The sequence below is a fragment of the Rhizobium fabae genome (assembly GCF_003985135.1).
Classification (GTDB): Bacteria; Pseudomonadota; Alphaproteobacteria; order Rhizobiales; family Rhizobiaceae; genus Rhizobium; species Rhizobium pisi.
The window spans coordinates 1-55,811 of the sequence record NZ_ML133667.1; the positions used below are offsets into that span (position 1 = coordinate 1).

55 protein-coding genes and 1 tRNA gene (1 of these 56 running past the window's edge) are annotated in these 55,811 nt (G+C 61.2%); 24 read left to right on the forward strand and 32 right to left on the reverse strand.

Annotated elements, in window-relative coordinates; genetic code table 11:
* Positions 1-47: 47 nt before the first annotated feature.
* Positions 48-124 (forward strand) — tRNA-Met (locus EFB14_RS31360).
* A 508-nt stretch (positions 125-632) separates the two neighbouring features.
* On the opposite strand, the gene EFB14_RS31365 is transcribed toward EFB14_RS31360, so the two are convergent.
* From EFB14_RS31365 to EFB14_RS31385, 5 genes are read right to left on the reverse strand one after another with little or no spacing between them, the layout of a single operon-like run.
* Positions 633-1,409: an SDR family NAD(P)-dependent oxidoreductase gene (locus EFB14_RS31365; RefSeq protein ID WP_126830590.1), complete on the reverse strand. Its 777-nt coding sequence runs from the start codon at positions 1,407-1,409 to the stop codon at positions 633-635.
* 1 nt (position 1,410) lies between these two features.
* Positions 1,411-2,259: a fumarylacetoacetate hydrolase family protein gene (locus EFB14_RS31370; protein ID WP_126830592.1), complete on the reverse strand. Its 849-nt coding sequence runs from the start codon at positions 2,257-2,259 to the stop codon at positions 1,411-1,413.
* Positions 2,256-2,684, reverse strand: a complete 429-nt coding sequence (locus tag EFB14_RS31375) for a cupin domain-containing protein (protein WP_126830594.1) — start codon at positions 2,682-2,684, stop codon at positions 2,256-2,258. The genes EFB14_RS31370 and EFB14_RS31375 overlap by 4 nt, the downstream gene beginning before the upstream one ends.
* A gap of 1 nt (position 2,685) precedes the next feature.
* The gene (locus EFB14_RS31380) at positions 2,686-3,099 is read right to left on the reverse strand and encodes an acyl-CoA thioesterase (RefSeq protein ID WP_245438348.1); all 414 of its coding nucleotides are present in this window, start codon (positions 3,097-3,099) and stop codon (positions 2,686-2,688) included.
* A 55-nt stretch (positions 3,100-3,154) separates the two neighbouring features.
* Positions 3,155-3,973, reverse strand: a complete 819-nt coding sequence (locus EFB14_RS31385; protein ID WP_126830598.1) for an alpha/beta hydrolase — start codon at positions 3,971-3,973, stop codon at positions 3,155-3,157.
* Between the two features lie 227 nt (positions 3,974-4,200).
* Here EFB14_RS31385 and EFB14_RS31390 point away from each other — a divergent pair, with 227 nt between their 5' ends.
* The 12 genes from EFB14_RS31390 (at position 4,201) to EFB14_RS31445 (ending at position 16,485) form a co-directional block, all read left to right on the forward strand.
* On the forward strand, positions 4,201-6,498 hold the full coding sequence (locus EFB14_RS31390; protein WP_126830600.1) for a bifunctional salicylyl-CoA 5-hydroxylase/oxidoreductase: 2,298 nt from the start codon (positions 4,201-4,203) through the stop codon (positions 6,496-6,498).
* Entirely contained in the window at positions 6,495-7,238 is a 744-nt protein-coding gene (locus tag EFB14_RS31395; RefSeq protein WP_126830602.1) for an SDR family NAD(P)-dependent oxidoreductase, read from the forward strand. The genes EFB14_RS31390 and EFB14_RS31395 overlap by 4 nt, the downstream gene beginning before the upstream one ends.
* Positions 7,235-7,720 carry a MarR family winged helix-turn-helix transcriptional regulator gene (locus EFB14_RS31400; RefSeq protein ID WP_126830604.1) on the forward strand — a complete coding sequence of 162 codons (486 nt, stop codon included), beginning with the start codon at positions 7,235-7,237 and terminating at the stop codon, positions 7,718-7,720. The genes EFB14_RS31395 and EFB14_RS31400 overlap by 4 nt, the downstream gene beginning before the upstream one ends.
* Before the next feature lie 46 nt (positions 7,721-7,766).
* Complete coding sequence (locus tag EFB14_RS31405; RefSeq protein WP_126830606.1) at positions 7,767-9,383, forward strand: benzoate-CoA ligase family protein; 1,617 nt, start codon at positions 7,767-7,769, stop codon at positions 9,381-9,383.
* The gene (locus tag EFB14_RS31410; RefSeq protein WP_126830608.1) at positions 9,383-10,222 is read left to right on the forward strand and encodes a tryptophan 2,3-dioxygenase; all 840 of its coding nucleotides are present in this window, start codon (positions 9,383-9,385) and stop codon (positions 10,220-10,222) included. Before EFB14_RS31405 ends, EFB14_RS31410 begins: the two co-directional genes overlap by 1 nt.
* Before the next feature lie 2 nt (positions 10,223-10,224).
* Positions 10,225-11,421, forward strand: a complete 1,197-nt coding sequence (gene kynU / locus EFB14_RS31415) for a kynureninase (protein WP_126830610.1) — start codon at positions 10,225-10,227, stop codon at positions 11,419-11,421.
* Entirely contained in the window at positions 11,421-11,879 is a 459-nt protein-coding gene (locus EFB14_RS31420; protein WP_208661921.1) for a RidA family protein, read from the forward strand. Before kynU ends, EFB14_RS31420 begins: the two co-directional genes overlap by 1 nt.
* A 685-nt stretch (positions 11,880-12,564) precedes the next feature.
* Positions 12,565-13,233, forward strand: a complete 669-nt coding sequence (locus EFB14_RS31425) for an amino acid ABC transporter permease (protein ID WP_126830612.1) — start codon at positions 12,565-12,567, stop codon at positions 13,231-13,233.
* Between the two features lie 13 nt (positions 13,234-13,246).
* Positions 13,247-13,897 (forward strand): amino acid ABC transporter permease, encoded by a 651-nt coding sequence (locus EFB14_RS31430; protein ID WP_126830614.1) that lies wholly within the window; start codon positions 13,247-13,249, stop codon positions 13,895-13,897.
* A gap of 35 nt (positions 13,898-13,932) precedes the next feature.
* Positions 13,933-14,775 carry a transporter substrate-binding domain-containing protein gene (locus tag EFB14_RS31435; RefSeq protein WP_126830616.1) on the forward strand — a complete coding sequence of 281 codons (843 nt, stop codon included), beginning with the start codon at positions 13,933-13,935 and terminating at the stop codon, positions 14,773-14,775.
* A 25-nt stretch (positions 14,776-14,800) separates the two neighbouring features.
* Complete coding sequence (locus EFB14_RS31440; protein ID WP_126830618.1) at positions 14,801-15,565, forward strand: amino acid ABC transporter ATP-binding protein; 765 nt, start codon at positions 14,801-14,803, stop codon at positions 15,563-15,565.
* Positions 15,566-15,633: 68 nt separating this feature from the next.
* A complete protein-coding gene (locus EFB14_RS31445; RefSeq protein ID WP_126830620.1) occupies positions 15,634-16,485 on the forward strand; it encodes a shikimate dehydrogenase in 852 nt (283 codons plus the stop codon).
* 21 nt (positions 16,486-16,506) lie between these two features.
* Here the strand turns inward: EFB14_RS31445 and EFB14_RS31450 are convergent, their stop codons facing one another.
* Positions 16,507-17,178, reverse strand: coding sequence for a TetR/AcrR family transcriptional regulator (locus EFB14_RS31450; protein ID WP_126830622.1), 672 nt, complete (start codon positions 17,176-17,178; stop codon positions 16,507-16,509).
* A 270-nt stretch (positions 17,179-17,448) separates the two neighbouring features.
* Here EFB14_RS31450 and EFB14_RS31455 point away from each other — a divergent pair, with 270 nt between their 5' ends.
* The 3 genes from EFB14_RS31455 (at position 17,449) to EFB14_RS31465 (ending at position 21,114) form a co-directional block, all read left to right on the forward strand.
* A complete protein-coding gene (locus EFB14_RS31455) occupies positions 17,449-18,414 on the forward strand; it encodes a sugar-binding protein (RefSeq protein WP_004671359.1) in 966 nt (321 codons plus the stop codon).
* Between the two features lie 78 nt (positions 18,415-18,492).
* A complete protein-coding gene (locus EFB14_RS31460; RefSeq protein WP_126830624.1) occupies positions 18,493-20,034 on the forward strand; it encodes a sugar ABC transporter ATP-binding protein in 1,542 nt (513 codons plus the stop codon).
* A 42-nt stretch (positions 20,035-20,076) separates the two neighbouring features.
* Positions 20,077-21,114: an ABC transporter permease gene (locus EFB14_RS31465; RefSeq protein ID WP_126830626.1), complete on the forward strand. Its 1,038-nt coding sequence runs from the start codon at positions 20,077-20,079 to the stop codon at positions 21,112-21,114.
* Positions 21,115-21,280: 166 nt separating this feature from the next.
* On the opposite strand, the gene EFB14_RS31470 is transcribed toward EFB14_RS31465, so the two are convergent.
* From EFB14_RS31470 to EFB14_RS31505, 8 genes are all read right to left on the reverse strand, one after another.
* Positions 21,281-22,726, reverse strand: a complete 1,446-nt coding sequence (locus EFB14_RS31470) for an aldehyde dehydrogenase (protein WP_126830628.1) — start codon at positions 22,724-22,726, stop codon at positions 21,281-21,283.
* A gap of 25 nt (positions 22,727-22,751) precedes the next feature.
* Entirely contained in the window at positions 22,752-23,537 is a 786-nt protein-coding gene (locus EFB14_RS31475; RefSeq protein ID WP_126830630.1) for a coniferyl-alcohol dehydrogenase, read from the reverse strand.
* 42 nt (positions 23,538-23,579) lie between these two features.
* A complete protein-coding gene (locus EFB14_RS31480; RefSeq protein WP_125845126.1) occupies positions 23,580-24,599 on the reverse strand; it encodes a branched-chain amino acid ABC transporter permease in 1,020 nt (339 codons plus the stop codon).
* Entirely contained in the window at positions 24,596-25,492 is an 897-nt protein-coding gene (locus EFB14_RS31485) for a branched-chain amino acid ABC transporter permease (RefSeq protein ID WP_126830632.1), read from the reverse strand. The genes EFB14_RS31480 and EFB14_RS31485 overlap by 4 nt, the downstream gene beginning before the upstream one ends.
* Positions 25,489-26,220: an ABC transporter ATP-binding protein gene (locus EFB14_RS31490; protein ID WP_126830634.1), complete on the reverse strand. Its 732-nt coding sequence runs from the start codon at positions 26,218-26,220 to the stop codon at positions 25,489-25,491. The genes EFB14_RS31485 and EFB14_RS31490 overlap by 4 nt, the downstream gene beginning before the upstream one ends.
* Positions 26,217-26,972: an ABC transporter ATP-binding protein gene (locus tag EFB14_RS31495; protein WP_126830636.1), complete on the reverse strand. Its 756-nt coding sequence runs from the start codon at positions 26,970-26,972 to the stop codon at positions 26,217-26,219. Before EFB14_RS31495 ends, EFB14_RS31490 begins: the two co-directional genes overlap by 4 nt.
* A gap of 7 nt (positions 26,973-26,979) precedes the next feature.
* Complete coding sequence (locus tag EFB14_RS31500; protein WP_126830714.1) at positions 26,980-28,281, reverse strand: ABC transporter substrate-binding protein; 1,302 nt, start codon at positions 28,279-28,281, stop codon at positions 26,980-26,982.
* A 92-nt stretch (positions 28,282-28,373) separates the two neighbouring features.
* Positions 28,374-29,825, reverse strand: a complete 1,452-nt coding sequence (locus EFB14_RS31505) for an aldehyde dehydrogenase (protein ID WP_126830638.1) — start codon at positions 29,823-29,825, stop codon at positions 28,374-28,376.
* 246 nt (positions 29,826-30,071) lie between these two features.
* Between EFB14_RS31505 and EFB14_RS31510 the strand changes: the two genes are divergently transcribed.
* Positions 30,072-30,971, forward strand: a complete 900-nt coding sequence (locus EFB14_RS31510) for a helix-turn-helix transcriptional regulator (RefSeq protein ID WP_126830640.1) — start codon at positions 30,072-30,074, stop codon at positions 30,969-30,971.
* Between the two features lie 29 nt (positions 30,972-31,000).
* Here the strand turns inward: EFB14_RS31510 and EFB14_RS31515 are convergent, their stop codons facing one another.
* Together EFB14_RS31515 and EFB14_RS31520 are read right to left on the reverse strand one after the other, a co-directional pair.
* A complete protein-coding gene (locus EFB14_RS31515) occupies positions 31,001-33,157 on the reverse strand; it encodes an acetate--CoA ligase family protein (RefSeq protein WP_126830642.1) in 2,157 nt (718 codons plus the stop codon).
* A 13-nt stretch (positions 33,158-33,170) separates the two neighbouring features.
* A complete protein-coding gene (locus tag EFB14_RS31520) occupies positions 33,171-34,010 on the reverse strand; it encodes a p-hydroxycinnamoyl CoA hydratase/lyase (protein WP_126830644.1) in 840 nt (279 codons plus the stop codon).
* A 390-nt stretch (positions 34,011-34,400) separates the two neighbouring features.
* Here EFB14_RS31520 and EFB14_RS31525 point away from each other — a divergent pair, with 390 nt between their 5' ends.
* On the forward strand, positions 34,401-34,805 hold the full coding sequence (locus EFB14_RS31525; RefSeq protein WP_245438349.1) for a MarR family winged helix-turn-helix transcriptional regulator: 405 nt from the start codon (positions 34,401-34,403) through the stop codon (positions 34,803-34,805).
* Positions 34,806-34,874: 69 nt separating this feature from the next.
* Here EFB14_RS31525 and EFB14_RS31530 read toward each other — a convergent pair whose 3' ends face one another.
* The 4 genes from EFB14_RS31530 to EFB14_RS31545 all read right to left on the reverse strand — a co-directional run bounded on the left by EFB14_RS31530 (position 34,875) and on the right by EFB14_RS31545 (position 39,663).
* Positions 34,875-35,861 carry a PDR/VanB family oxidoreductase gene (locus EFB14_RS31530; protein WP_126830648.1) on the reverse strand — a complete coding sequence of 329 codons (987 nt, stop codon included), beginning with the start codon at positions 35,859-35,861 and terminating at the stop codon, positions 34,875-34,877.
* A gap of 77 nt (positions 35,862-35,938) precedes the next feature.
* Entirely contained in the window at positions 35,939-36,682 is a 744-nt protein-coding gene (locus EFB14_RS31535) for a GntR family transcriptional regulator (protein WP_126830650.1), read from the reverse strand.
* A 3-nt stretch (positions 36,683-36,685) separates the two neighbouring features.
* Entirely contained in the window at positions 36,686-37,747 is a 1,062-nt protein-coding gene (locus tag EFB14_RS31540) for an aromatic ring-hydroxylating dioxygenase subunit alpha (RefSeq protein ID WP_126830716.1), read from the reverse strand.
* 125 nt (positions 37,748-37,872) lie between these two features.
* Positions 37,873-39,663, reverse strand: coding sequence for a sigma-54-dependent Fis family transcriptional regulator (locus EFB14_RS31545; protein WP_126830652.1), 1,791 nt, complete (start codon positions 39,661-39,663; stop codon positions 37,873-37,875).
* A 322-nt stretch (positions 39,664-39,985) separates the two neighbouring features.
* Here EFB14_RS31545 and EFB14_RS31550 point away from each other — a divergent pair, with 322 nt between their 5' ends.
* Both EFB14_RS31550 and EFB14_RS31555 read left to right on the forward strand, forming a co-directional pair.
* Entirely contained in the window at positions 39,986-41,458 is a 1,473-nt protein-coding gene (locus tag EFB14_RS31550) for a benzaldehyde dehydrogenase (RefSeq protein WP_126830654.1), read from the forward strand.
* An 84-nt stretch (positions 41,459-41,542) separates the two neighbouring features.
* Entirely contained in the window at positions 41,543-42,310 is a 768-nt protein-coding gene (locus tag EFB14_RS31555; protein ID WP_126830656.1) for a coniferyl-alcohol dehydrogenase, read from the forward strand.
* A 380-nt stretch (positions 42,311-42,690) separates the two neighbouring features.
* On the opposite strand, the gene EFB14_RS31560 is transcribed toward EFB14_RS31555, so the two are convergent.
* On the reverse strand, positions 42,691-43,095 hold the full coding sequence (locus tag EFB14_RS31560) for a GFA family protein (protein WP_126830658.1): 405 nt from the start codon (positions 43,093-43,095) through the stop codon (positions 42,691-42,693).
* A 73-nt stretch (positions 43,096-43,168) separates the two neighbouring features.
* Here EFB14_RS31560 and EFB14_RS31565 point away from each other — a divergent pair, with 73 nt between their 5' ends.
* The gene (locus EFB14_RS31565) at positions 43,169-43,588 is read left to right on the forward strand and encodes a TetR/AcrR family transcriptional regulator C-terminal domain-containing protein (protein ID WP_126830660.1); all 420 of its coding nucleotides are present in this window, start codon (positions 43,169-43,171) and stop codon (positions 43,586-43,588) included.
* A 156-nt stretch (positions 43,589-43,744) separates the two neighbouring features.
* Positions 43,745-44,536, forward strand: a complete 792-nt coding sequence (locus tag EFB14_RS31570; RefSeq protein ID WP_126830662.1) for a hypothetical protein — start codon at positions 43,745-43,747, stop codon at positions 44,534-44,536.
* A 128-nt stretch (positions 44,537-44,664) separates the two neighbouring features.
* Here the strand turns inward: EFB14_RS31570 and EFB14_RS33665 are convergent, their stop codons facing one another.
* Entirely contained in the window at positions 44,665-44,850 is a 186-nt protein-coding gene (locus EFB14_RS33665) for a hypothetical protein (RefSeq protein WP_245438351.1), read from the reverse strand.
* Here EFB14_RS33665 and EFB14_RS31575 point away from each other — a divergent pair.
* Together EFB14_RS31575 and EFB14_RS31580 are read left to right on the forward strand one after the other, a co-directional pair.
* A complete protein-coding gene (locus EFB14_RS31575) occupies positions 44,771-45,523 on the forward strand; it encodes a DUF2092 domain-containing protein (protein ID WP_245438350.1) in 753 nt (250 codons plus the stop codon). The two genes, EFB14_RS33665 and EFB14_RS31575, sit on opposite strands and share 80 nt — an antisense overlap.
* Complete coding sequence (locus tag EFB14_RS31580; RefSeq protein WP_126830666.1) at positions 45,520-45,846, forward strand: hypothetical protein; 327 nt, start codon at positions 45,520-45,522, stop codon at positions 45,844-45,846. The genes EFB14_RS31575 and EFB14_RS31580 overlap by 4 nt, the downstream gene beginning before the upstream one ends.
* 14 nt (positions 45,847-45,860) lie before the next feature.
* Here the strand turns inward: EFB14_RS31580 and EFB14_RS31585 are convergent, their stop codons facing one another.
* From EFB14_RS31585 to adh, 10 genes are all read right to left on the reverse strand, one after another.
* Complete coding sequence (locus EFB14_RS31585; RefSeq protein WP_126830668.1) at positions 45,861-49,031, reverse strand: efflux RND transporter permease subunit; 3,171 nt, start codon at positions 49,029-49,031, stop codon at positions 45,861-45,863.
* Positions 49,032-49,072: 41 nt separating this feature from the next.
* Entirely contained in the window at positions 49,073-50,269 is a 1,197-nt protein-coding gene (locus tag EFB14_RS31590) for an efflux RND transporter periplasmic adaptor subunit (protein ID WP_126830670.1), read from the reverse strand.
* Between the two features lie 163 nt (positions 50,270-50,432).
* Positions 50,433-51,197: a bestrophin-like domain gene (locus tag EFB14_RS31595; protein ID WP_126830672.1), complete on the reverse strand. Its 765-nt coding sequence runs from the start codon at positions 51,195-51,197 to the stop codon at positions 50,433-50,435.
* 161 nt (positions 51,198-51,358) lie between these two features.
* Positions 51,359-52,486, reverse strand: a complete 1,128-nt coding sequence (locus EFB14_RS31600; RefSeq protein ID WP_126830674.1) for a calcium:cation antiporter — start codon at positions 52,484-52,486, stop codon at positions 51,359-51,361.
* Positions 52,479-52,607, reverse strand: a complete 129-nt coding sequence (locus EFB14_RS33785) for a hypothetical protein (RefSeq protein WP_281015475.1) — start codon at positions 52,605-52,607, stop codon at positions 52,479-52,481. The genes EFB14_RS31600 and EFB14_RS33785 overlap by 8 nt, the downstream gene beginning before the upstream one ends.
* A 76-nt stretch (positions 52,608-52,683) precedes the next feature.
* Positions 52,684-53,391, reverse strand: coding sequence for an SDR family NAD(P)-dependent oxidoreductase (locus EFB14_RS31605; protein WP_126830676.1), 708 nt, complete (start codon positions 53,389-53,391; stop codon positions 52,684-52,686).
* A 175-nt stretch (positions 53,392-53,566) separates the two neighbouring features.
* Positions 53,567-53,917, reverse strand: coding sequence for a ribbon-helix-helix domain-containing protein (locus EFB14_RS31610; RefSeq protein WP_126830678.1), 351 nt, complete (start codon positions 53,915-53,917; stop codon positions 53,567-53,569).
* 26 nt (positions 53,918-53,943) lie between these two features.
* A complete protein-coding gene (locus EFB14_RS31615) occupies positions 53,944-54,540 on the reverse strand; it encodes a DJ-1/PfpI family protein (protein WP_126830680.1) in 597 nt (198 codons plus the stop codon).
* Between the two features lie 184 nt (positions 54,541-54,724).
* The gene (locus tag EFB14_RS31620) at positions 54,725-55,117 is read right to left on the reverse strand and encodes a DUF779 domain-containing protein (protein ID WP_126830682.1); all 393 of its coding nucleotides are present in this window, start codon (positions 55,115-55,117) and stop codon (positions 54,725-54,727) included.
* Between the two features lie 215 nt (positions 55,118-55,332).
* Positions 55,333-55,811: the 3' portion of an aldehyde dehydrogenase gene (adh, locus tag EFB14_RS31625; RefSeq protein ID WP_126830684.1), read on the reverse strand. It continues 1,030 nt past the right edge of the window; 479 of the gene's 1,509 nt are visible here — the last part of the coding sequence; its start codon lies off the right edge, out of view; the stop codon is at positions 55,333-55,335.

A 55,811-nucleotide genomic window follows, 5' to 3' on the forward strand; every position in this document is an offset into this window, starting at 1 on the left:
AGGCGCTTTACGCAGCCGCGACAAATCCCAACAGGATTTGCGCTGGACGCGGGGTGGAGCAGCCCGGTAGCTCGTCAGGCTCATAACCTGAAGGCCGCAGGTTCAAATCCTGCCCCCGCAACCAAATCTTGCCACATACACACCAGAGCGATATCGCTGGCGCGAAGACTTCATCTTCGCTGGCGATGGTAGCTCCTCGTCCTGCGGACCATAACCTGAAGGGTCCGAAGGACGGTTCAAATCCTGCCCCCAGAAACCAACGAAACTTGCGATCCCACCAAGCCCCTGTCATGCACGGGCTTTTTGCGTTTCTGGGTGCCCAGTCACCCCAGACGGCCCATCAGCTCCCCAAGAATTGTCGTTTCCGCGCGTAAGGTCGGGTTCTTCCGCTGTGCGTAAAACGCTGCAACGGTGAGAGAAACAGAGAAATCACTGTGGAAAGTTGTCTTAGCCGCCGGGCTGCTGGGGGCTTGTTTCGCTGCGCCTGTCTTCGCGGAACTGCTCTCCGACTAGAATGGCTGATACTGGATTCGCTCCTTTCGACTCCGCCCGCCGGTAGCGCCACGGCGCCGCATGTCACGCCACCGGGTTCCGCAGCGTGAACATCTCTTGTTTTTCGACAGAAGTGTCCATCATAAGATGCCCGTCTTGACCGCGACCTGGCGGTATGCGGCTCCCGCGGTGAAGCCACCGTCGATGACGAAATCCTCACCGGTGATGAAGCCGGAGGCGTCGGACGCCAGGAACAGCACGAGTTCTGCAATTTCCTCCGGTTTTCCGCTGCGGCGCATCGGAGTCATCTCGATCATCGGCTGGAGGTGCGGGCTGCTGGCGTTGAGTCCGGTCACGACAAGGCCGGGGCAGACGGCGTTCACCCGTATCCCCTTTCCGACAAGCTCCATAGCGGCACTCCGCGTGAGGCCCCTGAGCCCCCATTTGCTCGCGGTATAAGCAGGGTCGTAGTGCCCGGAAAAAGCACTGTTCGAAGAGATGTTAATTATCGAGCCGCCGCCACCTTCCGCCATCAGCGGGGCGACGGCCTGGATCCCGAGGAACGCCCCCGTCAGGTTCACCTTCAGCACCGCTTCCCATGCGTCGAGCGCAGTGGTGGAAACCGTCGATCTGTTGATGATGCCCGCGTTGTTCACGAGGATATCGAGGCGACCCTTCCAGGCTCGAGCCATGTCGGCAACTTCCTTCCAGTTTGCCTCGTTCGTGACGTCCAGGCTGACGAACCTGGCCTCGAGGCCCAGTTCTCCGAGTTCGTCCACGAAGTCCCGGCCCTCCTTCGCCAGCACGTCGGCCACGATGACCGACGCCTCCTTTTCGGCGAGCAGCCGGCTTTCCGCTGCTCCTTGTCCCCGGGCTCCCCCAGTGACCAAGGCGACTTTTCCATGTAAATCGGCCATATCAGTTCCTCGCTTCCACTGTTTGCTGCTTCTGGCTGCCAAGTCCTGCGATCCCCAGGGTGATGCTCTGGCCGGGCTTGAGGAACACCGGATTGGGCTTGATGCCCATACCGACGCCCGGCGGCGTACCCGTGGCGATGAGGTCGCCGGGTTCCAGCGTCATGAACTGGCTGATGTAGCTGACGAGGAAAGCGACGTCGAAGATCATGTTCGCGGTCGTTCCCGTCTGTCGGCGCACGCCGTCGACGTCCAGCCAAAGTTGCAGCGCTTGGGGATCGGGCACCTCGTCCCTCGTGACGAGCCAAGGCCCGATCGGACCGAAGGTGTCGTGGCTTTTGCCCTTGGTCCATTGCCCGCCACGTTCGGACTGGAACGCCCGTTCGGACACATCGTTGACGACGCAATATCCTGCGACATGCGCAAGCGCGTGCTCCTTGCTCAAGTATTTCGCGCGCTTGCCGATGACGACGCCGAGTTCGACTTCCCAATCGGTCTTCAATGACATCATGGAGATCTGGATGTCGTCGTTCGGGCCGACGATCGCGCTGGTCGCCTTCATGAAGAGGATGGGCTCGGCAGGCGGTTCCTTGCCCGTTTCTCTTGCATGGTCGATATAGTTCAGGCCAACGCAGATGAATTTGCCGACCCGGCCCACACATGGGCCGACCCTTTCGGGCGCCACCGCGGGCAGGGTGGCGGGATCGATACGGCGAAGCCGCTCGACGGCTTCGTCCGACAGGGTGGCTCCGTCGATGTCGGCAATGACCCCGGAGAGATCGCGAACGATTCCCCGTTCATCATGAAGCGCGGGCTTTTCGGTGCCCGGCAAACCATGACGGAGCAGCTTCATTCGGCGCGCCTGAAGCCTTCGAGGATCGAATCGTCAACGTCCGGGAGGTTGATCACGATGTTGTCCGGCGTGCGGGTCGTCAGCCAGACAAGTTCCTCGGTCGTCGACATATTGACTTCGATGTGTACCCAGTTCGGCGGCACGAAGATGAAATCGCCTTCTTCCATGTCGAGATATTCCCGGTAATTCTCGCCGAAATAGATGCGCGCCTTGCCTTTCAGAACATAGCCGCCTGTCTCCGCCTTGCCGTGGTGATGAGGATATGAGCGGTAACCGGGGTCGTTGCTAACCTTGCCGAACCAGATCTTCGTCGCGGGCGTATGCTGCGGGCCCACGCCACTGACGCGGATGCATCCTCCGGATTGCAGGGTGTTGTTGTCTTCTTCGCCCTTGCGGGTGATGACGGGTCTCACGTCGCTGAACATGTCAGGCTCCTTCGGTTTCGACGGTTTCGGCTTCGGGGGGCAGATATCTCGTTAACCCGGTGCGGATGTCATAGGGCCAGGGTCGGGACTTGTGATCTTCGGTCGAAGTCAGCACGATGCGCTGCTTGACGGTCCAGATCGTGTCGCTGCGGACCCTCACGTCTGTCTCAAGATCCAAGGAAGAGCGGCCGATCGCCCGGACATTGACCGTGAAGTCCAGAACGTCGCCGTACATCGCGGGTTTGAAGAAACGGAGATCGAGAGAGACGGTCGGCAAGCCCATCCGGCGCTCGAACATGATCTCCTTCCAGGTGATGCCGAAGGAGGCGAACATCGCTTCGTTGACGTCAACGAGCATTGAGAGATAGGCGGGGTGATAGGCGATCCCGGTCAGATCGCAGTCACCGAAACGCATGGGTTTGGATATCGTGAAGGGCATTTCCCTGCCTTTCGATTAGAGAATTTCCTGATCAGGGTCCGGCGAATGCCTTGGTTAGCGGGTGTTCGGGATCGCTTAGCCCGTCGATGACGTCGAAGTGGTGACGTCCCGCTTCGGCGACCAATTCGGTTTGACGTCCCCTGCGTCCCCAAGCTTCGACGATCAACGCCGACTGGCGGAGGAATTCCGGCCGTTCGCGAGCCCCCACCCATGCCACAAGTTCAATGCCTTGACGCGGTCTGCGGAGCACGGCGCTCTCCGCGGCGGCCTCCGCTTCGCCCAGCCGCAGCTGCTCGTTCATCGAGTGAAGCCGCAGTGGTCGAAGATCGTGAAGGCCGCTGATGCTGACGACACGGGTGATCGCATCCGAAGTGGCCTTTGAGAGTGGGCTGTCGTCGCAGACCATCCGGCTAACGAGGTGCCCACCGGCCGAATGGCCTGCCAGCCGTATCGGTCCGTCGACCCGCTCGGCAGCGGCGCCGATGGCCCGGCCGATCTCGCGCGTGATCTCGTTTATCCTGGCGTCTGGCGCGAGCGTGTAGCTCGGCAACGCTACGGCCCAGCCCATCGACAGGGCGCCCTGAGCAAGATGGGACCAACTGGACTTGTCGAAATCCAACCAGTAGCCGCCATGAACGAAAACCGCGAGGCCCTTGGGCGAACCGGACGGATGAAAGAGATCGAAGCGTTCGCGAGGACTGTCCCCATAGGGAATGTCCAGCTCGCAGGACGCTTCCTTCCTGAAGGCTTCAGCCTTGAGTGCCCAGGATTCGGGATACGCCATTCCGCCTTCTATATAGGCGGCATTCGCGAATGCGTCTTCCCAGTCGATGCCATGCACTTCCGTCATCTTATCCACCTCCTTCTCGGTCTGCTGGACCGCGGCCTGCGATCAGCGCGCGGAACCGCTCTGCCGCAGGGCGCATCCCATCCGGCGGAAGCGCGACATCGGCTCGCTCCTTGAATGTTTATGCTTATAATATCAAAATATATACATTTCAAGCTTGAACTATTAAAAATACTGGGTTATGGTTGGCCTCAATCGCAAGCGGCGAGTCAGGGTACAGGGAGTGACACATGCGGATTGCGTGCCTGGGCGGTGGCCCCGCCGGTCTTTATTTTGCGATATCGGTCAAGCTTCGCGACCCTTCGCACGACGTCGTGGTATTCGAGCGCAACAAGGCCAGCGACACCTTCGGGTGGGGCGTCGTGCTTTCCGACGACGCGCTGTCGGGCCTTCGGAAAAACGACGCCGCAAGCGCGGACGCGATCCGCGAAAACTTCGCATATTGGGACGACATCGCGGTGATCCGCAACGGCGTGCGGACGGTTTCGGGCGGACATGGCTTCGCCGGGATCGGCCGTAAGCAGATGCTGATCCTGCTGCAGCAGCGCGCCCGGGAACTCGGTGTGGACTTGCGGTTCGAGGCAGAGTTCTCGAGCGCAGAGGAGTTTCGCACAGACTACGATCTGGTGGTCGCCGCAGACGGGCTGAATTCCCGCGTCCGTTCCGAGTATGCCGAGCATTTCAAGCCGCAGGTGGATGTGAGGCCGTGCAAATTCATCTGGCTGGGCACCCACCAGAAGTTCGACGATGCATTCACCTTCATTTTCGAGAAGACCGAGCACGGCTGGATCTGGGCGCATGTCTACCAGTTCGATGCGGACACCGCGACCTTCATCGTGGAATGTTCGCATGAAACCTGGGCGAACTTCGGTTTCGAGGCGATGTCGAAAGAGGAGATCGTCGCGACGTGCGAGAAGGCGTTCTCTGCGCATTTGGGCGGCCACTCACTCATGTCGAATGCCGCTCATCTCCGCGGTTCGGCGGTTTGGATCAACTTCCCGCGGGTTCTCTGCGAAAACTGGCATTACAAGAATGTGGTCCTGCTCGGGGACGCTTCGGCGACTGCGCATTTCTCCATCGGCTCCGGCACGCGCCTGGCATTCGACAGCGCAATCGCATTGGCTGACTACGTGCACACGGAGAGCACTCTTGAGGGCGCCTTCAAGCGTTACCAGGAAGAGCGGCGCGTCGAGGTCCTCCGGCTGCAGTCCGCCGCGCGCAACAGCCTCGAGTGGTTCGAGGAAGTGGAACGTTACCTCGGCATGGACCAACTGCAGTTTGCTTATTCGCTGTTGACGCGCTCGCAGCGCATCAGTCACGAAAACCTTAGGATGCGCGACGCCCAATGGCTGACGACGGCCGAGCGGTGGTTCCAGGAAAAAGCGGGATCGCCCGCGTCTTCGCCGCTTCGGGCTCCCATGTTCGCCCCTTTCAAGCTGCGTGGCATGGAGCTGAAGAACCGCGTCGTCGTCTCTCCCATGGCCCAGTACAAGGCCATCGATGGATGCCCCACCGACTGGCATTTCGTGCATTACTCGGAGCGCGCCAAAGGTGGCGCGGCGATGGTGTTCACCGAGATGACCTGCGTGTCGCCGGCAGGGCGCATCACCCCGGGCTGCCCCGGTCTTTACGCGCCCGAGCATGAAAGAGCGTGGAAGCGGCTGATCGATTTCGTGCATACGGAAACGTCAGCTAAAATTTGCTGCCAGATCGGTCATTCCGGGCGGAAAGGCTCGACGACCGTCGGATGGAAAGGCGTCGATACCCCCCTGGACTCCGGAAACTGGGATCTCGTCTCCGCTTCGGCCATTCCACTGTCGCCGAACAACACAACCCCGCGCGAGATCACGCAGGCCGAGATGGAAGAGGTGAGGGGCCAGTTCGTCGCCGCTGCGCAAATGGCCGATCGCGCAGGCTTCGACATGATCGAATTGCATGCAGCGCACGGTTACCTGCTCTCGTCCTTTATTTCGCCCGTGACCAACATCCGCTCCGACGAGTACGGAGGCAGCTTCGAGAACCGAATGCGTTTTCCGCTCGAAGTCTTCAAAGCGTTGCGCGAAGTCTGGCCCTCGCACAAGCCCATGTCTGTCCGCATTTCGGCTCATGACTGGGTCGGTGAAGACGGCATCACCCCGTCCGACGCAGTGGAGGTCGCCAAGGCTTTCTCAGAAGCTGGTGCCGACCTGATTGACGTTTCGTCGGGGCAGGTTACGAAGGACGAGAGACCGGTCTATGGGCGTATGTTCCAGACGCCGTTTTCTGACAGGATCCGTAACGAGGCCAAGGTCAAGACCATGACGGTTGGCAATATCTACGAAGCCGATCATGTCAATTCGATCCTGATGGCGGGCCGCGCCGATCTCGTGGCGGTGGGCCGGCCGCACCTGGCGGATCCCTATTGGACGCTGCATGTCGCGTCCGCGATTGGCGACAGGCACGCGGCGTGGCCCGACCCCTATTTGGGCGGCCGCAACCAGGCGTGGCATCTGGCCGATCGTGTTGCGGAGGCTGTCGGCAAGGTATGAGTCTCTGGGGCAAACATATCGTCGTCACCGGCGGTGGTAGCGGAGTAGGGGCCGAGACTGCGAAGGTGCTCTCCCTTGCGGGAGCGTCTGTGACCATTCTGGGACGACGCGAGGCGCAACTGCAGACACAGTCCCTGCCATACCAAGTCTGTGATGTCACCGACGCCGCCGCCGTACGCGCCGCGTTTGAAGCGGCGAGGAAGAAGAGCGGACCGATCGTCGGCGTCGTGGCGAACGCGGGTGCCGCGGAGAGCGCTCCCTTCCAGCGAACGGATATCGAGGCCTTCAGGTCGATGATGGAAGTCAATCTCCTGGGGGTAGTGAATGTCTGGCAGGCGGCGCTGTCGGACATGAAGGCCGCGGAATGGGGGAGGATGATTGCCATCGCATCGACGGCGGGCCTCAAAGGCTACAGCTACGTCTCCGCCTACTGCGCTGCGAAGCACGCGGTCGTGGGACTGACAAGGGCGCTCGCGCAGGAACTCGCAATGACTGGAATAACGGTGAACGCGATCTGCCCGGGCTTCATTGATACTCCGATGCTTGATCGCTCGATCGACAACATCGTAGCAAAGACACGCATGTCAGGGGACAAAGCCCGGCTGTCGCTGGCGTCGGTCAACCCGCAGAATCGTTTCATTCAGCCGACGGAAGTCGCTCAGACCGCGCTCTGGCTTTTTTCCGAGGCTGCGAAATCCGTGAATGGCCACGCGCTCGCACTATCCGGAGGTGAAGTATGACGCCCAAAACAAAAGAGGAAATCGTTCAGCAGCCGATTTCGAAGAAGCGATTGCGCCTCTGGCTGCGACTGCTCAAAGCCACGCGTTACGTCGAGGACGAGGTCCGTCGGCGTCTGCGATCCGAATTCACGTCCACCTTGCCGCGGTTCGACGTGATGTCCGCCCTATCAAGGTCGCCGGAAGGGCTGAAAATGAACGAGATATCCAAGCGGCTGCAGGTATCGAACGGCAACATCACCGGCATTGTCGACAAGCTGACCGAGGAAGGCCTCGTGCTGCGGATCACGCCTCCGGGGGACCGCCGGTCGCAGATCATTCGACTTACGCTAAAGGGCCAGAAGGAATTCGAACGGAACGCACGAGCCCATGAAGCCTGGATCGACGAGATCTTCGGTGGGCTGAACGAAGACGATGTCGACGGGATGATATTCAGATTGGAGCATCTGACCGACAAACTCGACGAGCACGGCGAAGGCGGCTGAAGACGCTCGGAGCGTCGAGCCATCCAGGGAGGTTAGGGGAAATCACATGCTGAAACCGTCCGCGCATCAAGATCACTTCGCCCGCGAGAATCTGCCGCCGCCGGGAACATGGCCCGATATTCTCCTCGAAGGCTTTGAATATCCCGACCGGATCAACGTGGCGGTGGAACTGACCGATGCCATGGTGGCGAAGGGCTTCGGGGACCGTACGGCCCTGATCGGAAACGGTCGTCGGCGGACTTACAAGGAATTGACCGACTGGAGCAACAGGCTCGCCCATGTGCTTGTCGACGACCTCGGCGTGAAGCCCGGCAACCGGGTCATGATCCGTTCCGCCAACAATCCGGCCATGGTCGCCTGCTGGCTGGCCGCCACCAAGGCCGGTGCGGTCGTCATCAATACGATGCCGATGCTCCGGGCGGGCGAGCTCAAGAAATACGTCGACAAGGCCGAAATCACCCACGCGCTCTGCGACATGCGGCTCATGGAGGAGCTCGAGGCTTGCGCGAAGGGCAGCCACTGCCTCAAGACGATCATCGCTTTCGACGGAACCTGCAACCACGAGGCGGAACTCGATCGCCTAGCTCTCGAGAAACCCGTCAGTTTCAACGCAGTCGCCACTTCGCAGGACGATATCGCTCTCATCGGTTTCACGTCGGGTTCCACGGGCGAGCCAAAGGCTACGATGCATTTCCATCGCGACCTGCTCATTATCGCGGATGGCTATGCGCGGGAAGTGCTCGGGGTCAGACCCGAAGACGTCTTTGTCGGCTCACCACCGCTGGCTTTCACCTTCGGTCTCGGCGGTCTGGCCGTGTTTCCATTGAGGTTCGGTGCCGCCGCCACGCTTCTCGAGACCGCTTCGCCGCCGAACATGGTGGAGATAATCCAGAAGTACAAAGCCACGGTGTGCTTTACGGCCCCGACGGCATACCGCGCAATGATGCGCGCCATGGAACGTGGTGCGGACCTATCCTCGTTGCGCGCGGCGGTTTCCGCAGGGGAAACCCTTCCCGGGCCGATCTACGAGGAATGGATGGCGAAGACCGGGAAGCCGATGCTCGACGGCATCGGCGCGACCGAGATGCTGCATATCTTCATCAGCAACCGGTTCGACGATCACAAGCCCGCATGCACCGGCAAACCGGTTTCCGGATACGAGGTCAAGGTTGTCGACGATTCGGGCAGGGAGCTCGCCGCGGGGATGCCGGGTCGCCTCGCGGTCAAGGGACCCACCGGCTGCCGATATCTTAAGGGAGATCGCCAGACCGAGTATGTCGAGGGGGGCTGGAACATTACGGGCGACACCTTCATCCGCGACGAGGATGGCTATTTCCATTTCGCCGCCCGCAACGACGATATGATCATCTCGTCCGGCTACAACATCGCCGGCCCGGAAGTGGAGGCTGCCCTGCTCTCGCACGAGGCGGTCGCGGAATGCGCCGTCGTGGGCGCGCCGGACGAGGAACGGGGCTACATCGTCAAAGCCCATGTCGTCGTGAAACAAGGCTTTGAGCCGGACGACGACCTTGCGAAAAGACTGCAGGATCACGTGAAGGCGGTGATCGCTCCCTACAAATATCCACGCTCAATCGTATTCCAGACCTCGCTCCCGAAGACTGAGACTGGAAAGATCCAGCGTTTCAAGCTGAGGAATAACTGATGTCAAATCAACCATACAATCCAGGTGTCGATGGCGCGAAAATGACGTTCGCCGGCGCGATGTCCTATGGGGACTACCTGCATCTCGACGGCATCCTGACCCAGCAGCATCCGCTCAGCACCGCCCATGACGAAATGCTCTTCATTGTACAGCATCAGACCAGCGAACTCTGGATGAAGCTCGCCATTCACGAAATGGCCGGAGCGCGGGCTGCATTGCGGGCTGGAGACACACCTAATATGTTCAAGATGCTCGCGCGCGTTTCGCGTATATTCGAGCAGCTCAACAACGCGTGGGACGTCCTGCGGACGATGACTCCCGCCGACTACACCAAGTTTCGCGAGGCACTCGGCCCGTCCTCGGGGTTTCAGTCCTATCAGTACCGCCTGATCGAATACATTCTCGGCAACCGCAATCCGAACATGCTCGGGCCTCACGAACACGTCCCTGCGGTCCACAAGATGCTTTCCGACGAACTCGACCGCCCCAGCTTTTACGATGAGGTTATCGCCTACCTCTACCGCGAACTCGACGGATCTGATGAGAATGCCCCCGCTCCGCAGCTCCGCTCGCCACATGCGCCGCTGCCGGAGGTGCAGGCCCTATGGAAGATCGTCTACGAGGACGTGGAGCGCCATTGGACGCTCTATGAACTGGCGGAGAAACTCGTCGATCTCGAGGATTATTTCCGCCGATGGCGCTTCAATCACGTCACGACCGTCGAAAGAATTATCGGCTTCAAGCGTGGCACCGGCGGCACCGCGGGCGTGCAGTACCTGCAGAAGATGCTGAGTGTCGAACTCTTTCCTGAAATCTGGCGGCTGCGCGGAGAACTCTGAACATGAGTGCATCGAACCTGCCCAAGAAAGAGCTTTTTGAGCTTCCCGAAGGCGTCATCTACCTCGACGGCAATTCGCTCGGGTGCCTTCCCAAGGGCGTCGTCGACCGTGCCTCTGAGACAATCGAACGCGAGTGGGGTGGCCAGTTGATCCGTGCCTGGAATTCGGCCGACTGGATTTCGCTGCCGCGGCGTGTCGGCGATCGAATTGCCCGCCTTGTCGGCGCTGCCGAAGGTTCGATTGCAACGGGTGATACACTTTCGATAAAAGTGTATCAGGCCGTAGCGGCGGCGCTCAAGATGCGTCCCGGCCGCAAGGTCGTCCTGTCCGACAGCGGCAATTTTCCCACGGACCTCTACATGGTCCGAGGTCTGCTGCAGACGCTCGACGGTGGCCATGAACTCCGGACGCCTGAACCGGAGCAGGTAGCAGACTCGATCGATGAGTCGGTTGCTGCCGTCCTGCTGACCCAGGTCGACTACCGGACCGGGCGCACGCATGACATGGCCGAGATCACGCGGCGCGCGCATGAGGCGGGTGCGGTCATGATCTGGGACCTCGCGCACAGCGCGGGAGCGCTTCCCGTCGACCTCGCTGGCTGTGGCACGGAATTTGCGGTCGGCTGCACATACAAATACCTCAACGGCGGCCCGGGTGCCCCGGCATTCATCTATGTGCGTCCGGACATCGTGTCGGGGGTGGAACCCGCGCTCGCCGGCTGGATGGGCCACGACGCGCCCTTTGCCATGGAATTGTTCTACCGGCCCGCGATGTCGACCGAGCGGCTGCGGGTCGGCACCCCGCCCATTGTGCAGCTTGCCATCCTCGACGAAGCTCTCAACGTTTGGGAGGGCGTCCGGCTCGAGGATATCAGGAAGGCGTCGATCGAGCTTTCCGAACTCTTCATCGCCGAAGTGGAAAGACGTTGTCCTCAACTGACGCTCGCGTCACCTCGTGACGCCGGAAAGCGCGGTTCCCAGGTGTCGTTCGCCTTCGAGAACGGCTACGCCGCCATGCAGGCGCTGATCGACCGCGGCGTAATCGGCGATTTCCGCGCACCCAACATCATGCGCTTCGGCTTAACGCCGCTCTACCTTGACAATGGCGACATCATGTCGGCGGCGGAAGTGATCGAAGAGGTGATTTCGGAGGAGCTTTATCGAGATCCGAAATACAACGTGCGCTCAAGGGTTACGTGATGAGTGCAGCCGTTATCCAGGCCGCGCAGGCGGCCGCCAACAGTGACGAAAGGACGGGCGTGAAACCGCAAATAATCCACCCGGAAGGCTGGGCTAAAGCCTTGGGATACGCGAACGGCATGCTGATGCCCGACGGGACACTCCACATTGGCGGCCAGATCGGCTGGACGAAGGACAAAGTGTTCATGGCCAAGGACTTTGTCGGGCAGATGGAGCAGGCTCTCGTCAATATCGCCGAGATTGTCAGGACCGCCGGAGGCGAGGTCACCGATATCGGCCGCCTTACCTGGTTCATCAAAGATAAGACCGCGTATCTCGCCCAGCAGAAGGAAGTCGGCGAAGCCTATCGCCGTGTCTTCGGGAAGCACTTCCCCGCTATGTCGATGCTCGTCATCAACGATCTCGTAGAAGACGAGGCTCTCGTCGAGATCGAAGGAACAGCGTACATCTCTTCGTGAAATATGTGCGGGCGGACTCATACGGCGTGTCGTAAAGGCGATACCGATCGCCCAAAATTGGCGTCAAGGACAACGCGATTGAGGAGGAGCCGGGATCGGCGGGTCTGAGGTCCCGCTCTCATGGCCCATATTTGCGGATGAAGTTCGAAAATGTATTGAAATTACAATCCTCTGTGCGATCAAGCCCTCGCAACCAAATCTCACAATATAAACTCGCAAAGCCTGCCACCCTCGGCAGGCTTTTTTGATTCCAGGTGGAAGCAGACATCGCGATAATTGCGGCGCCCGGATCTCTGGTAAATCATTGGCAAGGCCGTCGGAGCCGCCAAAAGCGCGCCTCACTTTCACCGAGGCAGGTCTCGATGTTTCAAGCCCCTCCCTCTCGCGGTCAGTCTGCCAGGAGTGGTAGTCGTCAGGCCGGCTACTCGGATCGTTACTGGCATGCCTTTGTATGTCGGCGTGCCGGACCTCCTGTCGTAGTCAATTGGCTTGATAACCCTGTTCAACTCGGGATGGAACTCCACCGAAATTCAGAGGTTCCTAGCTGCACTCAATATTAATTAACTAACTGGTACAAACATCTTGACAGCTGTTAACCGTCTGGTACAAAGTTGCCGTAGTGAGTGACCCGCTCCCCTGGAGCGGTTGGGCAACTGCCGCTTGAGGAGGCGGCCGGGAGGGATTAATGGGCTATGTGCTCGACTTCAGCGTCGTCTATCAACGGCTGCCTGAATTGCTGCTGGCGGCCTTGTCGACCGTCGGTCTTGCCGTCGCCGGCATGTCGCTTGCGACCCTGATCGGCATTCTCGGCGTCCTGACACGCACATCCAAGTCTCGCATCCTTCGCATTCCAACCATCGCCTTCGTCGAAGTCATCCGCAATACGCCGTTCCTGGTGCAGATCTTCTTCATCTTCTTCGCCTTGCCGCAGTTCGGGGTCCGCTTGAATCCGACGGCGACAGCCATCATCGCACTGGCGGTCAATGGCGGTGCCTATGCGATCGAGATCATTCGCGGCGGGGTCGAAAGCATCGGCAAGGGACAAATCGAAGCCGGCTTCGCACTCGGGCTGCACAAGGGGCAAGTGTTCCGCCATATCGTGCTGAAACCTGCTTTCCGGGCGATCTATCCTTCGCTGACCAGCCAGTTCATCATGCTGACGCTGACGACATCGGTGTGCACGTCGATCGCGGCTTACGAACTGACATCGGTTGCCCAGCGGATCGAGTCGGACACATTCCGATCCTTCGAGGTCTATTTCAGTATCACACTGATCTATCTCGCCATTTCCGGGCTGATGATGACGCTGTTCTCGGCAATATCCAGGCTGCTCTTCAGCTATCCGGTTCGGTGAGGAGGGGCATATCATGGCAAGTATCGGTGTAAACGAACTGCTTTTCCTGCTTCAGGGCTTGAAATGGACGATTGCGCTGGCAGCGATCGGCTTTGTCGGCGGCGGCATATTCGGCCTCGGGGTTGCGCTGATGCGCGTGTCGACCCATGCCGTGCTCTGGCGGAGTGGCGCGGCCTATATCGCGGTCTTCCAGGGAACGCCGCTCTTGATGCAGCTTTTCGTCGTTTATTACGGCATCGGTCTGCTCGGGGTGAATGTCGACGCGTGGATTGCCGTCGCCATCGCCTTTACCCTGCATGCAAGCGCATTCCTGGGTGAAATCTGGCGCGGCGGCATTCAGTCGGTTCCCAAGGGGCAGACTGAGGCCGGAAAGGCGCTCGGATTGCACTATGTCTCGCGCATGAAGGATGTGATCCTGCCGCAGGCACTGAAGATATCCCTGCCTGCGACCATCGGTTTTCTGGTGCAACTCGTCAAGGGAACGTCGCTCGCCGCGATCGTCGGCTTCGTTGAGCTTTCCCGCGCCGGCCAGATCGTTTCCAACCAGACTTTCCGGCCGCTGATGGTCTTTGCGATCATCGGAGCCATCTATTTCGCGCTTTGCTGGCCGCTCTCTTTGTGGGGCGCAAGCATGGAACGTCGGCTTGCCAAGGCCGCGCGGTGAAGAATTTGCAGAGCTTTGTTGAAGAGGAGGAAAACATGATCAACAAATTGAGACATGCCTTGCATCGGAGAAGCGTCCTTATTGCCGCGGCAGGAGCAATGCTGCTTCCGCTGGTGTCAGCATTGCCGGCGCATGCCGGAACGCTGGAGCAAGCCAAGGCGGCGGGCAAGGTCGTCATCGGCATCCAGGGCGACAATGCTCCCTGGGGCTTCGTCAATTCGAGCGGCGTTCAGGATGGCCTGGATGCCGACATCGGCCGCGCATTTGCCAAGGAACTCGGCGTCGAGGTCGAATTCGTGCCGCTTGCGGTCGCCAATCGCATTCCATCCCTGGTGACCGGCAAGGTCGATGTTCTGTTCGCCACCATGGGCATGACCGCCGAACGGGCGAAATCGATCCAGTACAGTAAGCCCTATGCCGGCAACGTGCTTTCTGTCTATGGGCCGAAGACGACGAAGATCGCCGACTATAAGGATCTCGCTGGCCTGACGATTGGTGTGCCAAAGTCAAGCGCTATGGACACGTCCATCACCGCCGGCGTCGGCGACAAGGCGACCATTCTGCGCTTTGACGATGATGCCGCGACCATCCAGGCACTGCTGGCAGGCCAGGTCCAAGTGGTCGGCGGTAACCAGTTCTACGGCGACCGGCTCGATGCGGCCAGCGCGGGAACCTACGACACCAAGTTCGACCTCAAGACTCTCTACAACGGCGCCGGCACGCGCCTCGGCGAGAAAGACTGGAACGAGGCCATCAACGCCTTTCTCGACAAGATCATGGCCAATGGCGAACATGCCAAGATCTACGCCAAGTGGATGAAGCGCGAGGTACCGAAGTTCCCGGAATCCATGCCTGATATTCCCTACACCGTGATGTGATCGAAAATCTGAGGAGGACGTCGCCATGCCGAATAATCAATCCGGCTCCGAACAGGCGCTGATCGCGCTCGAGGGTGTCGAGAAATGGTATGGCGCCTTCCATGCCCTGAAGAATATCAACCTCTCGGTCCGCAAGGGGGAGAAAATCGTCCTTTGCGGGCCGTCAGGCTCCGGCAAGTCCACCTTGATCCGGTGCATCAACCGGCTGGAAGAGATCCAGAAAGGCAGGATCGTCGTGGAAGGCCTGACCTTGGACGACACGACCAAGACCGTCGATGCCATCCGGCGCGAGGTCGGCATGGTGTTCCAGAACTTCAACCTCTTTCCGCATATGACGATCATGGAAAACTGCATGCTCGCCCCGATGCGGGTGAGAGCCATGTCGAAGGCGGATGCACGGGCCGTTGCCACCCGGTATCTCGGCAAGGTGCGCATCGGCGATCAGGCGGACAAGTATCCAGCGCAATTGTCGGGCGGGCAGCAGCAGCGGGCGGCCATCGCCCGGGCGCTATGCATGGAGCCGAAGGTCATGTTGTTCGACGAACCCACATCGGCGCTCGACCCCGAAATGGTCAAGGAAGTGCTCGATACGATGATCGGCCTGGCGCGCGACGGCATGACGATGATCTGCGTGACGCATGAAATGGGGTTTGCCAGGCAGGTCGCCGACCGCGTGATTTTCATGACCTCGGGCGAGGTGATCGAAGAGGCACGGCCCGAGGAATTCTTCCGCAATCCGCGGCACGATCGCACCAAGGCCTTTCTCGGCGAAATTCTTGCTCACCACTGATCGTCGCAATCGGGTTCCTGGGTCTTTCGGAGCGCGCGAAGACCGGCCTATCTGCTTCTGGAAATCAAATGACGGACAAACGCACTGTGCTTGTCGGGCTGATCGGCTCCGACCTCCAACTTTCCAAGACGCCGGCACTGCATGAGCGCGAAGGCGCCTGTCATGGGCTCGACTATCGCTATGAGCGGGTTGATATCCATGAGCGCGATCTCCCCGCGAGCGCACTGCCGGACCTGCTGCGAGAACTCGAGGAGCGCGGCTTTTCCGGCACCAACATCACCCACCCGTTCAAACAGGCCGTGCTGCCGCTTCTCGACGACCTGTCGGAGGACGCCCGCATGCTGGGAGCGGTCAATACGGTAGTGCTCCGCGACGGCAGGCGCTTGGGGCACAATACGGACTGGTACGGCTTTTACGAGAGCTTCAGGCGCGGCCTGCCGGATGCGCGCCGTGATCGTGCACTGCTACTCGGGGCGGGCGGCGCCGGCGTCGCCGTCGCCCACGCGGCGCTCAAGCTTGGCATCAGCAAGCTGGATATTTTCGATCGCGATCCAGCTCGCGCCGTGCAGCTTGCTGACGACCTTAATGAACGTTTCGATGGACGGCGCGCTACGCCGACGGACGATCTCGCCGGTTCCATGGCGGCCTCGGATGGCTTGATCCATGCGACGCCGACGGGGATGAAGAGCCATCCCGGCATTCCCATTGAGGAAACGCTTTTGGAAAGCCGCCATTGGGTGGCGGATATCGTCTACATGCCGCTGGTCACGGAACTGCTGGCGGCCGCCTCGCGCCGAGGCTGTCGCATTCTGCCGGGCGGTGGGATGACGGTCTTCCAGGCGGTCGGCGCGTTCCGGCTTTTCACCGGCCTCGAACCCGACGCGGAACGCATGCAGCACCATTTTGCCGAGCTTATTTGACGGAGCCGGAGAAGAGGAGACTCAGCGGTCACCTCTTGCGGCCAAAGCCTCGGGTTTTGCGACATAGCGCAGCACCATCGTGGCAACATGGTGCGATAATATGTCGTGCGTGCCATCGGACCAGAGAGACTGGCCGAAAATATGCGAGAAGGTCGCCCGGTTCGAGACATTGAAGAACGACAATGCGCTGATCTGCCAATGCAGTTCAAGCGCGTCGATATCAGCCCGGAATACGCCATCCTGCTGCCCGCGGGCGAGCAAGGACTGCAATTTCTCGATGGCTGACCGGTTGAGTTCCCGGATGGTCTGCGAGCGCTCGAGATATTGCCCGTGATGGATGTTTTCGATCATCACCATGCGAATGAAGGCCGGGTTCTGCCGGTGGTGATGAAAGGTGAACCGCGCCAGACGGTCCAGCGCCTCGATCGGATCGAGCGTATCCAGCTCGAGATCGGCCTCATCGCCGCGGACATGGCGATAGGCTTCTTCCAGCACGCGCGTGTAGAGCCCTTCCTTGTCACCATAATAGTAGTAAATCATCCGTTTGGACGTTTTGGTCTTGGCGGCGATTTCGTCGATTCTGGCGCCAGACAGGCCGTTTTCGGAAAACTCTTGCATGGCAACGCGCAGGATGTCTTCGCGCACCCCCTCAGGATCCCGTTTGCCCTGCGGCTTGATCACCCCGTTCTCCATTTCCTCTTCCAAAATCTTAACCAGTTGGTACAGAAGAACCACGGGGAAGGCAAGCCGGCGGACCATTGGTGCCGCCGTGGGCGGATTTGGCCCAGCATCGACGATCTGCATTCATATTACTATTTACTAATTAAGATTCTGGTATACCGTCGGTGTGCGATCGGCACCTATGCCACACGTCGCTTCGCGACGGCCCTGGAGGGAGCGCGCATGCGGCCGGCCGTAAGTCGCGAACGGGCCCTCGCAACCGCGGCCCTCGGGAGGAGTGCTATGAAACAGCTGAAACGGAAAAATGCAGCCTTGTTCTTTGCCGCATTGATGCTGAGTGCGGCGCCGATGGCAGCATCACATGCGGCCGACAAGCCGACACTCGCATTCGTCGTCAATGGAGCGTCCGACTTCTGGAAAGCCGCCGAGGCGGGGGTCAAGAAGGCGCAGGGCGAGATGCCCGACTACAACATGGAACTGAAATATCCTGAGCAGGCGGCTGTCGCCATTCAGCAGCGTCTCATGGAAGATCTCGTCAGCGCCGGCGTCAAGGGGATCATGGTCTCCGCCGTCGATCCCAAGACCCAGACGGACGGGCTCAACAAGATCGGCTCGCAGACGGCTCTCTTCACCACCGACAGCGACGCGCCGAAGACCAACCGCGTCGCCTATATCGGTTCTTCGAACGTCGACGCCGGCAAGCAGGCCGCCGAAATCGCCAAGAAGGCGATGCCGGACGGCGGCAAGTGCATGGGCTTCGTCGGTCTGCTGGGCGCCGATAACGCCCGCGAACGCATCGAAGGGATGAAGGAAGGGCTCAAGGGCACTAAGATCGAGCTTGTCGATGTTCGCGGTGACGACATCGACCAGACGCGCGCCAAGAAGAACGTGGAGGATGCGTTGGTGGCCAGCCCCGACCTGACCTGTATGGTCGGCTTCTACTCCTACAACACGCCGCGCATCTATGAGGCGCTGCGCGACGCAGGCAAACTCGGCCAGATCACCGTCGTCGGCTTTGACGACGATCCGATCACACTCGGCGGCGTCAAGGAAGGCACGATCGCGGCAACCGTCGTACAGCAGCCGTTCGAATGGGCCTATCAGGGCATGAAATTGATGGCCGCCTACCTCAAGGGCGACAAATCAGGCGTTCCTGCCGATGGCTTGATCATCATCCCGACGGTGATCATCGGCAAGGATGACGTTGACAAGTATGCCGCCAACCTCAAGGCCATGGCTGGAAAATAGCCTCTTTCGCGGCGGCGGCACTCACCGCCGCCGCGAAAGGCGTTTCATGCCGACAACATCAGCAGCCATGGACAGGCGATGAACCACAGTTCCGACATCCCGTCACCGGGCGCGCCCGCAACGCCATTCCTTTCGCTGTCCGGCGTTGGCAAGACCTATCCAGGCGTCGTTGCGCTCGAAGGCCTGTCATTGGACATCATGCCAGGCGAGGTCATCGGCCTTGTCGGCGAAAACGGGGCTGGAAAATCGACGCTGATGAAGATTCTCGGCGGTGTGATCGCACCCGATCGGGGCACGATCCTGCTCGACGGGGCGGAGCTTCGTTTCCTCACCGTGGAATCGAGCATCGCGTCCGGTATCGCCTTCGTGCATCAGGAACTCAATCTCTTTGAGAATCTCGACGTCGCTGCCAATATCTTCCTGGGGCGCGAACCGCTGAAGGCGGGACCTCTTAAGCTCATCGATCGCGATCGACTAAGGGACATGGTGAAGCCGCTTTTGAGGCGCGTGGGCGCGCATTTTTCCGCCGACACACCCGTGGCGTCGCTTTCGCTGGCCGAGCAGCAGATGGTGGAAATCGCCAAGGCGCTGTCCATCAACGCGAGGCTCGTCATTTTCGACGAACCCACGTCCAGTCTGCCGCTGGCTGAAACCGAGCGGCTGCTCAGCATCATCAAATTGCTGAAGGCTGATGGCATCAGTGTTATTTTCATCTCGCATCGGCTCCACGAGGTTGAGCGCGTGGCCGACCGGGTCGTCGTACTCCGTGACGGCGCGCTTGTGGGCACGCTCGCCAAGAGGGACATCGACCACGACCAGATGGTCAAGCTGATGATTGGCCGAATGCTTGCGGCCCGTACCGCAAAGCCGCAGCGCTCACCCGGCTCAGTTGCGCTGAAGATAAGTGCCGTGCGCACCGAGGCCTATCCCGGCCATCCCGTCGATCTGGAAATCAGGTATGGAGAAATCCTGGGACTTGCGGGCCTCGTCGGGTCCGGCCGTACCGAGCTTGCCAGGGTGCTCTTTGGCATTGATCGCAGTTACGGCGGAGTCATCCTGCAGGACGGGCAGAAAATTGCAGTCCGTTCCGCGCGGGACGCCGTTGCTCGCGGCATTTTCCTGGTGCCGGAGGATCGAAAGCGCAACGGTATTCTTCTTGATTTCCCGATCGCCCAGAACATAACCCTTGCCGATCTCCCCATGCTTGCCAGCCGCTTCATGCTTTCCGCCGAGCGGGAGACGGCGGCGGCCGAAAAGCAGCGCGTTCGCCTCGGCATCAAGGCGCCCTCTGTTGCGAGCCGAACCGGCACGCTGTCAGGCGGCAACCAGCAGAAGGTGGTGCTTGCCAAATGGTTGTCGATGAGCCCGAAGGTGATGATCTTCGACGAGCCGACACGCGGCATCGATATCGGCGCGAAGAACGAGATCTACGGCCTGATGCGGGCACTTGCCGATGCCGGTGTCGCGATCCTGATGATCTCCAGCGACATGGAAGAGGTGATCGGCGTTTCTGACCGCATTGCCGTCATGCATGAGGGCCAGATCGCCGGCATTCTCGATGAGGACGAATTCAGTCAGGAAAGCGTCCTTTTGCTTGCTGTCGGCAAAGGCGTAAAATAGCCGCGGCGCCAATAGGATTAGATGTCGGGGAATGGATCTCGAATGATCAAAAAAGATCTTGGACTGCTGCTTTTGATCGTTGTTGTCGGCATTGTCGTCGCCATCATCAATCCGCGGTTCCTGCTGCCGATCAACCTGGCAAATACCGCCAACCTGATCGGCCTGTTCGGCATCCTGTCGATTGGCCAGGCCTACGTCATCATTACAGGCGGTATCGAACTTTCCGTCGGTTCGCTCGTCGCGCTTCTTGGCGTGCTGTTTGTCGATTTCGTCGCGGTCCAAGATATGCCATGGATGCTGGCGCTACCACTCATTCTGGTGCTCGGCGCGGCCATAGGTGCCATTCACGGCTGGCTGATCACCCGGCTGAACCTGCAACCCTTCGTCGTCACTCTCTGCGGCCTCCTTATCTATCGCGGGGCGGCGCGCTTCTATACGGCCGACGGAACGGCCGGTTTTGCGTTCGGCCAAAATTTCCCGGACCTTGAGTTCCTGACTGCCGGACGGCTCTACGGCGTTCCCAGCACCTTCATAGCGCTCGTCATCATTTCCGTGGTCATGTGGGTGGTGCTGCATCGCTCTGTCTTCGGGCGTTATCTCTATGCGATCGGCAAGAACGAGGAGGCGGCCCGCTATTCCGGTATCCGCACCGGCCGGATGGTGATGTCGGCCTATATCATCTGTGGACTGCTTACGGCGCTCGCGGCAATCTATTTCGCCATGTACACACGCTCGATCTCGCCGGCCAGCCATGGCCAGTTCTATGAACTCTACGCGATTGCCGCTGCCGTACTCGGCGGCTTTTCGCTGCGCGGCGGCGAGGGATCGATCGTTGGCGTCGTGCTCGGAACGGTCCTGCTCCAGGAGTTGCAGAACCTTGTGAATCTGCTTGGCATCCCCTCGTCGCTGAATTTCGCCGTCATGGGTGGCGTGATCCTCATTGGCGTGCTGATCGACCAACAATGGAACGCGATCCGCGCACAGCGCCGGCTCGTCTCTGCCGCCCGGCAGACCGAAGCCCGTGTTCCGGACGAAGGCAAATTGCCGGTGGTTGCCAATCAGGACCAGGTCGGTGGATGAGACCAGTGTCAGGCTGCCGTTAGTAATAGGCCGACCCATTCGGTTCGTCGCGTTTCAACAACTTCGTCCTGAGAGACAGCTACCCTCCAAGCTGCGATCTCCGAAGCGCTGGCCCAATACGACATCTAGTGTTGGGCCGCGCTCGGATTTCTGCCGCCTGCTTTTCTCAGAAGGGATAGTGCTGCGCCGGATCTTCGACGGTGATCCAGCGCAGGTCGGTGAATTCGGCGATGGCGGCCTTGCCGCCAAAGCGGCCATAGCCGCTGCCTTTGACGCCGCCGAAGGGCATTTGCGCCTCATCGTGCAGGGTCGGGCCGTTGATATGGCAGATCCCCGTCTCGATGCGGGCCGCTACAGCGAGCGCCCGCTGGATATCGCGGCTGAAGACTGCCGAGGACAGGCCGTATTCGGTGTCGTTGGCGGTGCGGATCGCCTCCTCCTCGCCGGAGACGCGGATGATCGGCTTGACCGGGCCGAAGGATTCTTCCGCATAGACCCGCATCGCAGGCGTCACGCGATCGAGCAGCGTCGCCTCGACCACGGTGCCTGAGCGCTTGCCGCCGGCGACGAGCTTTGCGCCCTTGGCCGTGGCATCGGCGATCAGTTCCTCCATTTTCTTCGCTGCGTCGAGGCTGATCAGCGAGCCGAGCACGACATGGCCGCGGGGATCGCCGGCCGGTAACTGGCTGGCGCGGGCGGCCAGCTTGGCGACGAACTCATCGGCGATCGCCTCGTCGACGATGATGCGTTCGGTCGACATGCAGATCTGACCTTGATTCATGAAGGCGCCGAAGATGGCGGCATTGACGGCGCCGTCGATATCGGCGTCGTCGAGAATGACCAGTGGCGCCTTGCCGCCGAGTTCGAGAAGGGCAGGCTTCAAATGCCTGCCGCAGGTCTCGGCGATGATCTTGCCGACCTTGGTCGATCCGGTGAAATTCACGCGCTTGACGGCGGGATGGGCAATCAGCGCGGCAACGATTTCAGGCGCATCTTCCGGCGCGTTGGTGAGCACATTGATGACGCCGGCGGGCAGGCCCGCTTCGGTAAGAGCCGTGGCGATCAGACGATGCGTGCCCGGGCATTGCTCGGATGCCTTGAGGATGACGGTGTTGCCGCAGGCGATCGGCATGGCGACAGCGCGGGTGGCGAGGATGACGGGCGCGTTCCAGGGGGCGATTGCCAGACACACGCCGGCGGCCTGGCGAACGCCCATGGCGAGCGTGCCGGGCTTGTCCGAGGGAATAATCTCGCCGGCGATTTGCGTCGTCATGGCGCCGGCCTCGCGCAGGATGTTGGCGGCGAACATGACGTTGAAGCCCGCCCAGGGGGCGGTTGCGCCGGTCTCCTCGATCATCAGCCGGGTGAATTCGCCGGCCTTGGAATCCATGATGTCGGCAGCCTTCATCAGGATCGCGCGGCGTTGGCTGGGGCCAGTCTTCGACCAGGCAGGAAACGCCGCCGATGCAGCGTCGATTGCTGCCGTGACATCATCGGGGCCGGCCGCCGCAGCCCGGCTTGCAAGCTCTCCGGTGAAGGGATCCACGCGGTCATAGGTCCGGCCGCTGGCGGCGGGACGATCCACGCCGTTGATGAGAAGGGAAATAGTCATGTCTGTCTCCTGATGAAAACGAAAACTAGAAACCAAGAACTGAGGCGTTGATGGAGGCCTCGAGGCCGCCGTCGGTGGCGAGGTTGGTGCCGTTGATCCAACGTGCGCCATCCGAGCAGAGGAAGAGAATGGCGGGAGCGATATCGGCCGAGGTTCCGGCGCGGCCAACGCGGGTAATGTCGCTGTCGACACGTTCGTCGCCGAGGACCGCACGAAATTGCCTGAGGATAGGTGTTTCGACCGGGCCGGGGCTCACGGCATTGACGCGGATGCCGCGCTCCTTGAACAGTGGCTGGTGGGCCGCGCGCATCGTCCAGAGTAGAAGCAGTTCCTTGGAGAGAGGATAGGCCTCCTCGTCCTTCAGGCCATGCTTGGCAGCGAGGCTTTCGATGCCTGGGAAACCCTCGATGGCGGTTAATGTCTTGGCCCGCTCGAGATTTGCGCGCCAGCCATAACCGGCGATGGACGCGACGTTGACCACTGCCCCGCCTTCGCGAAGTCGCGGCGCCACTGCTTCCGTCAGTGCGCGCAATCCGTAAAAATTCACGGCCAGCGTCGCCACAACACCGGTGTTGCCCGACAGGCCAGCGACATTGGCGAGTGCGTCGATGCGCTTGGGCAACTGCTGGACAATCTCAGAGACGCCGGAGGCCGTCGATATGTCGCCTTTTATGAAGGAGGCGCCCCCCTGGGCCGGCTCACTGATGTCAACGCCGACGACATCTGCGCCCATTTGCCCTGCCAGTTCCGCGGTGCGTGCGCCGATACCAGAGGCAACGCCGGTGATCAGAATAGTCTTTCCGAAAAGCATGATTTGTACCTTTCTCAACGGGATCGGAAAATCCGCCAGCCGCTATCGTTTGCCTTTGAGAAGATCCGGGAGCGTCAGTCGGTAGCCGATCGGCAGCAGTTGCAGGCCGAAGCGCCGTTCAATCTCACCCCAAAGGCCGTGCGGCAGGTAAAGGGAGAAGAGGACGGCCGTCGCGCCGAGGCCGATCAGATACCAGACGCCGGTTCCGCCGAAGATGGTCTCGATGACGAAGAACAGGATTGCACCGAGGATCGCGCCTTCGAACTTTCCAATGCCGCCGACGAGAACCATGAAGATCATGTAGGCGGTCCACTGGACGCTGAAGTAGGTCTTCGGCTGGAAGGTGGTGGCCGCCGCCAGCCAGAGGCCGCCCGCAACAGCAATGCCGAATGCCGCGAGCACAAAGAGTAACCTCTTGGTGGCGATGACGCGCACGCCGACGGAGGTTGCCGCGTCCTCATTGTCGCGGATGGCTTGCATGGCAGCCCCGGCGCGGCTGCGCATCAGCGTGAAAAGGGTGCCGAGCAGGGCCGTCATGGCAACCAGCGACAGCCAGTAGATGATCGCTCGGCGGGTGGCGCTGTCATAGACGTTCAGCGAGATCAGTGATGTGCCGGTCTCGCCCTGGATGAGGCGATCGAGATTGACGAGAAGGTGGACGAGCTCGGCCACGACCCACATGCCGATGGCGAACTCCCCGCCCTTGAGCCGTAGCATGAACAGCGACAGCGGGATGGAGAGGGCACCGGTGACGATCGCGGCAACGAGCAGTGCAACGAAGGGATTGAGCCCGGCATCAGCGAACCGGATGGTGAAATAGGCGCCAAGGCCGAAGAATACCTGCTGGCCGACCGAAACGAGCCCGCCGAACCCTGCCAGGGCATTCCACATGGCCGCAAGGATCACGTAGATGAACAGGGCCGTCATCCGGTCGATCATGCCGGCTCCAAGGAATGCTGGAGCAAGCGCCAGGACTGCGATTGCCGCTGCCATGGCGGCCAGCATTAGCCGTGACGATCTTGTCCAGCGCTCGATGGAAATGTCGTTCGAGAGGAGGGTCATGCCGGACTCCGAAGAAATGCGCGAATTTTGCCGAAGGCCGGCATGCCGGACCGGAAGAGCCGCAGGAAGACGACCAGCAGGAAGACAACATGTCCACCGATCAGGAAGCCCTGCGGATGCAGCTGCGCTCCAAGCGATTGGGCAAGCCCGAGGACGATGCCGCCGACCAGCGTGCCCCACAGAGAGCCGGCGCCGCCGATGACTGCCGTCTCGAAGGCAAAGAGCAGCTGCGGCGCGCCCGCATAGGCGCTGAAAGTGGCCCGCATGGCGAGGAACGCCCCGGCGATCCCGATGGTGACCATGGTGATTGCCGTTGCCGTCGCATTCACTCTGCGGGCGTCGATGCCGACGAGACCTGCCGTATCGGGGTCTTCCGCCGTGGCGCGGATCGCGCGGCCAAGAGCGAAGCGGCTGAGGAAGAATTGCAAACCGCCGAGAATGATAATCGCCGTCGCCATCATCATCACCGCGAGCTTGCCGACGAAGATATGGCCGGGCAATTGCCAGGATGCGTAGGACAGGTTGCCGATAAAGGGCGCCAGCGATCGCGTGTCCGCGCCGAATTGCTCAAACAGCAGGTTGTCGATGACGATAGCTAGGCCGAAGGTGGTGAGGATCGGCAAAAGCGCGCCGCCGCTGGCGCTACGCTCGAGAACGAAGCGCTGCAGCAGCCAGCCGAAGGCCGCCATTACAGGCAATATGATCAGCAGCCCGGCAAAGGGTGAGATGCCGAACTTGGAGGCCAGCAGCCAGAGGCCGTAGGCCGCCGCGACCGCCAGGCTGCCATGCGCCAGGTTGATGATGCGCATGACCGAGAACATGAAGGACAGGCCGCAGGCGATGACGGCATAATAGCCGCCGAGCAGGATGCCCTGGAGCAAGGTATTGATCACGATGCGCTCCTGTCTTCGTCGGCCCGATGGTGCAGCCCGAAATAGGCATTGGTGATTTCGTCGCGGGTAACACCCGTTGCCGGCCTGTCGAGGACGACACGCCCCTCCAGCATGCAGATGACGCGGCTGGCGACGTTCATCGCGCGTCCGAGATCCTGCTCGACGAGAACGATGGTGGTCCCCGAGGAGAGTAGCGCCTGTAGCTGCGTATAGACGCGATCGACCACGAGCGGCGACAGGCCAAGCGAGACTTCGTCGAGCAGGAGAATATCGGGATTGCTCATCAATGCCCGGCCGATAGCGGTCGCCTGCTGTTCGCCGCCGGAGAGATGGCCGGTCTTGGCACGGCGGCGGGGCTTCAGGTTCGGAAATGCATCGAAAACCCGCTCGATGGTCCAGTCACCTTTGCGGCCGGTGGTCTTGCCGAGCAAAAGGTTTTCCTCAACGGTCATCTGCGAGAAAAGGCGCCGACCCTCCGGCACCAGGGCGATGCCCATGGCGATCCGCTTGTGGGAGGGCACCGCCGTTATATCCTGGCCGCCGAGAAACACCTGGCCGGCAGCGGGGAGATGGGCGCCGGCGATCGATCGCAGCAGCGTTGTCTTGCCCGCGCCGTTGGCGCCGACCAGGGCCAGCACCTCGCCTTCGGTGATATCGAAACTGACGCCGCGTACCGCCTGCAGCAGGCCGTGACGGACGTCGAGGTCGCGGATGGAGAGAAGGCTCATGCCGGCGTCCCTCCGAGATAGGCCTTTACGACTTCGGCGTCGCGCATGACCGCCTTCGGCTCGCCGTTAGCGATGATCTTGCCGGCGTCCATGCAGATCAGTCGTTCGACCACCTGCAGCAGGATGTGGACGATATGCTCGATCCAGACGATGCCGATGCCGCGCCGTCGCAATTCGAGGATGGTATCAACCAGTTCGCTGGCCTCGCCATCGGTCAGGCCGCCGCCGATCTCGTCGAGCAGCAGCAGTTTCGGCTTGGTTGCAAGCGCCCGTGCCAGCTCCAGCCGTTTTCGGTCGAGTAGGCCAAGCGTATCGGCGCGGCGATTGGCAACTCCGAGCATGCCGCACAGCGTCAGCGAATCGACGACACGCTCATAGGCCTCGTCGCGGCTGGCGGCGCTGCTGTGCGAGGCGGCAACGAAAACGTTCTCGAAGGTGGTCATGCCGCTGAAGGGTTTGGGAATCTGATGCGTGCGGACCAGCCCCGACCGGCAGCGATCGGCCGCCGATAGCGCCGTGACATCGGCGCCATCGAAAGTCACTGTCCCGGCGGTCGGCGGAAAGGCACCTGCAAGCACGCTGAGCAGCGTCGTCTTGCCCGCGCCGTTTGGCCCGACAATCCCCACCGCGTCTCCAGCGCCCATGGAAAAATCGAGGTTTTCGAGAACCACAAGCGCGCCGAAACGCTTGTGGATTCCCTTAGCCGAGAGAAAGGCCTCGTCCGGCCGTCCTTTTTGATCCCGTTGCTGCACGGTGCCGTTATCCATTGTAGGGAATGAGCTTGGCACTGACCGGAACATTCGGGTCGGTGGCATTTTCGGTCGCGACGTAGTCGAGCGCGAACTTGGAGCCTTCTGGCGCCTTTACCCATTGCGTTCCGATGACTGGTCCAGGAGAAACGTTGGCGACCGGACCGCTGGTGAAGTCGACCTTGCCGGCAATCGTCGTGGTCTTCAGCGTGCTGATCGCCTTGGCCACGGCCTCCTTGCTCTTGACGTCGGTGCTGGCCTTCAGGGCATCGAAGCCGGCGTCGAGAAGCGAGAGGCTGGCGCCGAGCTGCTGCGTCCACTGCTTACCGCTCGATGCTTCGTAGCCGTCCGCAAGCTCCGTCCCGGAAACCCCTGTCAGCGTCGATTTGTAAGGGAAGGCCTTATGCCAATAGGCGGCGCTGCTGATGTTGACGCCGAGGTCGCCAAGCGACTCGATGTCGGAGGGGAAGAGCCCGGTCTTGGCGACCTGGCAGATCTTGATCTGCTGGGTCAGACCCTGTTGGGCCGCCTGACGCCAGAAGGCGGCGAAATCCGGCGGGATGGGAAACGAGTTGAAGATCTCCACGCCTTCCTGCTTGAAGAGGGCGATCTGCGCCGAGAAGTCGGTCGTGCCGGTTTCATAGGCGCCCGGATCGACGATGGTGAAGCCGGCCTTGGAAAGGGCCGGGGCCAGATGGGCGCGGATGGCATTGCCATCGGCATCGTTGGGATACATGACGCCGACCTTTTTGTTGGTCTCGATCAGGTTCCACTGTGAAACATAGGTTTTCAGGAATTCGCCGACGCCGAACCCGAAATGGTAGGTCCATTTGAACGGCGAGGGTGCGCCCGGCTTGGCGCCACGACCGAAATACCAAGCTTCCCAGGGCATGACTGTCGACAGACAGGGAACGCCTGCCGCCTCGCAGGCATCGGCCACCGGGTTGATCGTTTCCGGAGTAGAAACGACCAGCATGAGGTCGATGCCCTTGTTGTTGATCAGATCCTTTGCCAATTGTCCGGCGCGGGACGGATCGGACTGCGTGTCCTGATCGAGGATTTCCACCTTCCAGGTCTTGCCGCCCGCCTGCAGGCCGGCCGCCAGCGCCTTGCGCGCCAGTTCCAGCACATAGCCATCCGTCTCGCCGAAGCCGCCAAGCGGTCCGGTGCGCGGGCTGATGAAGCCGACCTTGATCGTATCGTCGGCTGCGAATGCCGCCCGTCCACCAAGCGCCAGTGCCGTGCTACTGGCTGCCGTAACAGCCATGAACGAACGGCGCGTCAGCGATGCGGCGTTGATCCTCGTTCCCATGAGATTGTTGGTCATGCAATCGTTCCTCCCTTTACGGAGCCCTCTCGCCCCGATGCTTCTTCAGTCTTGCCAGTCGAGCGCCGTCATGCTGCTCAGATCGGGTAGTGACGCGCGCCGGATGCCAATGTGATCCAGCGCAATTCGGTGAACTCGTCGATCGCGGCCTTCCCGCCGAAACGGCCGTAGCCGCTTGACTTGACCCCGCCGAAGGGCATTTGCGGCTCATCGGAGACGGTCGCCTCGTTGATGTGACAAATGCCGGTCTCGATGCGCTTGGCGACGGCCAGCGCCTGGTTGATGTCTCGGCTAAACACCGCCGAGGACAATCCGTATTCATTGTCGTTGGCGATGGTGACGGCCTCGTCTATACTTCCGACGCGGATGATTGCCGCCAGAGGTCCAAAACTTTCCTCCCGATAGAGGCGCATGGCGGGTGTCACGTGATCGACGACGGTCGCGTCCATAAGCATACCATTCCCGTGCCCACCGCAGATGACAACCGCGCCCTTCTGCAAGGCATCCTCGACCAGCGCCTTAATGCGCCGCACCGCCTCGGCACTGATCATGGTTCCGAGCGGTGTATTTCCATGACGCGGATCTCCGGCCACGAGCGTTGCAGCCTTCGCCTTGAATTTCTCGACGAATTCATCGGCGATGGCATCGAGCAGGATAACGCGCTCGGTGGACATGCAGATCTGCCCCTGGTTCATGAAAGCGCCGAAGGCCGCGGCGCGGACAGCCTCGTCGATATCGGCATCCGCAAGCACGATGAAGGGCGCCTTTCCGCCGAGTTCGAGCAGGCAGCGTTTCAGATGCCGTGCCGATGTCTCTGCGATGATCCGTCCGACGCGCGTCGAGCCGGTGAAGTTGACCCGGCGTACTGCTGGATGGGCGATCAGGGCCTCCACGACGATTGCGGCATCCTTCGGGGCATTGGTGACGACATTGACGACGCCTGCGGGAAAGCCCGCTTCGCGCATGACCTCTCCGATCAGACAATGCGTCTTCGGGCAGAGTTCGGAGGCCTTGAGCACGACCGTATTGCCGCAGGCAAGCGGCATGGCGATTGCCCGCACGCCAAGAATGATCGGCGCATTCCACGGCGCAATGCCGACACAGACACCGGCCGGCTGGCGCACCGCCATGGAGACGTTGCCGGGAATGCCCGAGGGGATGATCTCGCCGGCGATCTGCGTGGTCATCGAGGCCGCCTCGCGCAATATGTCGGCGGCAAGATCGCAATTGATCCTGGCCCAAAGGGCGGTCGCCCCGGTCTCTCCGATCATCGCCGCCACGAAATCCGCCGATCGCGCAAGGAGAACATCTGCCGCCCGATTGAGCATGGCGCGGCGTTCACCGGGCCCTAGTTCCGACCATGCGGGAAAGGCAGCTGCGGCGGCGTTGGCGGCCCGCGCGGCATCCAATATCGAGGCCGCCGGCGCGACGGTCGCGACATCGCCGGTAGCCGGATCAAGGCATTCGAAGGTGGATGCATCTGACGCATCCACCGTCTCGTCATTGATCAGAAGCTTTGCCACAAACATCGCGATCGTCCCATTCTCCACAGGTCGCCCTTGCATCCCGCTCAACGGGAGAAAGCGCACACGGTCGAGCGTGGCCGGGATATGGCCTCGCAGCTCTGTATCTGTTGTGTGGAGTCCTCCTCCCAGAGGCTCATAAGATCAGACTACGCCATTGCAATTCGGAAGGAATGTGTTTTTCTGGGTTAATGTTGTAATTATCTGGCATTGCCGACGGCGCTATCGCGATGCCGGCAGGCGGGGGGCTTCATGGTTTCCGATGGCGGCATCCATCATCATGCACACGGCGAGTGGCGGGAGCCATCGCTGTCTCACCGCACGATCCGTTTCCAGAAAGGCATCTATGCCGACTTCCACCATCTGTTTCTGCTGCAGGCTGGAACGGCTGCCTTATTGTTCGAGCCGGAGGAGCAACGATCGCTGCAAGGGCCGGCGCTCGCTTATCTGCCGCCGCAGGAACGGTGCGAGCTGCGCATGGCTGCGGGTGCAGCAGGCTTCCTGATCGGCGCGTCGCCGCAGATCATGGTGGACGCGATCGGCGACCAGGCGGAATCCTATGCGCTGCGGACTTTCAGCGAGCGGCCCTGGCTGACGGACGAACCGAAGCCGCATGCCGTCGAAGAGACACAGCCGCTGGTGGCGGGCTTCGTGCGGGAGCTTGGCGATCCCTCGCGCGCCTCGTGGATGGTCATCTCCGCCTATTTGCGGCTGATCCTCATGGCGCTGTGGCGCACCGGCGGCAGTGAGGCGGCCGAGCAGCGCGGCCGTGGCGGTGGTGCCTCGATCCTGCAGCGATACCGACAGCTGGTGGAGATCTGGTTCCGGCAGCACCGGCCGATCAGCGACTATGCGCGGGAGCTCGGCGTCACCACCGACCGCCTGCATTCCATCTGCAGCAGCGCGCTCGGGCGATCTCCCGTCCAGCTCCTGCACGAGCGCGTCGTCCAGGAGGCGAAGCTGCGGCTGGAGCGCTCCGCCAGGACCGTCCAAGAGATATCCGACAGTCTCGGCTTTCGCGATCCCACTTATTTCAGTCATTTCTTCAAGAGAAAGACCGGATTTTCACCCGCCACCTACCGCGATTTCGCCAGGAAGGCGGAAGTCGCCCGCAGCGACATGCTCTCGTCGGGCTATTCGGACTGGCCGTGACCAGATTTCGAACGAGCAGGCTTTGCAGCTCAGGTGCGGGTAAGCTCGGGTGCGGTCAGCATCAAGGCATCCAGCGCCACCGCACCTTCGCCGTCGGGATAAATCACGACGGGATTGAGGTCTATTTCCCGGATCGCCGGTTCGGCCAGCAGCAGGCGGCCGAGTATGGCGATGATGCGGGCGGCGGCGCCCACATCGAGCGGCGGTGAGCCACGGAACCCGTGCAGCAAGGGCGCATTCTTCAGCCGATATAGCTCGCGGATGATAGCGTCATCAGGCAGATCGGGGGTCAGAATGCGGACATCCTTCAGGATCTCCGCTGTAACGCCGCCGAAACCCGCCAGGATCACAGGCCCCCAATCGGGATCGTTGCGCGCGCCGATGATCAGCTCGATGCCGCGTTTGCCCATGGCTTCGATCAGCACGCCGTCCAGGGTGAGGCCTGGGCGATGGTGCGCGACATCGGCGTGCAGCTTGGCCCAGCCCTCCTTGAGGCTGGCTGCGTCCGTCAATCCAATGACGACACCGCCCGCATCGCTCTTGTGGCTGAGATCGGGTGATTGCGCCTTGAGCACCACCGGATACCCAATTGCGGCCGCCGCCTCGAGGGCTTGCTCGAGGGTCGTTGCCAGGCGGCCTTCGGGAAAGGGAATCCCGAGTGGCGCCAGGATTTGCTTGGCCCGATATTCGGGAACGACACCTCCCTGCGAAGGGAGACATGTAATCGCGACCGGCGGTGCGGTGGACGTGGTAATGTCGCGCGCCGCGAATTCGTCGATGCGCTTCAGCGCCCGGAAGGCGCGTTCGGTCGATGGGAAATAGACGATGCCGAGCGCACGCAACTGCGCGATATAGTCGGCCGGGATAGGGGCACCCTCATCGAGCCCGGCAAAGATCAGCGGTTTTGCAGGCTTGCGCTCGCGCACCGCTTTCAGGATCGGCGGCAGTTTGATGGCTGAGGTGATGGGGTCGGTCTGGATGATGCAGGCGACAATGCTGGCAAAACGGGTATCGTCGAAGAGTTCGGTGAGCGTTTTGTCATAAAGGTCCGGCTCGACAAGGCCCTGTGCCGTCAGGTCCAGCGGATTGCTGACGCCGACGAAGGGCGGCAGGACAGCGCGCAGCACTGGCGCGGTCTCGTCGTTAATCGGAGGAAGATCGAGCCCGAGTTCTTCGCACAGATCGAGCGTCAGCGCCTTGAATGCACCGGACTCGCCAAGGACCGCGGGCCCGCCGGCGGGAAGCGCCGGGCATCGCAGGGCGATCTCGGCGATATCACCGAGTTCCTCGAGCGTCTCGGCCAGAATGACGCCGGCACGCGCGACCTTGGCGCGCATGACCTGATAGTCGCCGGCCATGGCGCCGGTATGGGTCGCAGCGGATTCACGCGCCGCACTGCTCCGGCCGGGATGAAGAAGGACGATCCGTTTGCCCTTCGCATATGCTTTGCGTGCAGCGGCAAGGAAACGGGCGGGCTTGCGGAACTGTTCGACGATCATCGCGATGACGCGTGTGGAGGCGTCCTCCACCAGAAATTCCACATAGTCTTCGACGCCGCTTGCGGCTTCGTTGCCGGTGGAGATGGAATAGGAGAGACCGAGATCGCGGCTGGCGAAGGTCACGCCGAGGACGGCAGCCATGGCGCCGCTCTGCGACACGATCGCGATGCCCGGCCGATCGCCTAGTGCCTCTGAATCAGTTTCGATGAAGGTCAGGGGGATGCGGTCAACATGATTGACCATGCCGAGGCAATTCGGCCCCTCGATCACCATACCCACCTCAGCCGCTATGCGGGCGATCTCGCGCTGGTCGGCCAATCCTTCCTCGCCGCCCTCGGCAAAGCCCGCCGAAAAGATAACGGCCGCGCCAACACGGCGGCGGGCAAGCGCCTCTATGGAAGGAAGCACGGCCGCGCGCGGAACGGCAAGAACCGCCGCATCCACGCCGTCCGGCAAGTCATCGATCGAAGCGAGGCAGGGCCGGTCGCCGATCTCGGTCCGCTTGGGGTTTATGAGATGAATGGCGCCGGCGTAGCCGCTGCGGTCGAGATTGGACAGAACCGAAGCGCCAAGCGCGCCGGGCTTGTCGGAGGCGCCGACGATCGCCACCGATCTCGGGCGCAGCAGCCGTTCCATCGAACCGCTGGGAAGAACCTGTGGGCGCGCGCTAGTGGTCTCGACCGTCATGGTAGGGCGCTCCTCAGGCCTGGTGCTTGGATTTGTCGTAGGCACCAAGACCCGGTTTATAGGTCTTGTCGTCGATGAACTGCTTGATACCTTCCTTGCGCCCCTCGTTGTCATAACTGTTGGCCGCTTCCTGGGCGCGGACCAGGTAATCCTCCGCATTGTCGTAGGTCATCTCCCGTACGCGGCGGATGGCATCCTTGGTGGCTTTGAGAGCTACGGGGTTCTTTTGCAGCAGAATGTTGGCGACATCGGTCACGCGGGCTTTCAACTGCGCAAGCGGCAGGGACTCGTTGACGAAGCCCCACTCGGCCGCCTTCCTGCCGTCGATGTTCTCGCCGGTCAGTGCGTGATACATGGCGTTGCGGAAGGATGTGAGTTCGGCCGCCACCTTGGCGGCGCCACCGCCGGGCAGAATGCCCCAGTTGATCTCGCTCAGCCCGAATTTGGCTTCATCGGCGGCAAAGGCGAGGTCGCAGGCGAAAAGCGGCCCGTAGCCGCCGCCGAAGCACCAGCCGTTTACCATGGCGATGGTCGGCTTCTGATACCAGCGCAGCCGGCGCCACCAGCCATAGCTTTCACGTTGTGCCTTTCGCGTGCCCTGCAGACCGTGGGCCTCGGTCTCGCGGAAATATTCCTTGAGATCCATACCCGCCGACCAGGCAGTCCCCTCGCCGGACAGAACCAGTACACCGACATCGGCCCGAAACTCGAGCTCGTCCAGAACCTCCATCATGCGTCGATTGAGCGTGGGGCTCATGGCATTGCGTTTCTCCGGGCGGTTGAAGCTGACCCAGGCGATACCTGCTTCAACGGTAAAGGCGACGGTATCTTTTTCGGAATGTTCTGTTGTCATGATGGTGTCCTTCTTGCCGTTCGGGCCTGCACATCAAAAGGGACGCGGCCGCAAAGTCGCGACCTGCGTTGAAGACAGTAAGCCTCACCAAGGCCTGGTGGGCCGCAGTGAAATCCAAATGAAACGCCTCACGCCAGCCGGCGCGAATGCGCAGGGAGCTGTTGCGTCGTTGATCAACGGATCGCGGCGCATCTGCCGATATTCTAAAAGAAATTCCTCCAATACCGGCATATGACCTCCTCACCGGTAATGTTATGTCTCATAGCATCATTTGATTGTTATGCGCAATAGCATTATAGCCGGATTATGGATATCGACTCCCGCACATCGAAATTGAGCGACCCCCTCGAGAGCCTGCTTGGCTATCAGCTGAGGAGGGCATCCAATGTGATGATGGCCGACCTGGGCTCAAGGCTTCAGGCAATCGAACTCAGGCCGGTCGAAGCTTCCATTCTGACGCTGATTGATGCCAATCCCGGCTGTACCCAGAGCGATCTCGGACGCAGCCTCGGCATCCAGCGCGCCAATATGGTTCCCCTGATGGTCGGGCTGACCAAGGCCGGGCTTGTCGACCGGGCTCCGGTCGGCGGCCGATCGCAGGCTCTTCGCCTGACGAGGACCGGTATGGAGAGGGCGGAGACGGTGCATGCCATCATCGGGGCACACGAGGCGCGGTTTCTGCGCCTTTTCGCGCCGGAGCTGCGGGAGGCGGCGTTGGAAGTCCTGCGCAGCATCCGCCAAGAGGGCGAAGGGGTCCCTCGCCAGGATAACCCCGAACTTCCGACTGATGATTGATCGGCCGAAGCCAAACAGCCGGCCTCCGCAGCGTCAATTGAACTGCGCATCTTTCCGGACATGCGTGGATTATTCTGCCGCGGTGAGGTCGGGGCGATAGCCGGTATCGATGACGATCCGTCCGCCACAGGCCCGCGAAACGCAGGCGCACATGCGTGAATTTTCTTGCCGCTCGGCTTCGGAAAAGAAAACATCGCCGTGGTCGATCACCCCATCCGCTTCCACGATGTTGACGGCACAGAGCCCACATTCGCCGCGGCGGCAATCGAAAACCATGTCGACGCCGGCCTCCACCAACACGTCGAGCATGGACTGGTCGGCCCGAACCCGAACACGGGCACCGAGCTGGGGGACTTCGACATCGAAGGCCTGCTCTGCAAAGCGACCATTATCGCCGAAGACCTCGTAGCGCAGTCGGCTCATGGAGCGGCCGCTTTTCTGCCAAGCCTGCCGCGCCGCCTCAAGGAGGCCGAGCGGGCCGCAAATGTATGCCTCGCCATCCGGAGGCAGGGCGGCAAATTCGGAGTCGAGATCGAGAGCCTCGCCGTCATCCTGAGCAAAAACCTGCAGCCGGTCGCCGAGCAGCGCGGCAAGTTCATCGACAAAGGCCATCTGGTGACGGCTCTTCGCAGCATAGGCCAGCCGGAGCTTCTGCCCGCGCGAGACGAGTGTTTTCGCCATGCCGTAGATCGGGGTGATCCCTATGCCGCCGGCGATCAGGAGATAGCGGGAGGCGCGCCACGAAAGCTCGAAACGGTTTTCGGGCTCGGTCAGTTCTGTCTCATCACCCGGCTGCAGCTGCCAGATGAACACCGAGCCGCCACGGCTGTTCGGGTGAAGTTTCACGGCGATGGAGAGCGTGCCGGGCGGTCCAGGTAGAACGGTATAGGTGCGGATCGCCGGATCACCGTTTATCTGAACTCTGATATTGGTATGTGAACCGGGATCGAAACCGGCACGCAGGCCTTCGACGGCAAAGGTCACCGCCCGCACATCCTCGGCGATCGTCCGTGCCTCAATGACCCGCGCTTTGCGCCACTCCAGCCTGGACCGCATATTTTCCTCCCTTTGAATCTCGATGATCTGCCGGTCATCCGGTATAAAAGGCCGCCGCCCGAAGACTTCTCGCCGCTTCAACTGGACATCAGCGCCAGTGCCAGCACCTTGCTGCGCAGATCCGGTTGTTCTTCCATGACGAAATCCAGGTTCTGCCGCGCCAGCCGTGCATGTTCGCGCGCCAGCGCTTCGGCGCGCGTACCTTCGCGCAGTTCGATTGCGGAAATGATTGCCCTGTGTTGCGTCTGGGCTATTACCAGCGTGCGTTGAAAGGCCGGCACATCCGCCTCCGTGTTGACGAAGGCATTGGGGCTGGCAAATGGCAGGCCGGTGATCCGCTCAATCTCTCGGCTCAGCACTTCGCTGCCGCTCAGGGCTGCGAGTTGCCGGTGGAAACGTTCGTTCAGCATTTCATAGAGCCCGAAATCCATCGCGCCCGGTCCTGGCTCCACCACACGGTCGAGACTTGCGACTACGTCCAAAATTGCCTTGAGCTTTACCGGCGGTACGCCGCGTTCGGCCGCCAGCCGGGCAGCGGTGCCCTCGAGAACGCCGCGAAGTTCTATGGCGTCGATCACGTCTTGGCGGCTGAAGCTGCGGACCGCATAGCCGCCCGAGGGAATCATGACGACGAGTCCCTCCTGTTCCAGCTTTTGCAGGGCGGCACGCAACGGCGTGCGAGACACTTTGAGCCGGGCGGCGAGCGCTACCTCCGAGAGCCGCTCCCCATGCAGCACCTCGCCTTTAAGCACGAGATCACGAAGGCCCGTCAGGGCCTTTGCCGTCTGCTGTTTCGGCGCGCCGTCCCGTTCTGCCGCCATGCTTTACTCCGCCGCCACCGCCGTGGCGTTTCGTTCTGGACTGATTTCCCGGTCGATCATCCGGTCGATAAGCTTGCGAGCCCACATCGTGCCCGCATCGATATTGAGATTGTAGAACTGATGATCGGGGTTGGCTTCGATCGCGATCTGCTGTGCTTGAAGCACCGCCTCATCCTCGCGGAAAACAGCCGCGACGCCCTCGCGCAGTTCATGAGTACGGGCCTGATTGTGTAGGTCGTAGTTCCGGGCGAAGGCCCAGAAATACAGACAGGTATTGTCCGTCGATGGCGTGATCGTGTTCAGGACGTAGCCGTTCACGCCTTGCGAGCGGTCGCCCTGCTGCGCGCCGGTACCAGCCGCTGCGACGCCGACATCGATGGTAACAGTGCAGGGAGCCTCGAAACGGATGATCTGCCAACGGTCCACTTTGCCCGGCTTGCCATACTGCTTGCGCCAGAAGGGCGGTGGATCGATGTCGTGCATCCACCTTGTCACATAGGCGAAGCGATCGGAATGATTTGCTTCGAAGGGAGATTCAGCCACAGCACGATCGCCGATCGACGAACCGTGCACGAAGGTCTCGTGGGTGAGATCCATGAGATTATCAACAACCAGGCGATAGTCGCATTTCACCTCGATCAGCTTGCCATCGGCGGCCCAATCGGGGTCGTCGTTCCAGTGCATGTCGGGAATCAGCGCCGGGTCGGCAAGCGCCGGCTCGCCGGGCCAGATCCAGACGAAGCGGTGCTTCTCGGCGACTGGATAGGATTTAACGCAGGCCGATGGATTGATCGTGTCCTGTGATGGCATGTATACACAGCGGCCGGTCTCGTCATATTCGAGGCCATGATAGCCGCACACCACATTGTCGCCATCGAGCCGGCCGAACGAGAGCGGTACCAGCCTGTGCCAACAGGCGTCCGCCAAGGCCGCGGGCGTGCCATTTTCCTTGCGATACAGCACAATTGGCTTGTTGCAGATGGTGCGCGGCAGCAGTGCGCGCTTCAGCTCCACATCATAGGCGGCGGCATACCAAGCATTCAGGGGAAACGTTGGTCGCTTCATTTCATCTGTCCTCCTCAGATGGCTTAAGAAGCGCACAATGTATACATCGCGTCAAGACGGAAGGTGAAAATCCTAAAAATACGACACTCTCGGCTGCACTCACTCGATCCCTGTATACAGTCTTTTCAATTCACCAGGCCCGGCTTCTTCAGCCTGTATTCCAGCTTGGCGCGGGTAAGGCCAAGGTTACGGGCGGCTGCAGAGACATTGCCGGCGGCGGCCCGTAGCGCTTCTTGGTAGAGTGCGTCCTCGGCGGCGACGAGATCGGCAGGCGAGGTGATAAGGCTAGGATGTATCACGGGGAGCGGCGCATTTTTCGGCTTTATCCGCCCATCCCGGCTTAACGCCTGCGGAAACGTCGGCGAGGCTTCGCCGCCGGTGAAGAGATGCTGGATATCGATCAGACCTCCGGGCTCGGCAAAAATTACGCCGCGTTCGATCAGATTCTGCAGTTCACGGATATTGCCGGGAAAGTCATAGGCCAACAGTGCGTCGATCGCTCGTCGCGACAGGCCGATGACATCACGGCGGTGGCGATCGCGGAAAATACGCAGGAAATGGTCGATCAGCATCGGAATGTCGTCGCGCCTGTCTCGCAGCGGGGGAACGACGATCGGGAAGACACAGAGGCGGAAATAGAGGTCCTGCCGGAACCGCCCGGCGCGCACTTCGCCTTCGAGGTCGACATTGGATGCCGCCACCACCCGCACGTCGGCTGGAATGGTGCGGATGCCGCCAACCCGCTCGATCTGCCGCTCCTGGATGGCTCGGAGCAGCTTTCCCTGAGCCGCGTAGGCAAGCGAGGCAATCTCGTCAAGGAATATGGTGCCACCGGCGGCCCGCTCGAAATATCCCGGCCGGGATGCGATTGCGCCGGTATAGGCTCCCTTTTCAACGCCGAACAGCTCTGATTCCACGAGGTTTTCGGGGATTGCGGCACAGTTGATTGGCACGAACGGGCCACCGGCCCGGCCGCTCAACCGGTGAAGCTGCTGGGAGAACAGCTCCTTGCCAACACCGGATTCTCCGATCAGCAGCACGGTGGCCTCGGTATCGGCAACCTTTTCCACCATCAGCCGGGCTCGCAGGAAGTTTGCCGACACGCCGATGACCTGGCTGGAACCAGCGATTTCGGACGGAACGGGCTTCGCCGGCGGTTCGGTTGACTGCACTGCCGGATCGGCGGCGCGGCGAGCGGTGCTGCGGCGGGACCTTGGCCATTCGAGCCCAAGGTAGGCGCGCTCCGGCGCGTCTTCGCCCCACTCCTCGGCATTCTGGCCGATGACCTTGCAATGGGGGGCGCCCATCCCGGCGCATTCGACTTCGCGAAAGATGACGGGGCGTCCAAAGAGCGTGCTGGTGTAGCCACTGGGATAGCCGGTCTGCATCCAGCAGACCGGGGCGCTGGCAAGGCCGTGGTGGGCGATGTGTTCGGCAGCTTCGGAGGAATCGTGCCAGTCGAACTCGCCGAAGTAGGTGCCCCGGGCGCTGTCGAATTCGAAGTGCCGGGTGGTGACCTTGACGAAACCCTCGAGGGTGTGGACCCGCGGGCCGGCCGCCAGGGCGTGGGTCAGGTCCTCGTTCGGAAACCGTTTCTGGATCAATTCCGCATCGCGCACGCCCTGCATGTAGCCGACCCGCATGAACATGGCCGTGGCGATCTCGACGCCGAAGGCTTCGATGATCTCCTGCCGAAGCCGGCCCAGAACCTGCGACTGCATCAGCACCATGCGCTGATCGTTCAGCCAGATGCGGCCATCTCCCAGTGCAAAGTGCAGGGCCTCGGTCAATTCGGTCAATGTTGGCGACGCGCCGGTGTCGAGCTCGCTGTATGTGCCGCGCGACAGCATCTTGCCTGTACGTTTGGATGCATCGGCGAGCGAGATCAGGTGCGGCGGGACTGTGCGCTTTGGCATGATCGTCTTTCATGAGATTCTGAAAATCATGAAAGTCTTTATCATTTTATGAAATTCGGCAAGCCCGTTTCGGAACCTGACTTGATCTCCAGATCCCCCGAAAACCAAGTTGGTGGAAGCGTTTATCTGCCTTCGCCGGCATCCAGCTGGGCAAAAATGAAAACTGGCACGCGCTTTGCGACGGAAAGAGCGGCCGCTTGAGGAGCAGCGGCCGGGAGGATTGCAGCATCGACCATAGCCGACGTCGGCCGAACTGTGCGGACCGTGTAATGGCGAAGCGATGCCTTCTCTCATGACAAGAGGATCTGAGGAGGCCCACACCATGAACATCCAAACTCACACTTTCATAGATGCCGGGCGCTGGAACGGTCGCGCCTTCTTTGGCGGCTGGGATCGGACCGAAGCGGGAACGATCAATGTCACTGATCCGGCCAACGGAACGGTTCTCGCCTCCGTCGGCCTTGGCGGACCAGCAGACATCGCCCGCGCCGCAGGCGAGGCCCGTGCTGCCCAGAAAGCCTGGGCGAAAATGCTCGGTGCTGAGCGTGCGCGCATCCTCAACAGGGCCGCCGACTTGCTGGAGGCAAATGGTGCGGAACTCGCCCTGTGGATCATGAAGGAGTCGGGCTCGATCCATCAGAAGGCGATGATCGAGATCGAGCACGGAGCGTTGTTCATCCGCCATGCGGCAACACTTGCCACGGCTCCGTCCGGCATGTTCCTTCCTGGCATGGACGATCGCGAAAATTATGCCCGGCGAGTGCCGCATGGCGTCGTTGGCGTTATCTCGCCGTTCAACTTTCCGCTGGTCCTTTCGGTTCGCTCCATTGCTGCGGCGCTGGCGGTCGGCAATGCCGTCGTGCACAAGCCAGATCCACGCACGCCGATCTCGGGCGGCATCATCATTGCCCGCATTTTCGAGGAGGCCGGCCTGCCGGCGGGCATTCTGCAGATCGTGCCCGGCGGTGCCGATGCCGGCGAAGCCCTCTGCAGCGATCCAAACGTGGCGATGATCTCCTTTACGGGTTCCGCACGCGGCGGCGTCAAGGTTGGCGAGATTGCCGGCAGGAACCTGAAGCGTGTGCAACTCGAACTCGGAGGCAAGAACGCGCTGATCATTCTCGATGACGCCGACCCTGACGTGGCGGCCTCCAATGCAGCCTGGGGCGCGTTCCTTCACCAGGGGCAGATTTGCATGGCAACCGGCCTGGTTCTCATCGACGAGAAGATCGAACAGGCGGTGACTGACCGGCTGGTCGCAAAGGCGGCGCACCTGCCGGTTGGCGATCCTTCAAGCAATCAGGTGGCGCTCGGGCCAATTATTTCCGATGCGCAGGTGACGGCGATCCAGGCGATTGTCGACGATGCCGTCGCAAAGGGCGCGCGACTGCTCGCCGGCGGGCGCAGCAAAGGGCGTTTCTATCCGGCAACCGTCCTTTCTGGCGTGAAGCCCGGCATGCTCGCTTTCGAGGAGGAGGTTTTCGGCCCTGTCGCCTGCATCGTTTCCTTCCGCAGCGATGAAGAGGCCATCGCGCTTGCCAATCGATCCGACTACGGCCTCGCCGCCGGGGTCATTTCCGCCGACATCGGCCGGGCGATGGCTGTTGGAGAAGAGCTTGAGGTCGGCCAATTGCACATCAACGACCAAACGGTGAATGGCGGTCCGTATGCCCCTTTCGGCGGACGCGGCAAATCGGGCAACGGCACGCGGGTAGGCGGGCCGGCGGATATCGAGGAATTCACCCAGTGGCAGTGGGTTTCGGTCAAGAAAACCGCAACGCCGTATCCGTTCTGATCAGCCAGTACTTTTGCGCATTTTACCGGTCCGGCCGCGGACCGCTGGCTGGACTCCACGCTTTCTAGGACAAGGATAATACCCATGAACCTTCACGGAAAAACAATCGTCATCACCGGTGCGTCCTCAGGCATTGGGGGCGAAGTCGCCCGCCTGGCGCGCTTTCATGGCGCACATGTTATCGGCCTCGATCGGAATGATCCTATGCTGACGCTTGACGGCTTCATCAAGGCCGATCTGAGCGATCCCTCGGCAATCGACAGTGCCGTCCGCTCACTTCCCGGGCAGGTCAATGCGCTGATCAATGCGGCGGGCGTGCCGGGAACCGCCGACCGAGCTCTCGTCGCGAAAGTCAATTATCTCGGGCTTCGCCACCTCACCGAAGCGCTGGTGGCGCGGATGCCCAAGGGGGCATCGATTGTCAACTTCGCCTCCATCCTTGGCGCCGAGTGGCCTAAACGTGTCGAAGCTCACGGAGCGCTCGCTGCGACAAAGAATTTCGCCGAGGGACTGGCTTGGCTGAACGACAATCCGGTCGCACAGGAGACCTGCTATCAGTATTTCAAGGAGGCGCTGATCGTCTGGACGCGTGCGCGCAGCTTCGATCTGTTCATGCAGCACGACATCCGCATGAATTCGGTGGCGCCGGGGCCGGTTTTCACGCCGATCCTCGGCGATTTCGTCACCATGCTGGGCGAAGAACGGGTGCAGCGAGACGCGGGCTTAATGAAGCGCCCTGCCTTTGCCGACGAGGTCGCCGGGCCAACTCTCTTCCTTTGCTCCGATGCCGCTCGCTGGGTGGTAGGCGTCAACCTGGCGGTGGATGGCGGCCTCGCTGCGACCGCCCCCTGATGACTAAAGGCCTGAGTCTTGGTTGCGTAAGGCACCTGGCGACAACCTGCTTGCCCTTCTTGCTGAGGCGATCGAACGACAATTGCTGCTGGCCAGAGATCTGCCAGGCACGGTACCTGCGTTCGACAATCTCGCGCGGGAAGGAAAAAGACGGTAGCGTTCTCACCATCGAAGCGTACCACAAGCTGGTATCGGATCGACTGCTTCGACAATAGTCTGTCGAAGCAGAAATCTCTGTGCGATCAGGCCCCGCAACCAAATCTCACAAATACAAACTCTCTCAAAGCCTGCCGATCCGGGCAGGCTTTTGCGATTCCAGGCAGCGCACGAGTTATCGTCGGCGCGGGTTGCGCGCGAGCGACATTGCCAGGCGCGCTTTATCAGTCTGACGATGAAACGGGCGGGGGCGGCGGATCGGACTCGAAACGTGCCTGGTAAATGTCGACCCAGTGCTTGCCGTCGTCAAAATCCATCATCATTGCGCCGTTACAGCATCTTGCGACCCAGCGGTTCGTCGCCGAACTGTTTAGCTGTTTCATCTGTTGCAGGTGATCGCGCCCGTGGAGGTCGCGGATGCGATCCCTGCGGTACACGATGAGTGGCGTTCCGCCATCATTGCCGCGAAAAGGCGATGCGCCGGGCATTCTCTCGATCCGCTGTCCCGCGGTCTGGCAATCGTCGCAATAACAGACGACGCCGACGATCGGCCGCCCCAGAGCCTCGATCCCGACGGCCCCACATGCGCAGCGAATGCTCGTTCCGACCAGCCTCATGCTGCTGATCACGATGCGATTTCCCTCGCTGTCCTCTATTTCCGCGACGGTTCTTTCGGGAGCATAGGGTGCCGGTCCGACATTTGTGAGGACCGCCATCCGTCAGCTCGATATTGTCCTGGTGCCGCGTATTCGGCTTCGCCGTCTGGTGATTGGCGAGGTTACGCGCTTTCCCGAACTTGGTGTTGTTCTCTATTCCGGCGGACCGGGCCGCGCGATCGAGTCGCTCGCCGCCACGTTCGATCGGCTTGCCGCCCTCGGGGCGCTGTCAATTGCCGACACAAAGCTTGCTGCAACTCAGTTCAACTGGCTTGGTATGTCAGCGCCGCTCAACCGGGCGATGCTGCTTGGAGACGCGGCGATCCCGGATGCGTCAGCTTTGCGGACCCACGCCTCGAACATGTCGCGCGAAAGGGTGCGACGGTTTTGCGGTCGAGATATACAGCAAACGAAGAACTTGAAGTGCTGCCGGCATATCCGAAAGGTTGTGCCGTGCTTTAGATAGTTGCTAAAATAATAATATTCCAATATATGTAAGTCAGGCGCTTCTTATATTTTCATAACACTTAGCAACGTCCGTCCATTCTTGGCGGCGCCTGTTGTCCTATTCAGAAGGGCGGTTCGATTTCGTGAAATAGATCAGCGAGTTATAGGGGGAATAATGCGAAAACGGGCATCTTCTCTGCTGACGCCTCCGTCTCTGAGACGTCGTCCTTTGTCGGCAATATCGGGGTTGTCAGTGCTTTGCGCAATGGTGCTCTTTGCCGGTGTCGCTTCGGCGCAAGCGCCGACCGACGAGCAGCGCAATGCGATCAGGGCGGAATGCCGCTCCGATTTCATGGCGCAATGCTCTGGGGTGACACCTGGAGGCATCGAGGCGCTTACCTGCCTGCAGCAGCATAGCGCCACGCTTTCCGCGGGCTGCCGGAAGGCGGTGTCGGCGATAAGCGCCAAGCCCAAGTCGACATCCGCGGAGCCCGCCCCGGCTGCGCCTACAACGACCGGGGCGACGACTCCGGCACCCGCGACCGGCACGCCCGCGCATCAACCGACGCAAGCACAGCGCAATGCGGTCAAATCGGCCTGTCAGCGCGATTTCATGGCACAATGTTCCGGGGTGACGCCGGGAGGCGCCGAGGCGCTCAGCTGCCTGCAACAGCACAACGCCGCTTTATCGCCGCCGTGCCAGCAGGCCGTTGCGGCACTGGGGGGATCGGCCCCGGCATCCGGCAATACTGCCGTCACGGCCCCGAGCGCGCCGGCTGCCGGAGCCATGATGCCGGCTTTCTCTCCACGCGAGGAGTTGATGATCCTCAGGGAAACCTGCGGAGCGGACTTCCGCGCCTTCTGCCGCATGGTGCCTCTGGGCGGAGGGCGGGGTATCGCCTGCCTGCGGGACAATCTGCAACGCGTGTCGCCGGCCTGTCATAAGGTCCTGACCTCGGGGTTGTAGCGCCCGTTCGAAACCTGCTCCTCGAAAGAGGCTATCGCGCTCCGGCGGGAAACCCGATGGGCGCGATACCGCCAAGGCAGGCAAGGCCCTTCGCTTGCCTGCCTGCATGTTTCACATCTCATGTCCGGCTACGGCAAGCCCGGAGCCGTCATCTGTAATTCGATGAAATCAATGACGACACGAACGAAAGGCATTGCCATGTCATCGACTTTCCCTTTCCCGCGATTGAAGCGGATGTTCATATATGCGTCGGTTTCCGCCAGCTTGGCGTTGCCGACGAGCGCCTGGGCGGATGATGCAAAGGAGCTGCTCAAGAAAATGTCCGATTTTCTGGCGGCGCAGAAGGCGATATCGTTTACCTACCAATCGTCACTGGAAGCGGTGACGCCTGATTTCGAGAAGCTCCAGTTCGTCAGTTCCGGCACCGCCAACCTGACGCGCCCCGACAAGCTGCGTGTCACGCGCACCGGCGGCTTTGCCGACGTGGACGTCAGTTTCGATGGCTCGTCGCTGACGGTTCACGGCAAGAACCTCGACGCCTATGCCAAGATCGATGGCAAAGGTTCGCTCGATGATCTGATCGACAGGATGATGACCGCAGGCGTGGAGGCGCCGGGCGCGGATCTGCTGTCCTCCGACGTCTATGACGTGCTGATGACCGATGTGACTGAGGCGAAGCACATTTCCAGCGCTTTCGTGGACGGCGTCGAGTGCGACTACTTAGCCTTCCGAACGCCTGAGATCGATTGGCAGATCTGGATACAGGCCGGTTCGCAGCCCATACCGCGCCGTTACGTCATCACCAGCAAACATATCGTCCAGGCGCCGCAGTACACACTCGAAATCAGCGATTTCAAAAGCGGGGCGGATGTCGCGGCTGCTTCCTACAGCATCGAGATTCCAGCCGGCGCGAAGACGGTCGATCTCAGCGAGTTGCAATCGCTCGATGAGCTTCCGGCCCCTGCCGATACGGGAGAAGTGAAATGAACTGTAACAAGCTGCTGCTCGCTCTCGGCCTTGCCGGGGTCCTGACATTCACCGACTTTCGCATCGAGGGGCAGGGAGCCGTTCCGTTGTCGATCGGCTTTGCCACGCCGGCGGGCGCCGTCATCGGCCGGCCGCTGACGCCGCTCTCCTATGCGGGTGTTGCCCGCCGGACGACGCGCCGGGTCGTGCGGACGGCGACGACGATCGCCGTGCTTCCGCCGGGGTGCCTCTACGGCCCTTATTACGGCGGTTACTACTATCGATGCGGCTCCCTTTATTACGCCAAGAGCGGCAGCGTTTACGTGCAGGTGATCGTGCAGTAGCGATTGCGGCGGTCCTACCCCACTTTCGATATTTCGGTCTCCGCTACGTCTTCGGTCTTCGGGCGGCGCTTCCAATATTCCTCGAGGCGCTGCAACAGGACGTAGAAGGACGGCACGAAGAGCACGGCAAGGCAGGTCGAAGCGATCATGCCGCTGAAGACCGATATGCCGATCGACTTGCGGGCCGATGCGCCGGCGCCCGTCGCCAGCACGAGCGGCAGGACGCCGAGGATAAAGGCGAAAGAGGTCATCAGGATGGGCCGGAAACGCAGGCGCGCGGCCTCGACCGCCGCGTTGAGAATTTCCATGCCTTCCGCCCGCTTTTCCCTCGCATATTCGACAATGAGAATGGCATTCTTGGCCGCGAGCGCAATCAGCAGGATGATGCCGATCTGCGTATAGAGATTGTTGGCGGCGCCCACCGCCATCAGCACCGCCACCGTGCCGAGGAGAGCGAGCGGCACGGCTGATATGACCGCCAGCGGCAGGATCCAGCTTTCATATTGGCCCGCAAGGACGAAATAGACGAGGAGCATGGCGAGCGCGAAGGCGAAATAGATCTGACCGCCCACCGCCTTCTCCTGGTAGGAGAGCGCCGTCCATTCAAAGCCGGTGCCTGGCGGTAGCGTCTGATCGGCAAGTTGCTCCATGACGTTAAGCGACTGGCCGGAGCTGAAACCGGCGGCCGGTGCGCCAACGATGGTGGCTGTGGGATAGAGATTGTAGAGGCTGATCAGAGAGGGACCTTGCGTTATGCTGACATCGACGACCGTGCCGAGCGGCACCATCGTCCCGTCACCGGCCTTGACCTTGAGGTTGCGGATGTCTTCGGGGCTGACGCGAAAATCCGAAGCGGCTTGCACATAGACCTGGAAGGTGCGGCCGAATTTGTTGAACTGGGTGACATAGCTCGATCCGACATAGCCGGAGAGAGCGGAAAAGACCTGGCCCACCGCAATTCCCAGCGTCTCGGCCTTGATGCGATCGACGGAAACGGCGAGTTGCGGCACGTTCGAGCGGAACGGCGTGCTCAGCCTCTGCAGAGACGACTGCGCATTGCCGTTCTTGACGATCGTGTCGGCAAGCGATTGCAGCAGCGGGTAGTCCGATACGCCGTTCCTGATCTCGATCTGCATGGTAAAGCCGCTGGCGTTGCCGACGCCCTGGATCGGAGGCGGTACGAGGACAAGCGTCTTGGCGGACAGCACGCTTTGCAGCGCGCCATTCAGATGCTGATAGATCGACAGCAGATCCTGCTCCTTCTCCTTGCCGCGCTCATCCCAATCCTTGAGGACGACATAGGCCACGCCGGCATTCTGCAAGCTGGCATTGTTGTCGAGAACGGAAATGCCGCTGATAGTCAGAACCTGATCGACGCCGGGTGTGGCTTCGGCGATCTTGCCGACCTCCTCCATGACGGCATCCGTCCTTTCCTTCGAGGCGCCGTCGGGCAATTGCGTGCTGATCAGCACATAACCCTGATCCTCGATAGGCAGGAAAGCGGTCGGCAGGCGCGTGAGCCCCCAGACGGCGACACCGATCAGCGCGAGTGCTGCGATGGCCATGATGCCGCTGTGGCGGGTCATCGATCCAATCAGGCCGGCATAGTGGCGTTCGCCCCAATCGTAGCCCCTGTTGAAGCCGCGGTAGAAGACGTTGCGTTTCTCTAGCGGGACCGGCGCCCGCAGCCAAAGGGCGCATTGCGTCGGCTTCAGCGTAACGGCGTTGATGGCGCTGATCAGCGCAGTAGCGGCGATGACGAGTGCGAACTGCCGGTAGAGCTGTCCGGTCAGGCCGGGCAGGAAAGCGGCCGGAATGAAGACAGCCATCAGGACCAGCGTGATGCCGATGACGGGACCGAGCAGTTCCTCCATCGCCTTCTCCGCCGCCTTTCGGCCTGACATGCCCGCTTCGATGTGCCGAGCGACGCCTTCGACGATGACGATGGCGTCATCGACGACAATGCCGATGGCAAGAACGATGGCAAAGAGCGTTGACAGGTTGACGGTGAAGCCCAATGCCGCCATTGCCGCGAAAGCGCCGATGATAGTGACCGGAACCGTGGTCGCCGGCACGAGCATCGCGCGCCAATCCTGCAGGAAGACGAGGATGACGATGAGAACGAGCACGCCCGCCTCGATCAGGGTAACGTAGACCTCATCGATGGAGGCCTTAACGAATTTCGTCGTGTCGAACGGCAGATGATATTCGAGGCCCTGCGGGAAGCTCTTGGAGAGTTCCTCCATCTTCGCATTCACTGCCTGCGCGACGGCAATGGCGTTCGCCTCCGGCAGCTGGAAAATGCCGATGCCGGCCGCGGGTCGGCCGTTCTGCATGAATGACTGGCTGTAGGTCTGAGCTCCGAGTTCGACGCGGCCGATATCGCGGACCCGCGTGATGCGGCCGCCCTGTCCGGTTTCAACCTTGACGATGATGTTCTCATAGTCAGCCGCATCGTTCAGCCGGCCGTTGACATTCAACGTGTACTGGAAGACCTGCCCTTTCGGCACGGGCGGGATGCCGATCTGGCCGGCGGCGACTTCCTGGCTCTGCTGCTGCACGACGTTGACGACATCCTGCGGCGTCAGGCCGCGTGCCTGCAGCAGGTTCGGATCCATCCAGATCCTCATGGCATATTGGCCGGCGCCGAAAACCGTCACGTTGCCCACTCCGGGCAAACGAGCGAGTTCGTTCTGCAGATTGATGACGGCATAATTCGACAGGAACAGGCTGTCGTAGCGGCTGTCGGGCGAAGTCAGGGTGACGAAGCCGAGGATCGCCGTCGATTTCTTCTGGGTCGTGACGCCCTGAAGCTGCACCGCCTCGGGAAGCGACGACATCGCGATGGCGACGCGGTTCTGCACCAGAACCTGCGCCTGGTCCGGATCCGTTCCGATGGCAAAGGTCACGGTTAGGGAGTAGGTACCGTCGCTGGCGCTTGTCGACTGCATGTAGAGCATGTCCTGCACGCCGTTGACCTGCTGCTCGATCGGCAGCGCGACGGTATCGACGAGGGTCTGCGCGCTGGCGCCGGGAAAACGCGTGGTGACCTGCACCGTCGGCGGAACGACGTTCGGATATTGCGCCACGGGCAGTTGAAAGAGGGCGACCGCGCCTATGAGCACGAAGACCAGCGCCAGGACATTGGCGAGTACCGGTCGCTCGATGAAGAAGCGCGAGATCATGCTGTTGTCCTTGGACGTTCAGATGAAGCCTGGTGGCGAATTCATTGCATCGTGGTCGTGGCCTTTGCATCGCCGGCAGCACTCGCTGCCGGGTTCATTTCCGTCTTCTCCGGCGTAACCTTGCTGCCGGGGATTGCCAGCTGGATACCTTGGATAACGACCAGGTCAGCCGGGTCGAGGCCGGACTCGATGACGCGAAGCGGGCCTTCTTTCTGGCCTGTCTTGACCTGTTTCTGCTCGATGACGTCATCCTTGCCGAGAGCGAGCACGTAGCTGCCCAGCTGGTTGGTTCCGATCGCGTCGTCGCGCACCAGCAACGCCTTGTCGTTATGGCCGACCGGGACCCGAACCCTGACGAAGAGGCCGGGCAACATGGCGTGATCCTTGTTGTCGAACAGGGCGCGCACCTGAAGCGTGCCTGTGGAGGCATCGAGCTGAGGCGATACGTAGTCGAGATGTCCCTTGTGCGGATAACCTTCTTCGGTCTGCAAGCCGAGCTCCGCCGGTATGGTTGGAAGGTCCGTCTGCCTGAAGGTGCGTCCCTGCTTGGCCAGATCTGCCTTGATCATCAGCACCTGCGTCTCGCTGACGTTGAAATAGGCATAGAGCGGATCGGTCTGGACGATGCTGGCGAGTTTCGTGGGGCCGGATATGCCGACGAGCGCGCCGATATCGACGAGGTGATCCGTGACGATACCGTCGAAAGGGGCAAGAACCTCCGTATAGCCGAGGTTGATCGTCGCGAGTTCGAGATTGGCCTGGGCGTTGAGGATGGCTGCATTCGCCTCGTCGAGTGTCGCCTTGGCGCTGTCGACTGCGGTCTGTGTAGTGACCTGCTGCTTCATGAGATTGAGCTGCCTGTCATATTCCTGCTGCGCGCCGACCTGAGAGGCCTGCTGCGAGGCGAGTGACGCTTTTGCCTGATCCAGTTGCGCCTGATAGGTGTTGCGCTCGATGCCGAAGAGCTTGGTGCCCTTCTTCACCATCATGCCGTCCTGATAGTCGATGGATTGGATATAGCCCTGGACGCGCGCCTCGATATCAACCGAATTGAGCGGTGCGGTGTTGCCGGTGAGTTCGAAATAGAGCGTTATCGGCTGCTGGACCGGCTGCGCGACACGAACCGAAGGCGGGGGAGGGGGAACATAGGTGTTGCTGCTCTCCTCGCATCCAGCGAGAATTGCCATGCCGGTAAGCGCTACAAAAAGTTGCAGACCCTGATACACTCTCCCACGCATTGCCGCCGCCCCGACATTCACGAGCCCCAGTGTTCATGCGCGCCTCGACGGCGACCCATGGGCCTCCGAAGGTTCAAGGCATGTGATATTATGTCGCGGCATTGCTAAAAATTGCAATAGCCCTTGGTGCGCAATTAATCTGTGTTGAAGCGAGGCGACGTCGCTACGGTTTCCCAAGCCGCTCGATGGCGGATTGCAAAGGCGCGTCCGAAACGCGGACCAGACCGATATAAGGATTGGCCATATCCGAGATCAGGAAGACCGCGCCCGCGACGGACAGGGCGCAAACGAACAGAATTGACAGCACCGTCGGGTTGGGCGGCGCCTGCAGTCCGAAGGTCGCAAAAAGCAATCCGAGCCAACAGACGAGAACGGTGAGGAACGCCCAGGGCAAGCCCTCGCGACCAGATTCCACCAGCAGCCAGTGAGTTTCGGCCAGCATGCCGCTCACCTCCAGCGCACGCGCCTGGAGGGAACGTTGCACGGCATCCTGCGGCGACAGAGAGCGAAGATCGCCCTGAACCGTCTCGATATCCTGATATTCCCCCAGCTGCTGGCCGGACGCCTCGTCGGTGGTCTCGGCGGTCCAGCCACGGCTCAGCCGCTTCTCGATGAGTTCACGCAACAGCTGACGCGCGTGATCAGTTTCCGGGCCGTAATGCGCCATGACGCGGTCCAGAAGGAGGATCCGTGCCGCCGCGGTTCTCATCTCCGCTTCGGCGTTGTCATAGGAGGATTTGGCGGATGCGATCAGCAGGCCGAGCGCCAAGGCCGATAGCGTTCCCACCACCGCGGTCGCGAGCCTGATGACATCCTTGGATTCCGAGTTGAGATGGTGGTCCGGCAAGCGGGCGCGAATCATCATTCCTATCGATGTTGCCGCCGACAGAAAAACAAATACAAGCCCGCCAAGCAGCAGTGAGCTCAAGTCCGGTCTCCGTATCGTCGCGTCAATCCCGCAGGTGCCGCGATTGCCGGCAAGAAGCGTGATAGTTCCCGGGATCATAGCGGAAGACAGGCGAAGCGTGGAATCTTTACTTTTCTATTCTCCTGCAGCCGCAGGACGATGACAAGACATTGCCGCGGAGGTCATTGCTGGAAAATAAGCAGCACATAAGCCAGGAAAAGCACCAGATGAACCGCGCCTTGCATGAGGTGCGTGCGGCCGCTGGCGAAGGTGATGATGCTGACCGCAAGAGTGAGCAGGAGCATCACCAGATCCCCGTGTTCCAGGCCGAGCGTGACCGGGTGCCCGTAGAGACGGCTGATGACGAGCATCGCCGGGACGGTCAGCCCGATCGTGGACAGGACCGAACCCAGAAAGATGTTGATGGAGCGCTGAAGATTATTGGCGATGGATGCGCGCACGGCACTGATCGCCTCGGGTGTTGCGACGAGGATGGCCATGACGACACCGCCGAACGCGGCCGGGGCGTGCAGGGTTTCGATGATGTAATCGATTGGCAGTGCAAGCTGTTCGACCAGAAAGACCACGGGGCCCATATAAGCGAAAAGCAGAATGGCATGAAACCAGATCGGCCCGCGAGAAGGGGCACGTTCGCCCCGACGTTCACGACGGTTGCCGTCGTCGGCGAAATAATCCTGATGGCGGCCAGCCTGAAGGAACAGAAACGTGGCGTAGAGGCCGACCGATATCACGCCCAGTATCAGTTGCCGCGGGGCTGATGGATGTTGCCCGTCCGGACCGGCAAGAAATGTCGGCATGACCAGGCTGAGCGTCGCCAGCGGCACGATGACGCCGAGATAGGCGTTGGCGCCTTGAAGATTGTGCTGCTGTTCGGGCCGCCGCCAGGCGCCGAGCAGCAACGACAGGCCGACCATGCCGTTCAGGATGATCATGACGACGGCAAAGAGGGTGTCGCGTGCAAGCGTGGGGTTGTTCTCGCCGTGAATCATCACGGCTGAAATCGCCATCACCTCGATCGAGGTAATGGCAAGCGTCAGAATGAGCGTGCCGTAGGGTTCTTTCAGCCGTTCGGCCAGATAATCCGCGTGCCGCACGACCGACAAGGCGGAGCCGAGAACGACGGCAAACAGCCATCCGAAAAGGAGGGTGAACCAAAGCGGCTCGGAAAGATGCTGGAAGAGCCCGGGGTGGGCAATGAATGTCAGGCTGGTTGCGGTGCTGACGCCGAGGAACCATTCCCTACGGAGGCTGGTTTCGCCGACGCTGTGCAATGCCGGCCCGTCAGTCATCGGAACCGCCGCCATCGGGCAAATTTCGCCGCACTGCGATCATCAACGCCATCGTGTCCCGCCCGCTGTCCTGCGGCCGCCGCATGAAGGGGCCGAGCGAAGCCACCCCGATTGCCTTCATGCAGAAAGCCTCCCGCGTTTCCCAGAATATCAAAACGACTGTACCTCATACCAGAGGCCTGTCACGAATCCTTCCGCTATTCCAGGCCGGTTGCCGGGATCGCTGCGCCGGTGACGACGGCTGCGGCCGGCGAAATCAGGAAGGCGACGAGGCGTGCGATCGATTGCGGCGATACCCAGCCGTCCGTCTTTGCGTTGGGCATGGCCGCGCGATTCTCAGGCGTGTCGATTGTTCCGGGCAGGATGCAGTTGGCAGTGATGCGGTCGTCGCGGCATTCGGCGGCGATCGCTTCGGTCAGCCGGATGACGGCGGCTTTCGACGCGGCGTAAGCGGCCTGGTTGGCGCCGGCCTTCAGGCCGGGCGCGGCGGCGATGTGAACGATGCGACCGTAGCCGGCGGCCTTCATCGTCGGGAGAACCGCGGCGCTGATCGTCAGCGCAGTGCGGGCATTCGCCGTCATCATCATATCCCATTGCACGGGGGCATCGGGTCCGACCGGTCCCATCCGGAAACCGCCGACGGTGTTGACCAACGCGCTGATGCCGCCGAAGCGCTTGACCGCCCGCGCGACGGCGGCGGCGCAAGAGGCGTAATCGGTGAGCTCCGTTCCAGCGATCGACAGAAACTCAGCGGAAGCGGGAAGCTCGCTGGCCAGAGCTTCCAGCTCTTGGCTCGAACGGTTCATGCAGACGAGTTTGGCGCCGGCTGCGGCCAGTTCACGAACAACGGCACTGCCGAGATTGCCGCCGGCTCCCGTGACGATCACGGCTTTCTGGTCGTTCATGGCTCGATCTCCCGGCTGTGCCTGTCTTGGACGATGCCGCGCATTGTTGATCCAGGCCGCCCGGCAGCGCAAGCCCGGCGCCCAAGACAAGGTCAAACATCTTGCGGAACTGCCCGCGGAGCTATCCGCGGGCAGTTCCGTTCGTCATCGTCCGATGGACCTGTCGGGCTGGCATTCAGTGATATCTTGCTCGTTCGCGGCTGAGGATGACAGGCGCGTCGAGGTCTGCGATCGGACGGCTAAGATCCGCCGGGATGTCGCCGGTCAGCTGCAGGTCGAGATAGCGGGCGCAGCAGACCCGTAGGAAGGACGTGAAGTTGCCGAGATCGTGGCCGACATCGATCGATTCATGGTGCAGGCGGGTAATCAGCTGGACCACATTCATGCTGTCGCGCCGGGCGATTTCCTCCAGCTTCGACCAGAAGAAATTCTCCAGCCTGACACTGGTGACCATGCCGTCGATGCGCAGCGACCGGGTGGTGCTTTCCCAGAGCAGTGCATCCGCCTTGATGAACAATTCGCACATGTCGTCCTCCCCCGGTGTCGCCCTCCTCAGGCGGCGGTCGTTTCCAGCAGAGCCGCGGCATCGAGCACGGCCATGAACTGGCGCAGCCATGACGGATGGGCCGGCCAGGCCGGTGCCGTGACCAGGTTGCCGTCCGCGACCGCGTCGGTGATCGAAATATCGGCGTAGATGCCGCCGGCAAGTTCGACTTCCGGCCGGCAGGCGGGATAGGCCGAGCAGGTGCGGCCCTTCAGTACGCCGGCGGCGGCAAGCAGCTGTGCGCCGTGGCAGATGGCGGCGACGGGTTTTCCGGCATCGAAGAAGTGCCGGACTGACTTGATGACGTCGGCATTCAGGCGCAGATATTCCGGCGCGCGGCCGCCGGGGATGACGAGGGCATCGTAGTCTTCGGCGCGTACGCTCTCGAAAGTGGCGTTGAGCGTGAAATTATGCCCCCGCTTTTCGGAGTAGGTCTGGTCGCCCTCGAAATCATGAATGGCGGTGGCGACGGTGTCGCCCGCCTTCTTGCCGGGACAGACGGCATCGACCGTATAGCCGCAGGCGAGCAGCGTCTGGAACGGCACCATCGTTTCGTAATCTTCGGTGAAGTCACCCGTGATCATCAGGATTTTTGAAGCTGGCATCGGATCCTCCTTTGAAACCAACTGGCGGAGATTAGCAAAATGCGGCGGTGAGAAGGTACTATGGGAATACTACAGGTGAAATTCCCACCTGAAACTACGCGCACGAGACCGATGCTATGCAATGTGCTTCGGGGTCTCGCATGTTGCGGTCCCAAAACCGCTGCACAGTTTTGAGTGGCCTGAATTAGACCGTCTTGACGGCCACACCCGGCACGGCGCAGGCGTCGCCGCCGCCGAAGAGGCGGGAGCGGGTGAGGAAGCGTTTCTCCCGGCCGTTGTCGAGCGAGAACATGCCGCCGCGGCCGGGCACGACATCGATGATAAGCTGGGTATGCTTCCATGCCTCGAATTGGCTGGCGCTGATATAGACCGGCACGCCGCCGATTTCGCCGAGCCTGACGTCGCTGTCGCCGATCATGAATTCATTGGCAGGATAACACATTGGCGAGGAGCCGTCGCAGCAGCCGCCGGACTGGTGGAAGAGGATGTCGGGATGGTCGCGCCTGATTTCGCCGATCAGATCGAGGGCTGCATCGGTTGCGAGAACGCGCGGTTCGCCATTGACGGTGGTTTCCATGGTTCTTCCTCCAAAGTTTCGGGATTCCCCTCCCCAACCCCTCCCCACAAAGGGGGAGGGGTTACGATGCCGCTCCGTCAGCTTGCCTCATCTAAATTCCAGCAAGGAGATCCGTGATTTTAGAATGAGGCGGTTCAACAAGTTAAACCCCTCCCCCTTAGGGGGAGGGGTTGGGGAGGGGCGTTGAGACTCCCTCCCGCCAAGTTAGACGCTTCTCAGAAGAAACCGAGCGCCTTCGGGCTGTAGCTGACCAGCATGTTCTTGGTCTGCTGGTAGTGTTCGAGCATCATCTTGTGGGTTTCACGGCCGATGCCGGACTGTTTGTAGCCGCCGAAGGCGGCATGAGCCGGGTAGGCGTGGTAGCAGTTGGTCCAGACACGGCCGGCCTGGATCTCGCGTCCGAAACGGTAGCAGCGATTGGCGTCGCGGCTCCAGACGCCGGCGCCGAGGCCGTAGAGCGTGTCGTTGGCGATTTCGAGCGCCTCCTTCTCGTTCTTGAAAGTCGTAACCGAAACCACCGGTCCGAAGATCTCCTCCTGGAACACGCGCATCTTGTTGTGACCCTTGAAGATCGTCGGCTTGACGTAGTACCCGTTCGCCAGTTCGCCGCCGAGATCGTTGCGCGAGCCGCCGGTCAGAACTTCAGCGCCTTCCTGCTTGCCGATATCGAGATAGGCGAGGATCTTCTCCAACT

What these genes read in the sequence shown, in the direction of transcription:
- EFB14_RS31540 (WP_126830716.1), bottom strand. Translation starts at nt 37,747, where the DNA reads ATGAAGCGACCAACGTTTCCCCTGAATGCTTGGTATGCCGCCGCCTAT.
- EFB14_RS31600 (WP_126830674.1), bottom strand. Translation starts at nt 52,486, where the DNA reads ATGACTGACGGGCCGGCATTGCACAGCGTCGGCGAAACCAGCCTCCGT.
- EFB14_RS31610 (WP_126830678.1), bottom strand. Translation starts at nt 53,917, where the DNA reads ATGTGCGAATTGTTCATCAAGGCGGATGCACTGCTCTGGGAAAGCACC.
- EFB14_RS31580 (WP_126830666.1), top strand. Translation starts at nt 45,520, where the DNA reads ATGAACTGTAACAAGCTGCTGCTCGCTCTCGGCCTTGCCGGGGTCCTG.
- EFB14_RS31370 (WP_126830592.1), bottom strand. Translation starts at nt 2,259, where the DNA reads ATGAAGCTGCTCCGTCATGGTTTGCCGGGCACCGAAAAGCCCGCGCTT.
- EFB14_RS31585 (WP_126830668.1), bottom strand. Translation starts at nt 49,031, where the DNA reads ATGATCTCGCGCTTCTTCATCGAGCGACCGGTACTCGCCAATGTCCTG.
- EFB14_RS31460 (WP_126830624.1), top strand. Translation starts at nt 18,493, where the DNA reads ATGAACCACAGTTCCGACATCCCGTCACCGGGCGCGCCCGCAACGCCA.
- EFB14_RS31400 (WP_126830604.1), top strand. Translation starts at nt 7,235, where the DNA reads ATGACGCCCAAAACAAAAGAGGAAATCGTTCAGCAGCCGATTTCGAAG.
- EFB14_RS33785 (WP_281015475.1), bottom strand. Translation starts at nt 52,607, where the DNA reads ATGAAGGCAATCGGGGTGGCTTCGCTCGGCCCCTTCATGCGGCGGCCG.
- EFB14_RS31455 (WP_004671359.1), top strand. Translation starts at nt 17,449, where the DNA reads ATGAAACAGCTGAAACGGAAAAATGCAGCCTTGTTCTTTGCCGCATTG.
- EFB14_RS31605 (WP_126830676.1), bottom strand. Translation starts at nt 53,391, where the DNA reads ATGAACGACCAGAAAGCCGTGATCGTCACGGGAGCCGGCGGCAATCTC.
- EFB14_RS31435 (WP_126830616.1), top strand. Translation starts at nt 13,933, where the DNA reads ATGATCAACAAATTGAGACATGCCTTGCATCGGAGAAGCGTCCTTATT.
- EFB14_RS31520 (WP_126830644.1), bottom strand. Translation starts at nt 34,010, where the DNA reads ATGACAACAGAACATTCCGAAAAAGATACCGTCGCCTTTACCGTTGAA.
- EFB14_RS31515 (WP_126830642.1), bottom strand. Translation starts at nt 33,157, where the DNA reads ATGACGGTCGAGACCACTAGCGCGCGCCCACAGGTTCTTCCCAGCGGT.
- EFB14_RS31390 (WP_126830600.1), top strand. Translation starts at nt 4,201, where the DNA reads ATGCGGATTGCGTGCCTGGGCGGTGGCCCCGCCGGTCTTTATTTTGCG.
- EFB14_RS31375 (WP_126830594.1), bottom strand. Translation starts at nt 2,684, where the DNA reads ATGTTCAGCGACGTGAGACCCGTCATCACCCGCAAGGGCGAAGAAGAC.
- EFB14_RS31445 (WP_126830620.1), top strand. Translation starts at nt 15,634, where the DNA reads ATGACGGACAAACGCACTGTGCTTGTCGGGCTGATCGGCTCCGACCTC.
- EFB14_RS31425 (WP_126830612.1), top strand. Translation starts at nt 12,565, where the DNA reads ATGGGCTATGTGCTCGACTTCAGCGTCGTCTATCAACGGCTGCCTGAA.
- EFB14_RS31430 (WP_126830614.1), top strand. Translation starts at nt 13,247, where the DNA reads ATGGCAAGTATCGGTGTAAACGAACTGCTTTTCCTGCTTCAGGGCTTG.
- EFB14_RS31555 (WP_126830656.1), top strand. Translation starts at nt 41,543, where the DNA reads ATGAACCTTCACGGAAAAACAATCGTCATCACCGGTGCGTCCTCAGGC.
- EFB14_RS31420 (WP_208661921.1), top strand. Translation starts at nt 11,421, where the DNA reads ATGAGTGCAGCCGTTATCCAGGCCGCGCAGGCGGCCGCCAACAGTGAC.
- EFB14_RS31590 (WP_126830670.1), bottom strand. Translation starts at nt 50,269, where the DNA reads ATGCGTGGGAGAGTGTATCAGGGTCTGCAACTTTTTGTAGCGCTTACC.
- EFB14_RS31575 (WP_245438350.1), top strand. Translation starts at nt 44,771, where the DNA reads ATGTTCATATATGCGTCGGTTTCCGCCAGCTTGGCGTTGCCGACGAGC.
- EFB14_RS31405 (WP_126830606.1), top strand. Translation starts at nt 7,767, where the DNA reads ATGCTGAAACCGTCCGCGCATCAAGATCACTTCGCCCGCGAGAATCTG.
- EFB14_RS31365 (WP_126830590.1), bottom strand. Translation starts at nt 1,409, where the DNA reads ATGGCCGATTTACATGGAAAAGTCGCCTTGGTCACTGGGGGAGCCCGG.
- EFB14_RS31530 (WP_126830648.1), bottom strand. Translation starts at nt 35,861, where the DNA reads ATGCGGTCCAGGCTGGAGTGGCGCAAAGCGCGGGTCATTGAGGCACGG.
- EFB14_RS31440 (WP_126830618.1), top strand. Translation starts at nt 14,801, where the DNA reads ATGCCGAATAATCAATCCGGCTCCGAACAGGCGCTGATCGCGCTCGAG.
- EFB14_RS31500 (WP_126830714.1), bottom strand. Translation starts at nt 28,281, where the DNA reads ATGGGAACGAGGATCAACGCCGCATCGCTGACGCGCCGTTCGTTCATG.
- EFB14_RS31475 (WP_126830630.1), bottom strand. Translation starts at nt 23,537, where the DNA reads ATGCTTTTCGGAAAGACTATTCTGATCACCGGCGTTGCCTCTGGTATC.
- EFB14_RS31620 (WP_126830682.1), bottom strand. Translation starts at nt 55,117, where the DNA reads ATGGAAACCACCGTCAATGGCGAACCGCGCGTTCTCGCAACCGATGCA.
- EFB14_RS31465 (WP_126830626.1), top strand. Translation starts at nt 20,077, where the DNA reads ATGATCAAAAAAGATCTTGGACTGCTGCTTTTGATCGTTGTTGTCGGC.
- EFB14_RS31505 (WP_126830638.1), bottom strand. Translation starts at nt 29,825, where the DNA reads ATGTTTGTGGCAAAGCTTCTGATCAATGACGAGACGGTGGATGCGTCA.
- EFB14_RS31570 (WP_126830662.1), top strand. Translation starts at nt 43,745, where the DNA reads ATGCGAAAACGGGCATCTTCTCTGCTGACGCCTCCGTCTCTGAGACGT.
- EFB14_RS31450 (WP_126830622.1), bottom strand. Translation starts at nt 17,178, where the DNA reads ATGGAGAACGGGGTGATCAAGCCGCAGGGCAAACGGGATCCTGAGGGG.
- EFB14_RS31410 (WP_126830608.1), top strand. Translation starts at nt 9,383, where the DNA reads ATGTCAAATCAACCATACAATCCAGGTGTCGATGGCGCGAAAATGACG.
- EFB14_RS31510 (WP_126830640.1), top strand. Translation starts at nt 30,072, where the DNA reads ATGGTTTCCGATGGCGGCATCCATCATCATGCACACGGCGAGTGGCGG.
- EFB14_RS31385 (WP_126830598.1), bottom strand. Translation starts at nt 3,973, where the DNA reads ATGACGGAAGTGCATGGCATCGACTGGGAAGACGCATTCGCGAATGCC.
- EFB14_RS31480 (WP_125845126.1), bottom strand. Translation starts at nt 24,599, where the DNA reads ATGACCCTCCTCTCGAACGACATTTCCATCGAGCGCTGGACAAGATCG.
- EFB14_RS31545 (WP_126830652.1), bottom strand. Translation starts at nt 39,663, where the DNA reads ATGCCAAAGCGCACAGTCCCGCCGCACCTGATCTCGCTCGCCGATGCA.
- EFB14_RS31470 (WP_126830628.1), bottom strand. Translation starts at nt 22,726, where the DNA reads ATGACTATTTCCCTTCTCATCAACGGCGTGGATCGTCCCGCCGCCAGC.
- kynU (WP_126830610.1), top strand. Translation starts at nt 10,225, where the DNA reads ATGAGTGCATCGAACCTGCCCAAGAAAGAGCTTTTTGAGCTTCCCGAA.
- EFB14_RS31535 (WP_126830650.1), bottom strand. Translation starts at nt 36,682, where the DNA reads ATGGCGGCAGAACGGGACGGCGCGCCGAAACAGCAGACGGCAAAGGCC.
- EFB14_RS31550 (WP_126830654.1), top strand. Translation starts at nt 39,986, where the DNA reads ATGAACATCCAAACTCACACTTTCATAGATGCCGGGCGCTGGAACGGT.
- EFB14_RS31395 (WP_126830602.1), top strand. Translation starts at nt 6,495, where the DNA reads ATGAGTCTCTGGGGCAAACATATCGTCGTCACCGGCGGTGGTAGCGGA.
- EFB14_RS31525 (WP_245438349.1), top strand. Translation starts at nt 34,401, where the DNA reads ATGATGGCCGACCTGGGCTCAAGGCTTCAGGCAATCGAACTCAGGCCG.
- EFB14_RS31380 (WP_245438348.1), bottom strand. Translation starts at nt 3,099, where the DNA reads ATGCGTTTCGGTGACTGCGATCTGACCGGGATCGCCTATCACCCCGCC.
- EFB14_RS31490 (WP_126830634.1), bottom strand. Translation starts at nt 26,220, where the DNA reads ATGAGCCTTCTCTCCATCCGCGACCTCGACGTCCGTCACGGCCTGCTG.
- EFB14_RS31615 (WP_126830680.1), bottom strand. Translation starts at nt 54,540, where the DNA reads ATGCCAGCTTCAAAAATCCTGATGATCACGGGTGACTTCACCGAAGAT.